56 protein-coding genes (1 of these 56 only partly in view) are annotated in these 57,671 nt (G+C 52.2%); 19 read left to right on the top strand and 37 right to left on the bottom strand.

Annotated elements, in window-relative coordinates:
- From ACFFJP_RS11415 to ACFFJP_RS11435, 5 genes are all read left to right on the top strand, one after another.
- The coding region (locus tag ACFFJP_RS11415; protein WP_377243768.1) for a class I SAM-dependent methyltransferase at nucleotides 1-519 on the top strand (519 nt) is incomplete at its 5' end.
- Between the two features lie 2 nt (nucleotides 520-521).
- The gene (locus ACFFJP_RS11420; protein WP_377243771.1) at nucleotides 522-1,082 is read left to right on the top strand and encodes a YajG family lipoprotein; all 561 of its coding nucleotides are present in this window, start codon (nucleotides 522-524) and stop codon (nucleotides 1,080-1,082) included.
- 3 nt (nucleotides 1,083-1,085) lie between these two features.
- Nucleotides 1,086-1,673: a peptidylprolyl isomerase gene (locus ACFFJP_RS11425; protein ID WP_377243774.1), complete on the top strand. Its 588-nt coding sequence runs from the start codon at nucleotides 1,086-1,088 to the stop codon at nucleotides 1,671-1,673.
- 122 nt (nucleotides 1,674-1,795) lie between these two features.
- Nucleotides 1,796-2,116, top strand: coding sequence for a hypothetical protein (locus tag ACFFJP_RS11430; protein WP_377243777.1), 321 nt, complete (start codon nucleotides 1,796-1,798; stop codon nucleotides 2,114-2,116).
- A 75-nt stretch (nucleotides 2,117-2,191) separates the two neighbouring features.
- A complete protein-coding gene (locus tag ACFFJP_RS11435) occupies nucleotides 2,192-3,538 on the top strand; it encodes an AmpG family muropeptide MFS transporter (protein ID WP_377243780.1) in 1,347 nt (448 codons plus the stop codon).
- Nucleotides 3,539-3,721: 183 nt separating this feature from the next.
- On the opposite strand, the gene ACFFJP_RS11440 is transcribed toward ACFFJP_RS11435, so the two are convergent.
- From ACFFJP_RS11440 to ACFFJP_RS11450, 3 genes are all read right to left on the bottom strand, one after another.
- Nucleotides 3,722-3,964, bottom strand: coding sequence for a helix-turn-helix domain-containing protein (locus ACFFJP_RS11440; RefSeq protein WP_031567660.1), 243 nt, complete (start codon nucleotides 3,962-3,964; stop codon nucleotides 3,722-3,724).
- A 413-nt stretch (nucleotides 3,965-4,377) separates the two neighbouring features.
- Nucleotides 4,378-4,719, bottom strand: a complete 342-nt coding sequence (erpA, locus tag ACFFJP_RS11445; RefSeq protein WP_208931687.1) for an iron-sulfur cluster insertion protein ErpA — start codon at nucleotides 4,717-4,719, stop codon at nucleotides 4,378-4,380.
- Nucleotides 4,720-4,773: 54 nt separating this feature from the next.
- Nucleotides 4,774-5,499, bottom strand: a complete 726-nt coding sequence (locus tag ACFFJP_RS11450) for a DUF6776 family protein (RefSeq protein ID WP_377243783.1) — start codon at nucleotides 5,497-5,499, stop codon at nucleotides 4,774-4,776.
- Between the two features lie 56 nt (nucleotides 5,500-5,555).
- On the opposite strand from ACFFJP_RS11450, the gene ACFFJP_RS11455 reads away from it, so the two are divergent.
- The 4 genes from ACFFJP_RS11455 to hemL all read left to right on the top strand — a co-directional run bounded on the left by ACFFJP_RS11455 (nucleotide 5,556) and on the right by hemL (nucleotide 10,146).
- Entirely contained in the window at nucleotides 5,556-7,262 is a 1,707-nt protein-coding gene (locus ACFFJP_RS11455) for a chloride channel protein (RefSeq protein WP_377243786.1), read from the top strand.
- A 54-nt stretch (nucleotides 7,263-7,316) separates the two neighbouring features.
- Nucleotides 7,317-7,748, top strand: a complete 432-nt coding sequence (locus ACFFJP_RS11460; RefSeq protein WP_377243789.1) for a CopD family protein — start codon at nucleotides 7,317-7,319, stop codon at nucleotides 7,746-7,748.
- Between the two features lie 88 nt (nucleotides 7,749-7,836).
- The gene (locus ACFFJP_RS11465) at nucleotides 7,837-8,847 is read left to right on the top strand and encodes an aspartate carbamoyltransferase (protein WP_208931691.1); all 1,011 of its coding nucleotides are present in this window, start codon (nucleotides 7,837-7,839) and stop codon (nucleotides 8,845-8,847) included.
- An 18-nt stretch (nucleotides 8,848-8,865) separates the two neighbouring features.
- Nucleotides 8,866-10,146: a glutamate-1-semialdehyde 2,1-aminomutase gene (gene hemL / locus ACFFJP_RS11470; RefSeq protein WP_377243792.1), complete on the top strand. Its 1,281-nt coding sequence runs from the start codon at nucleotides 8,866-8,868 to the stop codon at nucleotides 10,144-10,146.
- A gap of 6 nt (nucleotides 10,147-10,152) precedes the next feature.
- Here the strand turns inward: hemL and ACFFJP_RS11475 are convergent, their stop codons facing one another.
- From ACFFJP_RS11475 to ACFFJP_RS11505, 7 genes are all read right to left on the bottom strand, one after another.
- Complete coding sequence (locus ACFFJP_RS11475; protein WP_377243795.1) at nucleotides 10,153-12,312, bottom strand: winged helix-turn-helix domain-containing protein; 2,160 nt, start codon at nucleotides 12,310-12,312, stop codon at nucleotides 10,153-10,155.
- Nucleotides 12,313-12,420: 108 nt separating this feature from the next.
- Entirely contained in the window at nucleotides 12,421-12,612 is a 192-nt protein-coding gene (locus ACFFJP_RS11480) for a hypothetical protein (RefSeq protein ID WP_377243798.1), read from the bottom strand.
- 105 nt (nucleotides 12,613-12,717) lie between these two features.
- The gene (locus ACFFJP_RS11485; protein ID WP_377243802.1) at nucleotides 12,718-14,874 is read right to left on the bottom strand and encodes a winged helix-turn-helix domain-containing protein; all 2,157 of its coding nucleotides are present in this window, start codon (nucleotides 14,872-14,874) and stop codon (nucleotides 12,718-12,720) included.
- Between the two features lie 24 nt (nucleotides 14,875-14,898).
- Entirely contained in the window at nucleotides 14,899-17,136 is a 2,238-nt protein-coding gene (gene mrcB, locus ACFFJP_RS11490) for a penicillin-binding protein 1B (RefSeq protein WP_377243805.1), read from the bottom strand.
- Nucleotides 17,133-19,607 carry an ATP-dependent helicase HrpB gene (gene hrpB, locus ACFFJP_RS11495; RefSeq protein WP_377243808.1) on the bottom strand — a complete coding sequence of 825 codons (2,475 nt, stop codon included), beginning with the start codon at nucleotides 19,605-19,607 and terminating at the stop codon, nucleotides 17,133-17,135. The genes mrcB and hrpB overlap by 4 nt, the downstream gene beginning before the upstream one ends.
- 67 nt (nucleotides 19,608-19,674) lie before the next feature.
- The gene (gene pepB / locus ACFFJP_RS11500) at nucleotides 19,675-20,973 is read right to left on the bottom strand and encodes an aminopeptidase PepB (protein WP_377243811.1); all 1,299 of its coding nucleotides are present in this window, start codon (nucleotides 20,971-20,973) and stop codon (nucleotides 19,675-19,677) included.
- Nucleotides 20,974-21,081: 108 nt separating this feature from the next.
- On the bottom strand, nucleotides 21,082-21,882 hold the full coding sequence (locus ACFFJP_RS11505) for a sulfite exporter TauE/SafE family protein (RefSeq protein WP_377243814.1): 801 nt from the start codon (nucleotides 21,880-21,882) through the stop codon (nucleotides 21,082-21,084).
- Between the two features lie 225 nt (nucleotides 21,883-22,107).
- Here ACFFJP_RS11505 and dksA point away from each other — a divergent pair, with 225 nt between their 5' ends.
- The 7 genes from dksA (at nucleotide 22,108) to pnuC (ending at nucleotide 28,177) form a co-directional block, all read left to right on the top strand.
- Nucleotides 22,108-22,557 (top strand): RNA polymerase-binding protein DksA, encoded by a 450-nt coding sequence (gene dksA, locus ACFFJP_RS11510; RefSeq protein WP_208931700.1) that lies wholly within the window; start codon nucleotides 22,108-22,110, stop codon nucleotides 22,555-22,557.
- Nucleotides 22,557-23,462 (top strand): tRNA glutamyl-Q(34) synthetase GluQRS, encoded by a 906-nt coding sequence (gluQRS, locus tag ACFFJP_RS11515; protein WP_377243818.1) that lies wholly within the window; start codon nucleotides 22,557-22,559, stop codon nucleotides 23,460-23,462. Before dksA ends, gluQRS begins: the two co-directional genes overlap by 1 nt.
- 116 nt (nucleotides 23,463-23,578) lie before the next feature.
- A complete protein-coding gene (pcnB, locus tag ACFFJP_RS11520) occupies nucleotides 23,579-25,324 on the top strand; it encodes a polynucleotide adenylyltransferase PcnB (RefSeq protein WP_377243821.1) in 1,746 nt (581 codons plus the stop codon).
- The gene (folK, locus tag ACFFJP_RS11525) at nucleotides 25,321-25,839 is read left to right on the top strand and encodes a 2-amino-4-hydroxy-6-hydroxymethyldihydropteridine diphosphokinase (RefSeq protein ID WP_377243824.1); all 519 of its coding nucleotides are present in this window, start codon (nucleotides 25,321-25,323) and stop codon (nucleotides 25,837-25,839) included. Before pcnB ends, folK begins: the two co-directional genes overlap by 4 nt.
- Nucleotides 25,840-25,931: 92 nt before the next feature.
- Nucleotides 25,932-26,723: a 3-methyl-2-oxobutanoate hydroxymethyltransferase gene (panB, locus tag ACFFJP_RS11530; RefSeq protein WP_377243827.1), complete on the top strand. Its 792-nt coding sequence runs from the start codon at nucleotides 25,932-25,934 to the stop codon at nucleotides 26,721-26,723.
- Nucleotides 26,724-26,738: 15 nt separating this feature from the next.
- Nucleotides 26,739-27,581, top strand: a complete 843-nt coding sequence (gene panC, locus ACFFJP_RS11535; protein ID WP_377243830.1) for a pantoate--beta-alanine ligase — start codon at nucleotides 26,739-26,741, stop codon at nucleotides 27,579-27,581.
- Nucleotides 27,581-28,177, top strand: a complete 597-nt coding sequence (gene pnuC / locus ACFFJP_RS11540; RefSeq protein WP_377243833.1) for a nicotinamide riboside transporter PnuC — start codon at nucleotides 27,581-27,583, stop codon at nucleotides 28,175-28,177. The genes panC and pnuC overlap by 1 nt, the downstream gene beginning before the upstream one ends.
- Here the strand turns inward: pnuC and ACFFJP_RS11545 are convergent.
- The 3 genes from ACFFJP_RS11545 to tyrS all read right to left on the bottom strand — a co-directional run bounded on the left by ACFFJP_RS11545 (nucleotide 28,111) and on the right by tyrS (nucleotide 30,557).
- On the bottom strand, nucleotides 28,111-28,332 hold the full coding sequence (locus tag ACFFJP_RS11545) for a type II toxin-antitoxin system antitoxin (protein ID WP_377243836.1): 222 nt from the start codon (nucleotides 28,330-28,332) through the stop codon (nucleotides 28,111-28,113). The two genes, pnuC and ACFFJP_RS11545, sit on opposite strands and share 67 nt — an antisense overlap.
- 16 nt (nucleotides 28,333-28,348) lie before the next feature.
- Nucleotides 28,349-29,203 carry an SPFH domain-containing protein gene (locus ACFFJP_RS11550; protein ID WP_377243839.1) on the bottom strand — a complete coding sequence of 285 codons (855 nt, stop codon included), beginning with the start codon at nucleotides 29,201-29,203 and terminating at the stop codon, nucleotides 28,349-28,351.
- A 151-nt stretch (nucleotides 29,204-29,354) separates the two neighbouring features.
- A complete protein-coding gene (gene tyrS / locus ACFFJP_RS11555) occupies nucleotides 29,355-30,557 on the bottom strand; it encodes a tyrosine--tRNA ligase (protein WP_377243842.1) in 1,203 nt (400 codons plus the stop codon).
- A 161-nt stretch (nucleotides 30,558-30,718) separates the two neighbouring features.
- Here tyrS and ACFFJP_RS11560 point away from each other — a divergent pair, with 161 nt between their 5' ends.
- Both ACFFJP_RS11560 and ACFFJP_RS11565 read left to right on the top strand, forming a co-directional pair.
- Complete coding sequence (locus ACFFJP_RS11560; RefSeq protein ID WP_377243845.1) at nucleotides 30,719-32,023, top strand: peptidoglycan DD-metalloendopeptidase family protein; 1,305 nt, start codon at nucleotides 30,719-30,721, stop codon at nucleotides 32,021-32,023.
- Nucleotides 32,024-32,029: 6 nt separating this feature from the next.
- A complete protein-coding gene (locus ACFFJP_RS11565; RefSeq protein WP_377243848.1) occupies nucleotides 32,030-33,160 on the top strand; it encodes an anhydro-N-acetylmuramic acid kinase in 1,131 nt (376 codons plus the stop codon).
- 15 nt (nucleotides 33,161-33,175) lie between these two features.
- Here the strand turns inward: ACFFJP_RS11565 and ACFFJP_RS11570 are convergent, their stop codons facing one another.
- From ACFFJP_RS11570 to ACFFJP_RS11590, 5 genes are read right to left on the bottom strand one after another with little or no spacing between them, the layout of a single operon-like run.
- Nucleotides 33,176-33,754 carry an ABC-type transport auxiliary lipoprotein family protein gene (locus ACFFJP_RS11570; protein WP_377243851.1) on the bottom strand — a complete coding sequence of 193 codons (579 nt, stop codon included), beginning with the start codon at nucleotides 33,752-33,754 and terminating at the stop codon, nucleotides 33,176-33,178.
- Complete coding sequence (gene pqiB, locus ACFFJP_RS11575; RefSeq protein ID WP_377243854.1) at nucleotides 33,751-35,508, bottom strand: intermembrane transport protein PqiB; 1,758 nt, start codon at nucleotides 35,506-35,508, stop codon at nucleotides 33,751-33,753. Before pqiB ends, ACFFJP_RS11570 begins: the two co-directional genes overlap by 4 nt.
- Complete coding sequence (locus tag ACFFJP_RS11580; RefSeq protein WP_377243857.1) at nucleotides 35,474-36,811, bottom strand: PqiA/YebS family transporter subunit; 1,338 nt, start codon at nucleotides 36,809-36,811, stop codon at nucleotides 35,474-35,476. Before ACFFJP_RS11580 ends, pqiB begins: the two co-directional genes overlap by 35 nt.
- 5 nt (nucleotides 36,812-36,816) lie before the next feature.
- Nucleotides 36,817-37,155, bottom strand: coding sequence for a nitrogen regulatory protein P-II (gene glnB / locus ACFFJP_RS11585; protein ID WP_031567605.1), 339 nt, complete (start codon nucleotides 37,153-37,155; stop codon nucleotides 36,817-36,819).
- A gap of 8 nt (nucleotides 37,156-37,163) precedes the next feature.
- On the bottom strand, nucleotides 37,164-38,786 hold the full coding sequence (locus ACFFJP_RS11590; RefSeq protein ID WP_377243860.1) for an NAD+ synthase: 1,623 nt from the start codon (nucleotides 38,784-38,786) through the stop codon (nucleotides 37,164-37,166).
- Nucleotides 38,787-38,963: 177 nt separating this feature from the next.
- On the opposite strand from ACFFJP_RS11590, the gene ACFFJP_RS11595 reads away from it, so the two are divergent.
- The gene (locus ACFFJP_RS11595) at nucleotides 38,964-39,482 is read left to right on the top strand and encodes a GspH/FimT family pseudopilin (protein ID WP_377243864.1); all 519 of its coding nucleotides are present in this window, start codon (nucleotides 38,964-38,966) and stop codon (nucleotides 39,480-39,482) included.
- A gap of 21 nt (nucleotides 39,483-39,503) precedes the next feature.
- Here the strand turns inward: ACFFJP_RS11595 and ACFFJP_RS11600 are convergent, their stop codons facing one another.
- From ACFFJP_RS11600 to murJ, 19 genes are all read right to left on the bottom strand, one after another.
- A complete protein-coding gene (locus ACFFJP_RS11600) occupies nucleotides 39,504-39,908 on the bottom strand; it encodes a type IV pilin protein (protein WP_377243867.1) in 405 nt (134 codons plus the stop codon).
- The gene (locus ACFFJP_RS11605; protein ID WP_377243870.1) at nucleotides 39,908-41,287 is read right to left on the bottom strand and encodes a hypothetical protein; all 1,380 of its coding nucleotides are present in this window, start codon (nucleotides 41,285-41,287) and stop codon (nucleotides 39,908-39,910) included. The genes ACFFJP_RS11600 and ACFFJP_RS11605 overlap by 1 nt, the downstream gene beginning before the upstream one ends.
- Entirely contained in the window at nucleotides 41,284-41,634 is a 351-nt protein-coding gene (locus tag ACFFJP_RS11610) for a hypothetical protein (RefSeq protein ID WP_377243873.1), read from the bottom strand. The genes ACFFJP_RS11605 and ACFFJP_RS11610 overlap by 4 nt, the downstream gene beginning before the upstream one ends.
- A gap of 13 nt (nucleotides 41,635-41,647) precedes the next feature.
- On the bottom strand, nucleotides 41,648-42,610 hold the full coding sequence (locus ACFFJP_RS11615) for a PilW family protein (RefSeq protein ID WP_377243876.1): 963 nt from the start codon (nucleotides 42,608-42,610) through the stop codon (nucleotides 41,648-41,650).
- Nucleotides 42,607-43,056 carry a hypothetical protein gene (locus ACFFJP_RS11620; protein WP_377243879.1) on the bottom strand — a complete coding sequence of 150 codons (450 nt, stop codon included), beginning with the start codon at nucleotides 43,054-43,056 and terminating at the stop codon, nucleotides 42,607-42,609. Before ACFFJP_RS11620 ends, ACFFJP_RS11615 begins: the two co-directional genes overlap by 4 nt.
- Before the next feature lie 62 nt (nucleotides 43,057-43,118).
- Entirely contained in the window at nucleotides 43,119-43,541 is a 423-nt protein-coding gene (locus ACFFJP_RS11625; RefSeq protein ID WP_377243882.1) for a type IV pilin protein, read from the bottom strand.
- A gap of 11 nt (nucleotides 43,542-43,552) precedes the next feature.
- Nucleotides 43,553-46,825: a pilus assembly protein gene (locus tag ACFFJP_RS11630; protein WP_377243885.1), complete on the bottom strand. Its 3,273-nt coding sequence runs from the start codon at nucleotides 46,823-46,825 to the stop codon at nucleotides 43,553-43,555.
- A gap of 21 nt (nucleotides 46,826-46,846) precedes the next feature.
- Complete coding sequence (locus tag ACFFJP_RS11635; RefSeq protein WP_377243888.1) at nucleotides 46,847-47,341, bottom strand: pilus assembly PilX family protein; 495 nt, start codon at nucleotides 47,339-47,341, stop codon at nucleotides 46,847-46,849.
- A gap of 10 nt (nucleotides 47,342-47,351) precedes the next feature.
- Entirely contained in the window at nucleotides 47,352-48,311 is a 960-nt protein-coding gene (locus tag ACFFJP_RS11640) for a PilW family protein (protein WP_377243891.1), read from the bottom strand.
- A complete protein-coding gene (gene pilV / locus ACFFJP_RS11645) occupies nucleotides 48,308-48,766 on the bottom strand; it encodes a type IV pilus modification protein PilV (RefSeq protein ID WP_377243894.1) in 459 nt (152 codons plus the stop codon). Before pilV ends, ACFFJP_RS11640 begins: the two co-directional genes overlap by 4 nt.
- A complete protein-coding gene (locus ACFFJP_RS11650) occupies nucleotides 48,763-49,329 on the bottom strand; it encodes a GspH/FimT family pseudopilin (protein WP_377243897.1) in 567 nt (188 codons plus the stop codon). The genes pilV and ACFFJP_RS11650 overlap by 4 nt, the downstream gene beginning before the upstream one ends.
- A 134-nt stretch (nucleotides 49,330-49,463) precedes the next feature.
- Entirely contained in the window at nucleotides 49,464-50,180 is a 717-nt protein-coding gene (locus tag ACFFJP_RS11655; protein WP_377243900.1) for a LytR/AlgR family response regulator transcription factor, read from the bottom strand.
- Entirely contained in the window at nucleotides 50,161-51,198 is a 1,038-nt protein-coding gene (locus ACFFJP_RS11660; protein ID WP_377243903.1) for a sensor histidine kinase, read from the bottom strand. Before ACFFJP_RS11660 ends, ACFFJP_RS11655 begins: the two co-directional genes overlap by 20 nt.
- A 72-nt stretch (nucleotides 51,199-51,270) precedes the next feature.
- Nucleotides 51,271-52,200 carry a 4-hydroxy-3-methylbut-2-enyl diphosphate reductase gene (ispH, locus tag ACFFJP_RS11665; protein ID WP_377243906.1) on the bottom strand — a complete coding sequence of 310 codons (930 nt, stop codon included), beginning with the start codon at nucleotides 52,198-52,200 and terminating at the stop codon, nucleotides 51,271-51,273.
- Nucleotides 52,201-52,202: 2 nt separating this feature from the next.
- A complete protein-coding gene (gene fkpB, locus ACFFJP_RS11670; protein WP_377243909.1) occupies nucleotides 52,203-52,631 on the bottom strand; it encodes an FKBP-type peptidyl-prolyl cis-trans isomerase in 429 nt (142 codons plus the stop codon).
- Nucleotides 52,631-53,134, bottom strand: a complete 504-nt coding sequence (lspA, locus tag ACFFJP_RS11675; RefSeq protein ID WP_377243912.1) for a signal peptidase II — start codon at nucleotides 53,132-53,134, stop codon at nucleotides 52,631-52,633. The genes fkpB and lspA overlap by 1 nt, the downstream gene beginning before the upstream one ends.
- Nucleotides 53,134-55,962 (bottom strand): isoleucine--tRNA ligase, encoded by a 2,829-nt coding sequence (ileS, locus tag ACFFJP_RS11680; RefSeq protein WP_377243915.1) that lies wholly within the window; start codon nucleotides 55,960-55,962, stop codon nucleotides 53,134-53,136. Before ileS ends, lspA begins: the two co-directional genes overlap by 1 nt.
- Before the next feature lie 50 nt (nucleotides 55,963-56,012).
- On the bottom strand, nucleotides 56,013-56,942 hold the full coding sequence (ribF, locus tag ACFFJP_RS11685) for a bifunctional riboflavin kinase/FAD synthetase (protein WP_377243918.1): 930 nt from the start codon (nucleotides 56,940-56,942) through the stop codon (nucleotides 56,013-56,015).
- Between the two features lie 49 nt (nucleotides 56,943-56,991).
- A protein-coding gene (murJ, locus tag ACFFJP_RS11690; RefSeq protein ID WP_446686828.1) for a murein biosynthesis integral membrane protein MurJ crosses the window boundary here: on the bottom strand, nucleotides 56,992-57,671 show its final stretch. The gene runs 898 nt beyond the window's last position; 680 of the gene's 1,578 nt are visible here — the last part of the coding sequence; its start codon lies beyond the right edge, outside the window; the stop codon is at nucleotides 56,992-56,994.

Raw genomic sequence — 57,671 nt, forward strand, 5'->3', positions numbered from 1 at the left:
CATGCCAATGTGTTCGCCCGAGAGCAACTCGATATTGGCGCGCGGTTCTTTCTGCAGTACTTGCCATCGGTCCAATCAGGGCAAAGAGTGATTGATTTAGGTTGTGGCAACGGTGTGATTGGGTTGGCGCTACTTGCAGCAGAACCACAAGCACAGATATTGTTTTGCGACGAATCATACATGGCAGTGCAATCGTCACGTGAAAACGTCAGCCGACTTTTTCCTGCGGCAAGCCACTGTGAATTTCTGGTCGATGACAGTATGAGTCAGCAACCGGACTTATCCGCCGACTACATTTTATGCAACCCACCTTTTCACCAGCAACAAGCAGTCACCGACCATATTGCCTGGCAGATGTTCGCTGACGCACGGCGCGTGCTGAAAATTGGTGGTCGACTGCGTATTGTCTGCAATCGTCATTTGGGTTACGGCGAAAAGCTGACACGGTTGTTCGGCGGTTGTATTCACGTAGCCAGTAATGCAAAATTCAGCGTCTTTGAAGCTATCAGAAGGAAATAGTTATGCGTTCAATCCTGCTTGCCGCCGTGTTTGCGGTCGGAGTTGCCGGTTGCAGCAACCCGGTCCCGTCTTTTATCGTGGCGCCACAGATTTTCTGGAATCAGTCTAATCAACTGACTAACACTGCTTTTGCCCTGAACGTACAGGACAACAGACCGACAAACGGTACACTGGTGATGCGCGATGGTGACTCCGTCAAGTCTTATCCGACCACCAATGATTTAACCGGCCAGCTGCAACAAACTCTGAGCAGCGCCTTAACTCAACAAGGTGCCCGTATTTCCGGCAATGAGCCTGTCATTGTCACCTTACAAATTAATCAGCTGGAAGCCAATGCTGAGTTAAAAACTGTCGAACATGTGGTGAAAAACAGCGTGGAACTGACGCTACTGATCGAACGTGAAGCCGGTTCATTTAACAAAAGCTACAGTGGTAAAAGCAGTTTCTCTGGTCCGTTTAAGCTCGATACCGCCGTGGCTGAACGCGAGTTACGCGTACTGACCGAACAAGTGCTTGGCAATATGTTGCGCGACCCAAGCTGGCAGGATTTCCTGAGGAACTAACCGATGAAGCTTTTTTTTGCAGCCCTACTGCTGCTAATCAGTGCTCCGGTGTTCGCTACCGGTGAACATCTGCAAAAAGACAATCTGTTTCCGCGCGTCAAACTGGTAACCACCGAAGGCGACATCGTCATCGAGCTGGATCGGATGAAAGCGGCGTTGACGGTGAATAACTTCCTGACTTACGTTGATAAAAAGATGTATGACGGCACCATCTTTCACCGGCTAGAACCAAACTTTGTCTTGCAGGGCGGCGGATATGATCGCGAATATATTGCTATTAAAAGCATCAAAGAGATCCCGAACGAATCCGGCAATGGCCTGAAAAACATTCAGTTCAGTGTCGCGATGGCGCATCAGGAAAAAGGCCCGCACACGGGTTCGAACCAGTTTTTTATAAACCTGAACGAAAATACCAGTTTAAACCCTGGCAAGACTTGGGGCTATGCGGTTTTTGGTAACGTCGTCGAAGGCTTTGAGACACTGGAAAAAATCAAACTGCTTGAAACTGGCCTGAACGAGAAACTCGGCTGGGAAAATGTACCGAAAAAGCCAGTAGTCATCGCCCGCGCAATATTACTTCCTGCTAAATAATACCGTCTATACTTGCCCAAGACACAGTGCTGCTTCGGCAGCACTGTGCTGATAAGCCCATTACGGGCTTGTTGTGGTTAACCAAAGTGGCTGTTGCCACCTTTGTTAAACAGGGTGTAGTTATGTTAGATGCATTTCTGGAGCAAAAATCTAAACAGCTGGTGTTTTATCTGGCGCGTTATCTACGCGGTCAGCTTCCGCACCAGGAGATGCATTTGTTTATCTGGGATACATTGGAAGAATGGGCTCAGCTTAAGATCAGCAATAAAACCCCGCAATCGTTTCGTGAGATGGTGTTTTGGCACTTAGTATACCAGCTGGAATTTTGCTCCGAATCTGACTTAAAAACTGACCGACACCTACGCCGTGAACTGCACCAATGTATGGGGTATTTATTGGGTAAAACCCAAGTACACGCCGACTTTGTCGGTATCAGGCCTTAAACACCACTTTGCTTTGACCGGTCCGCTTTGTTAAGGTGGCGGCTTTGTGACTGTACCGCGCTGGAGCAATGCCGGATGTCTGAAGTAGTGCGCCCCGCACCGGGCTGGTTAACCGCAATCCGGGTCTATCGCGACCCCCGTCTTTGGTTTATTTTCCTGCTAGGTTGTTCGTCCGGCTATCCCTGGGTGCTGATTAGCAGTGCGATGACTGGCTGGCTGAAAGATGCTGATTTGTCACGAGCAGCTATTAGCTATTTTGGCTCAGTCACCGCCGTATATGCGATCAATTTCCTTTGGGCGCCTTTACTCGACCGCGTACGGATACCTCTTCTGTATCAACATCTTGGTCAACGCCGCAGCTGGATATTAATGCTGCAGCTCTGGATTGTGCTGTTCACTGTCGGGATTGCGCTGACCAATCCTGCTGCGAGCCTACTCTGGACATCCTTACTGGCTCTTGCTATCGCCGCGGCAGCGGCCAGTATGGACGTCGCGATTGATGGTTACCGGATTGATATCATTGGCCAAGACCCGTTGAAGTTACCAACTGCTGCTGCGATGGGCGTGGCTGGTTGGTGGACAGGATACTCTTTACCTGGCTATCTCGCTTTTCATTACGCCGACCGCTTTGGCTGGTCAGTCGTCTATCTGGGACTTGCATTATTGTTGGCTATGCTTGCCTTAGGCACGCTGTGGGTACGTGAACCAGAAACTAATCGTGATTTATTGCAACAAAAAGCAGCAGAACGCTACCAAAACAGCCAGTCGCATCCGGCATTGCTTTGGCTGCAAGTGACGGTGTTTGAACCCTTCGCAGAGTTTATCCGCCGCAATGGTCTCAAAGTATCTGTACTGCTGATTTTGTTTATTCTGACATTTAAGCTCGGCGAGTCGTTTCTCGGCCGGATGTCGATCCAATTTTATCGGGAAGTAGGTTTTAGCAACGAGCAGATCGCCGAGTATTCCAAGCTGATTGGCTGGGGCGCCACGGTGTTTTTTACCCTGCTAGGCAGCTTACTGAATACACGTTTCGGTGTATTTAAAGGGCTGGTGATTGGTGGGATCGCCATGGCAGCCAGTAATCTGATGTTCGCCTGGCTGGCAAAAGTCGGCCCGGATGAACAAATCCTGTTCTGGACTATTATTCTGGACAACTTCACCACTGCATTTTCAATTGTCGCTTTTGTATCGTTTTTATCCGCTTTTACTGGCGTGGCCTTCTCCGCCAGTCAATATGCGCTTTTAGCCTCTGTCGGTAATTTCGGCCGCACCTCAATGGCAGCATTTGGTGGTAGCTTGGTTGACTGGCTTGATGGCGACTGGTCGATGTTTTTCCTATTGACGTCGCTGATGGTGATCCCAGCGCTGGGACTGCTCTGGTACATCATGTATTTATTGCGGCAGCGTGGACAACAAATCTAAGCGCCGGAAAACTATTGCTACCGCGTCGCGGCATTGTCGGAGGCCCTTTGCAGAGCGAGGGCTGTTTATCCGGCGAAATGCTAACAGATTGGCATTTCGAAATCCCGGGCTCTCTGTGCCGTAAATCCTGCAGATAAAAAAAGCCGCAATCTGCGGCTTTGTATCTCTCAGACGACTCAGTCCTTAAGGCTGAGTCACCTGACGCAATCCTTCCGCTGGGTCCACTTCTAATGCCTGGCAATACCGGACAAATTCCACGACATCTAAACGACGTTCCTGATTTTCTACCTTACCTATAAAAGAATGTGGTGTGCCCAGTACTTCAGACAGGCTGCGCATGGTGTGTCCCTTATCCTGGCGCTGGCGTTTCAGCCACAAACACAATCTTTTATTCTCGTCAGAAATGACGCTTTTGGTACCTTTCATAACTAAATAGTCTCCCAGCGTTGAACGCTTTTTTTATGTAAAACACTTCCTGCCGAATAAAAATCCAAACCTTATTGGTGTCCCAATAAGCAATAAAAATCGGTTCATTAAACCATAGGATGCGACGAGCGTACAGTTACAACAGTTAAAATTTGTCCGACCGGTAAGCGCTTGATAAAAACAATGTAATTTATTTTTAAATATCAAAGCGTTAACGCAATGCAGACCAAGTTTAAACGCAATAAAGCCACATTTTTTGCATGGTAAATATTAGCAATTAGTAATATTTTTGTTATCAAACCACCTGCATTCTATTCTATGTTGCTGGCAGATGTAACGTTTGGTGAAAAAATCAGCGGGAAAAACGGGGAGGACAGACCAGCCAGCAATGCGCCAGCTGGTGATTTCGACATTTAAACTGAGAAACTGGAACCACATCCACAAGTTGTCGTGGCATTTGGGTTTTGTACTGTGAAGCGGCTGCCCTGTAAGCCATCGGTATAATCAACAACACCGCCCATCAGATACTGCAGGCTCATCGGGTCAACCACCATGGTCACGCCGTTTTTGTCGATGGTTAAATCACCATCATTCACTTTTTCATCAAAAGTGAAACCGTACTGGAAACCAGAGCAACCACCGCCCGTGACATAAACCCGCAATTTTAACGCCGGATTTTCTTCGTCGGTGATTAATGCCAGCACTTTATTGGCGGCAGCATCGGTAAACTGAATAGGCATCTGGATTTCTGACATAACGACTCCTGACGGGACAGAAAATGGTGACGGATTATCTAATACCTGAGCGTTTTAATCAAGTATTTCACTTTGGCCATCCCAGGCTAGCTCTTTTTTCAGCAACACAGTCGTACCACCTTGGCCAGAGTTGCTGCTCAGACGGATCTCGAGTTTTTCGGCAGTAAAACCGGCAGGCAGCACAAAGTCACCTTCAACTGCCCGAAAGTTCTTAATCAACAACCGTTTCGCTTTGGTATTAAAACCGGCTAGTTTCAAAACATCAACTTCCACCGCTTTCTTCTTGCGCTTACCTTTGAGTTTGATTTCAATCTGAGCACGGCTTTGTTTTTTCTGTTTATTTTGCTCAATCAACAGCAAACTGAACTGATAACGGCCGACGGCACTACCTTGTTGTAAGCGGAAACTGTCGATCACCAACGTACCGCTCTCTGGCACGGGAGCGACAATTTTTTGGTATACCGCCAATTCTTTCTTCAAATCAAACAGTTTCTGCTGATGATCTTTGATGTCTTGCTGTAATAACAGATTGGTGTTTCTCTCGACCGCCAATTCAGTGCTGAGAAAATCACGCTGACGCAAAGCATCAGCCCGCGCGGCGTCAACCTGCTGCAGTTGCAGACCTTGTTGTTGTAAAGCCAGGCTTTGTTGTGCCTGCGTTTGCAGTAAGTGCCAATTCCCAAAGCCCCAACCCAGCAGTAACGCCAGCAAAATCGCCGGCACCAGCCACCAGTGTTGGCGTAACCAAAGAACAGCAACTTGATTGAATCGAAGTTTCATCAGCAGACTCAACATGTTATCTTTCGACTTTCAGCATCTAAGCTTGGTACTTTACCATGAATCGCGTGAAACAGTGGTTACCGCCACTGCGCCGCCGCCTGGCATTGCCAGTGACTTCATTACAACTCTGTTTGCTAGGTGCGCTCGGCGGCCTGGTTGCCGCGTTGCTTATCGTGTTGTTTCGCCTGTCGATTATGGCAATTCAGAGTTTCTACTTAACCCACTATGACGATTTTACCAGCCTGAGTCTGCAACATCGGGCTGCGTTACCATTTATTGCCGCCGCGATTATAACGGTGCTTGGGCTGGTGATAGGACTGAAGCATTACCGCCTTGGGATCCCTTTTGTCATCCACAGGATTAAACTTAAATATGGTCTGATGCCGTGGAAAAACACCCTGCACCAGTTTTTTGGTGGAGTAGCCGCGCTCAGTGCCGGTTTTTCGGTTGGACGGGAAGGTCCATCAGTCCACCTTGGCGCTTTTGGCGCCAGCATGTTTGGTAAATATCTGCGCCTGCCCTATAACAGCATCCGTATTCTAGCCGGTTGTGGAATTGCAGCCGGGATCTCGGCATCATTTAATACCCCACTGGCAGCGGTCATTTTTGTCATGGAAGTGGTGTTACGGGAATACCGCATTCATGTCTTTGTACCCATTATGCTAGCATCGACGATTGGCGCCTTAGTGACACAAGCTTTTTTTGGCACCGGCAACGATTTGCATACTCTGACTATGGCGACTCTGAGCAACTGGCACTTGCCGTATTTACTGCTGGCCGGCGTGGCAATGGGCGTGGTCGCGACTTTCTTTAATCAAAGTCTGATGCTGACGATGAAAACCTTTCAACGCTGGCATCTTGGCTTTCGTCTGTTGTTGGCTGCGTTATTGACGGCCGCAATCGGCAGTATGATCCCACAAGCACTTGGCGCTGAAACTGGCGCCATCCACTATGCGGTGTCTGCGCCGAATGAGCTGTTGCTACTTTTTGCCATTTTTGTCGGCAAAATTCTGTTGACGGTAGTTGCGTTGGGCTTAGGTGTGCCCGGCGGTATTGTCGGCCCGGTATTTGGTATTGGCATCGTGATGGGGACCATTCTGGCTTTTGTGCCATCGTTGTTTAGTGGTGATCACAGTGCGGTCGGCACCTATGCATTGCTTGGTATGGCCGGCATGATGGCTGCCACCCTGCACGCCCCGTTGGCGGCATTAGTGGCCGTGATGGAACTGGCGTCAAACCCGCAGTTAGTCGTGCCGTCGATCCTGGTGATCACAGCGTCTTATGTCACGGCCGTACAGTTTTTCCATACTAAATCGATTTTTCTGCAACAGCTCGATTTCCTGCAACTGCCCTACAAATTGGCACCGGCGGACGATGTGCTGCAAAAAGTCGGCGTGCTGGCCATGCTACAACAAAATTATTTGCTGCTGGATAATCCGTCTGATGCGCAGGTGATCCAGGCTTTAGACAATGCAGAATCACAACAGCAGGTTTTAGTCCGTCGCCAATACGCGGTTGACCAGCAATTTGAATTGGCGGCTTACGATGTCAGCTTGTCAATGTCCGGCGAAAGCGCGCTACGGTTTATTCCAGTTGGTGCGGTCAGTCATCAGGCCACAATGGCTGAAGTCTTTGCCGAAATAGGTGACCAGCGTGAAGGTGCGGTGCTGGTCTACGATGATGATGCCCCTGATCAGCCGCTCGGCCTTATTAGCTGGGAGCAAGTACGCGCACTATTAATGCGGCAAAATAATTTGTTATAAATCAAAACCACTCGGCAAAAACTGTGCATAATGCCGACGAAAAAAGGGGCCCTGATGAGCTGGTTATTAATCTATAAAGCACTGCATATCGCCTTTATGGTGGCCTGGTTTGCCGGCATTTTTTATCTGCCGCGGCTATTTGTTTATCACGCACAGACGGTGTCGCCTGAGGTGGACGCACAGTTTAAGGTGATGGAGCGGCGGTTATTATATTTCGTCACACCTTTTGCTGTGTTAACCGCGGTATTTGGCCTGCTGCTGATCCATAGTTATGGCGCAGCCTGGTTTGCCGCCAGCCATTGGCTACACCTGAAACTCGTGCTGGTAGCCTTTTTGTATGGTTATCATGGCTACTGTTTTAAATTGGTGGCGGACTTTAAACACAACCGCAACCAACGCAGCCCGCGCTTCTATCGCTTTTTTAATGAAACACCAGTGCTGATCTTATTTGCGGTGGTGATCCTGGCCGTCGCCAAACCGTTTTAGTACTGGGTTTGTCACGTCGCTTTGATTATAATGTCGTGCAGTTTGCGGCAACGCCGCCGTCTGTCACTCCCAGTTATAGGCCCCGAGCATGAACTTCAAAGGTCAACATATTCTGTCGGTCAAGCAATTTGATCGCGACAGTATTTCGCACGTCTTTCGTATTGCCCGTTCGATGGAACCATATGCCCTGCGGCAGAAACGAACCCGCGTACTGGATGGCGCCATTCTGGGCAATCTGTTTTTTGAACCCAGCACCCGCACCCGGGTCAGTTTTGGTTGCGCTTTTAACCTGCTCGGTGGCGAAGTCCGCGAAACCACCGGCATTCAGTCGTCCGCCTTGTCAAAAGGCGAATCTTTATTTGATACGGCTCGGATGATCAGCAGTTACAGTGACGTCATCGCGATGCGACATCCGCAAGCCGGCAGCGTGGCCGAATTTGCTGAAGGCAGCCGGGTCCCGGTGCTAAATGGTGGTGACGGTGCGAATGAACATCCAACGCAGGCCTTGTTAGATTTGTTCACCATTGAGCGTGAGTTGGCGGCTTCGCAGCAATGTGTCGAAGGTATGCATATCGCGATGATCGGCGATCTGAAATTTGGCCGAACCGTACATTCCTTATCAAAACTGCTGTGTCTGTACAAAAACATTCAGTTCACGCTGATCGCACCAAATGAACTGGCGATGCCGGATGAAATTGTCTCAGCGATTGAAAATGCCGGACATAAGGTCCGCATCACCGACCAGCTGGCCGGTAATATTGACGCTGATATTGTGTACCAGACCCGTATTCAGGAAGAACGCTTCCCGTCACAGGAAGAAGCCAATAAATATCGCGGCAAGTTCAGACTCAATCAGGAGATTTACACCAAACACTGTAAGTCCAACACCGTGATCATGCATCCGCTGCCACGCGATTCGCGTCTGGAAGCTAATGAACTGGATAACGATCTGAATATGAACCCGAATCTGGCGATCTTCCGCCAGGCCGATAACGGCGTGCTGGTGCGGATGGCGTTATTTGCGCTGACACTTGGCGTGGAAGATTTGATCCATAAATACGAATGCGAAGTGCCGTGGTACAGCGCCAAACACAAATAACAGCTCTGGAATTCTGCAATGACTTTATCTGAACAACTGTTCGAACGCGCCCAACATACCATCCCTGGCGGCGTCAATTCGCCGGTCCGCGCTTTTAAAAGCGTTGGCGGTACGCCGGTATTTATTGACCGCGCCGATGGCGCTTATTTGTATGATGTTGATGGCAAACGTTATATCGATTATGTCGGCTCGTGGGGGCCTATGTTGCTGGGCCACAACCACCCAGCAATCCGCGAAGCCGTGATCAAAGCAGCCGAAAAAGGTCTTAGTTTCGGTGCGCCTTGCCCGGCAGAAATCGATATGGCGGAGCTGGTCAGTAAGCTGGTACCGTCGATGGAAATGCTGCGGATGGTCAGCTCCGGTACAGAGGCGACCATGAGTGCGATCCGACTGGCCCGCGGTTACACTGGCCGCAATACCATTGTTAAATTTGAAGGTTGTTACCATGGCCATGCAGACTCGCTGCTGGTTAAAGCCGGTTCTGGTGCACTGACACTGGGCGTGCCAAATTCGCCAGGCGTGCCGGCTGATTTTGCCAAATATACGCTGACCTCTGAATTCAACAATTTGGCACAATTACAGGCTTTATTTGCAGAACATGGCAACGATATCGCGTGCATTATCGTCGAACCTGTCGCCGGGAATATGAACTGTATTCCGCCACAACCTGGCTTTTTGCAGGGCCTGCGTGAACTCTGCGACCAATATGGCAGCGTGTTGATTTTTGATGAAGTGATGACAGGATTTCGCGTCGCACTTGGCGGTGCGCAGGCGGTCTATGGCGTTCAGCCTGATTTGACGACCTTGGGCAAAATCATTGGCGGCGGCATGCCGGTCGGTGCTTTTGGCGGTAAAAAAGCCATCATGCAGCATATTGCGCCGTTAGGCCCGGTTTATCAGGCCGGTACTTTATCCGGTAATCCGATCGCCATGGCAGCGGGGCTTGCAGCATTAACCGCGATCAGCCAGCCAGGTGTCTATGACGCATTAACCGCGAAAACGACCACGTTGCTGCAAGGCCTGCAGCAAGCGGCTGATGCCGCCGGTGTGCCATTTTGTACCAATCAGGTTGGCGGCATGTTCGGCATGTTCTTCACCGACCAGGCCGAAGTCAGCAGTTACCAGCAAGCCACCAAATGCAACATCGATGCGTTTAAGCGCTTTTTCCACCTGATGCTGCAGCAAGGGATTTATCTGGCGCCATCAGCCTATGAAGCAGGCTTTTTGTCATTGGCTCACTCGGACAGCGATTTGGCCGCGACTATCGACGCAGCTAAACGCAGTTTCGCTGCGCTGTAATCAACTTCACTGTAACGGTTGTGGTTGTAACCAGACCACATCCGTTTCAGGGTCACGCGTCAGTTGCAGGAATAGCTGTTCATGATCCAAATGGCCGTATAATCCGGTCACCTGCAACAATTCCGGTGACTGCACCCGTTCACTTTGCAGCTGCCCCCAACGTGCCAGCCAGAGCTGACCATCCGTATCAAGCCAATACAAGCCATTGCTCGTCGTCGTCCAACTATTGCCATTCAGCTGGCGCCAGTTCAACTTCCAAGGTAATCGCTGCTGTTTGCCACTATCCGGCCAGACACGCAACATACTCCCATCTTGTTGTAAAACAAGTAAACTTTGGTCAGGTGCACAGCGCACATCGATGCTGTCAGCTAATAATTCAATCGGTATTTGTTGCTGATTCAATGTTTTGAGTTGCCACTGCTGGTGAACAAACTCGGCCCAATACCATTGTTTGTGACACACAGCAAGATGGCGTAACTGACGATCCTGAAATAGCACCGGTGTCAGTGCACCGTCACTGAGCGACACAACAAAAAGCTGCTGGTCGATCATGGCATGCAGCTCAGGCCCGGCCCACAGCAATTGGGTAATTTGCCGCCATTGGGTAAAGCGCGTCAATTGACTGACTTTTGTCCCGTCAAACCACCAAATCTGCGGTAAACCGGAGCGCTCCGATACCAGTGCGGCCTGTGCAGCATTCCAACTCAGTAACTGGTCCGTTTTATTACTGCTTAACCAAGGCAAGGCGGACAACAAAGTGGAAGTACGGCCGCCGGCCGCCGGCTGAAACGGCAGCAGATCAGCGCTGTCGCGAGGGATCTGCGTCGCTAACAAGCGATCTGCCATCCGTTGTTGATCAACAAAAGCCCCACTGGCCAGTTGCAATGGAATCAACTGCGATTGTTCCGCCGAAAAAATGAATGAACCTGCAGGGCTGGATAACAACAGGCGTTTCTCATCCCATGCTGACAAGGTATGAAATGCATAAGGAAAGTCGGCCACTTTTTGTAATGCAGCAGTGCTGAGGTGAAACCGGAACAGACTGGTGTTAAAGTCATCCTGTTGCAACAACACCCATACTTGTCTGCGCTCTAACAAAGCCGCAACGGGGCGCCGGTAAGCGGCGGAAAAGGTTTGTTGCAACTCGGCTTTTTGACCATTCAAGCGCCATAGTTGCGGCGCGCCGCTTTCAACATGCTGATCCAACCAAACCAGTTCATCCCCCTGCGCTGCTAATCCTTGTTGCATGAATTGCCGGCAAGGCAGCCAGGCTTCAGCTTTGACGTCGAGCCGCTCGGGTTCCATGCGAAAAATACTACATTTATTCTGTAGCTTCGCCTGAAACACCAACCGACCACCAAACCACTGCGCAGCCCCTAAACTGCTAAATTGCTGGTCCTGCAGTTGCTTGCGATGGTTACTGAGATGATGGGCTATCCAGCGCCATTGCCGTTCAGTCGTTTGCTGTTGATAGTAGACGGTCTGCTGATCAAGACTTAATAGCGGTTTTTGCTCGCGTCCTGCCATCGCACTAATGGTGACTTGTTGAGTAAAGCTCGGGATGAAATTCGTTTTACCAAAAAACAGCAACAGACTAATCACCAGAGCGCTGACTGCACAGACAAAGAAAGCTGACAGCAAACCCAATCGCCGTTGTTTTTCCCGGCGCCGGCGCAACTGAGCATTGACGACAGCGTCCGCGGTCACACTGCTATCCGATTCAGTCGTCAGACTGGTCGCAGCCGGGGTCTTTAGTTTCAATGCAACTTTATCAGGGACTACCGTCGGCGCAATTTGCAAGGGTGCTACCCAGCGATAGCCGCGCTTGGATAAGGTTTCGATGTAAGTCGCTGGTTTTGCTGTGTCTTGCAGCAGTTTACGCAACACACCAATGGCGCGCATTAAAGCCGCATCAGTGCCTTCAGCATCCCCCCAGACCGCATCCAGCAAGTCAGATTTGGCATGGATCAGCTCAGGGCGCTGCAGGAAATAATTCAGTAATTCGTGTAAACGAGGTTCAAGAACAATGGTTTGGACGTTGTCAGTGGAACTAGTTTCTGCTGATAGAACAGACGGATCCTCTGGATCTGCAATACGCCACAGCGTTCCCGTCCCCGGACTATATTTCCAGCAACCAAAACATAAAGTGGTATCCGCCAACTGCATGCAACACCCCCCGCCATCAGATAGCGGGGAGTATACATGAGTTTGTTTCTAACGCAGCTTCCGCTTTGGCCTACAAGGCTGCATAAACATCTAAAAAATATTGGAATTTTATTGGTTACGCACGTCACCCGTAATAATGCAGTATGGCCACTCGGCACAAGTTGATTCCGGACTTTGCGGCGGTAGCTCTGGTGAGCCCTGCTCTACAGGCTCGTTTGGCTCTGGTTCTACCGCTGAAGCCAAACCTGTAAAACCAATAGTTACTAATGCAAACAGCACAACCAAACAAGATTTTTTCATTTTATACAGCTCCCAGTTTAAGTAATTTAAGTGAACGACTGAGGGCATCATGAAAGAGGCTGTGTGTAAAAATATAAGCTTTTTTGGATAAATATCTGATAAATTTCAGCGCGTCAGGATCAATTCTGCAATGTCCACGTCTCCTTTTTTACCATCATCCTGAAATATAAATTTCTCATCCAAACTAACGAAAAAGCGCCTACCTAACAATTTTTGTTCTACTCCGGTGCTTTCAGTTTTTTTACTGGCGAGATTAAAGCGGTAGATCTTAACATCAGTGTTGTTACTCGAAGATGAGTAATAAATCGCTTTTTTCCGCAGGATAATTCTCGGAGACAAAAAATCCATTTTAGGGAAATTGTCTAACTGAATCACTTCACCGCTATTCACCATAACCAGCTCATAAGAGTCGTCGCCAATGCTGCTACGCAATACATAAGCTTGGTCCGGAGATTCAAGGTAATAATCCAATGTATCACTAAACACCTCAGCGTTTTCACTGGTTAATTCCTTGCGCATAATTTGCCAACGCCCATTGTGTGACAATTTATAGTAAATCGTCTTGCTATCGGCCCCCCAAGTAGGCTCTCTGCCATATTGCTCTGGAGTTGTAATAGAAATTGGCTCTTGATCCGGTTGTAAAAGCCAGATTGTCGCATTGACCAACACTAAGAGTTTCTCTCCATCTGGAGAGAATTCCAGTACCTTGGGGTACATTTGTCCACTGAATCGACTGATTTGCTTCTGCCGGCCATCAGGGTAATACAACCAAACCTGCTGATTGCCTGAACGATTGGAGAGCACAGCTGCTGGTCCGCCCGGCTGTGGATTCAGTTCAATCAATCCCTCTGTGCGAGTGGCAAAATCAATGGTCTCAAGGCTTGGTACCGGATTTTCCAACACATTATTCACTTTACGAATGCTACTTTGCCAGAAACGACCAATACTGGAAAAAATTCGGTTGTCTGTACCAACAAACACATCATGTGGTGAAGCATCCGTATGAGCGACAATACTGACTGCATTTGACTTCAAATCAATTAATGACAACGTATTTGTACCAGACGGGAAAATGATGCCACTGCCATCTACAGTCCAAGCAACATGAGCGGGATAATTATCATCAGGCTGGTAAACTAACCGGCTAGACCGGCTGGTCAGATCCAACACCCAAATTTGTCCGGCACTACCTGCCGCATCCCGCAGAAATACAATTTTGGAACCATCAGGTGAATAACGTGCAGCAAAATCTCCCAGACTGGTTTGAGGTGGCATTGTAATTTGCTCTGCCAGACCACCATTGACCGGCAACAACATCAATGCGATCCCGTCAGTACCAGTGCGCCAATCTGGATACACAATATACTTGCCGTCTGGTGACCAACTCATCCGTGCTCCCATGCTTTTTGCTCCGCACTTGGTCAACAGATCATCTGCCAGCACACTTTTATCAGCTGCGTTTAATGTGAGGCGGCGGATCTCGCAAAAACTATTGCGTTGCAGATACTGATATACGATTGAATTACCGTCTGGTGACCAGATTGGTCCGCGGATCCCGCCCTTTGAGCTTACTTTGATTTGTTTCTTTTCCAGAGACTTCAAATCTTGGATGATTAGTTCACTATCTGAATCAAAATCCAGAGAATGTGAATACACCAAATATCGGCCATCTTTCGACACATCCGGATACAGCTCCAACCCATCCATACTGGATAGAGGCTCAAAGCGGCCAAATGGTACTTGCGGGTCTAACTGGCTTTGTTGCCAGTATTGCCAGCCGCTGATAGCGAGCACGCAGCTCAAAAATGTACCGGCGAGCAGCCACCAGTGACGGTGATGTTTGCGTTCCTGTTGCTGGATAGCGTGCTGTTCTTCGATGTGGTTGTCGACAGGTTCGTCATTGCCCGAAGTTAAAATAACTTCCGCGACCGGCGCGATAAAACGAAAACCCCGCTTCGGGATAGTCTCGATATAACGCGGCTCGCGGCTGTCGTCGCCAAGCGCCACGCGCAATACCCGGATCACACGCGAGATTCGGCCGTCTGATACGTCCCGCACGCCCCAGACGTCGCTGAGCAATTCGTCTCGGGTGACCAGTCGGCCGGCGTTGACCAGAAAATAATTCAGCGCCTTTTGACACAGGTTATCGAGGCTGGCCGTTTCGCTGATTTCGCCCGTGTCATCTATTTTGACTAATTTGTCTTGTTGGGGCAGATACCACCAATCACCGACTTTTAGGTGTTGTTCTGGTTTGGCTGACATATGCTGCTCATTTCCTGTTAACAATTAATCGCAGGTATTACTAAGCGGCATTTCAACTGAAATAACCGGTAATAACAATACATTAACGCACGATTCTGCCACTACCCGACCTGATAATTTTGAAATAAATTGTTTACGGATCTTGTCCGGCACCGCGCGGAACAGTGAATTTGGCGGCATCTTGGCAAAGTAGCCACTAAACACCGGTAAAGCACCACTGCCACCGGTCAGGCCAATGGCCTGGTTATCATCGCGGCCCAACCAGACCACAATCGCCGTTTCATGATCAAAACCGCTAAACCAACTGTCCCGATAATCACTGGAAGTACCGGTTTTTCCGGCAAAACGCACGCGTGGAAATTGCTGCGCTAATGCACCAGCGGTACCATTTTGGGTCGCCTGATTTAATGCATATTGCAACAGATACAAGGGTTCCTGTGCGACACGTTGTTCAGGCAGAGCTTTGCGTTGGTGTAAGACCTGACCATCCTGCGTCGTGATAGCGCTGACCGCAGCCAGCGGCAAATACAAACCTTTATTCGCCATCGTCTGATACAACTGCGCCACTTCATACGGACTCAATTCGACTGCACCCAGCAGCGACGAGGGCTGTAACTGTACGTCCCGTTCCAGCCCTAACTTACGCAAGTTGCCAGCAAGCACCGGTAAACCAACCTGCATACCCAGCCTTACCGTCGGAATGTTCAGCGATTGACTCAGCGCTGCAACGATCGGCACAGGGCCGCGGAATTTTTTGTCATAGTTTTGTGGTTGCCAGCTGCGGCTACCGCTGCGCAGGTTCATTGGCGAATCCTGCAACACCGAGCCGAGATGAAACTGCTGTGGTTGTTGCAAGGCGCCGAGATAAACCACTGGTTTGACAATACTGCCGATCTGCCGGCGCGCTGACAGCGCGCGGTTATAGCCGGCATATTGCATTTGGCGGCCGCCGATAATGGCTTTCAGTGCGCCGCGCTGATAATCGGTCACCAACATCGCGCCTTCGATCTTGTCGTTCAGCTGACTTAAACGCGCTGCCATCGCCTGCTCCGCCGCTTGCTGGGCCATCGGGTCCAGATAAGTAAATACCCGCAGCCCTTGTTGTAGCTTGGACGTATCAGGCACCAGTTGACGTAGTTCTTGGCGGACTTTGTCGATATATGCCGGGAAACGGCCTTTTAAATGCTGGCCGAGCGGGATCACATCTAACGGTTGTTGCTTGGCGGCATTGTGCTGATCGTGATTCAGGATGCCGTGTTCGGCCATTAAATCCAGGATCAAATCACGTCGACTCAGCGCGCGATCAGCATAACGCCTGGGGTCGTATACCGAAGGGCCTTTGATAATGCCGACCAACATGGCGTATTCATGTGGTTTTAATTCCGCTAACGGTTTGCCAAAGTACAACCGGCTGCCTAAGCCCAGACCATGCACCGGATTGTCTTTAAACTGACCGATAAAGATTTCATTTAAATAGGCTTCAAGGATCTGGTCTTTGCTGTAACGGAAATCCAGTACCAGCGCGATCAGCGCTTCATTCACCTTACGTAGATATGTCCGTTGCTGATTGGTATACATATTTTTCGCCAACTGCTGGGTCAGCGTCGAACCGCCCTGCACCGTGCGTCCGGCCAGCAAGTTTTGCCAAAATGCGCGGATAATCGATAACGGCGATACACCATGATGGTTATAAAATTCCCGGTCTTCGACCAATAACAAGGTTTCACGTAGCGGCACCGGCACATCAGCCAGCCGGATCAGCTCGCGATCCTCCTGCTCAGCAGCGACAAGATGTTGCAGCAGTTGCGGTTCCAATCGGGCTTTTTGCAGTGGTTTATCGCCTGTGGACAAGCGCTGGACAAAGTCACCCGCAAATTCAACAGTGAACCTACGTACGCCATCGGCGCCGTCCGGAAATTCAAAAGCGCGCCGTACCACCGTGACCGTCGCCCCACTGACATGATATTGCCCCGGGCCATTTAAGCGCGGATCAGCGCTATATTGCAGCCTGGACAGTTCATCGAGAAATTGCACCTGACTCAGATGACTACCAGGTGTCAGTTCCAACGTGCGACCATACAACTGTGCCGGCACCTGCCATTTGTGCCCGGAAAATAATGTGGTGATTTTACTGTCGAGGTAAATCAGATAAATCGAGATTGCCGCCAGCAACAACAAACTGACCTTCAAACCGAACACCAGCACAGTGCGTAGCAGTGGGTTCATTGGCGATTTTTTTGTGGGTTTACGTTTTGCTGTCATCGGTCTGTCGCTTTGTTGGCCATCGCTTTTTTGGTTTTGTTGGTCGGTTCCGCGTCGGCCGGGTCGTCTGGCCAATAGTGTTTCGGATAACGACCGCGCATTTCCTTTTTTACATCCTGATAGGCATTTTGCCAGAAACTAGCCAGATCGCGGGTGACCTGTAACGGCTGTTTCGCCGGTGATAATAAGGTGATGGTCACCGCGACCGCGCCTTGTCCGACGGTTGGCGTGGTCAGTTGGCCAAACATTTCCTGTAATCGGATCGCCAGCTGCACTTCGCCGTCGGCCTGATATAACAGCGCAACATAAGTGCCTAACACTGAACGCCAGCTGGCTGGCAACAGCGCATCCAATTGCTGTTGCCGGGCATAGTCCAGCTGATGACGCAGGATCTGCGCAAGGTCCAGCTGCTGCAGTTGCGCCAGGCTGCGCACATCTGCGAGATATGGCCCGAGCCACTCACAGATAGTGTCTGCCAGAATCTCGTCAGACAACTCCGGCCAACCGGACTCAGGTTGTAACTGGCGCGCCAAAGCCAGCCGGTGTTGCAGTTGCCGCGCTGTTTCGCTCCAAGGCAGGCAACCCAGGCCTTTTTTCTGCAGATAATCCTGCCAGGCACCGCGCCGGTCTTCGCCGCTGATTTGCTGACTGCTGTTCTGCCGTTTTAACACTAAAGCGCCGAGGCGCAGTTGTTTTTCCGCGCTGAAACGACCGCTTTGTTCATCAAATTCAAGCCGCGTCTGCCAGGTTAAATCGGCTTGCCAGCTTTGCAGCAACGCGTCCAATGACCAGCGGGCAGCCACACTGATCACGGCCTGCTGCTGCCACAAGCGCAAATCGGCCACGACTAGTACTGCCGAACCTTGCAGCGCATCATCCGCTGGCAGAGTGGCGCCGGTGCCATTGGCCAGCAGATAACCCTGACCACGTAACTGAGCAATGCGGTCCGGATAAGCGCGGCTTAACAATTCGGCGGTCAGTTCCAAGGGCTGGTTATTGCTGTGACGACTGTGCATCAGCTGCAGCAATTGTTGATATTGTTGCCGCGCCAACTCAGACTGCAGCCGCAGCTGACTGCTCAGCTCGGTTTGCATAAAGCGCCGGGTCTGTTCCAGCTGTGCGGCGATAGTCGCTGCGAGACTAACAGCACCTGCGTGGCCTTGTTGCTCCAGCGTGTCAGCATATAACAACATCGCGGCCAGTCGTGGTTCAACCGGCAGCGCCAACATCTGTTTGCCTTTGCGGGTCAGTGTGCCTTTGTCGTCCAACGCACCGAGCAGTTGCAGACATTGCTCTGCCGCGCGCAGTTGTTTTTCCGGCGGCGGGTCCAGCCAGAATAAATCGCTGACCTTGGCGCCCCAGCCGGCTATATCCAGCCGCAATGCCAACAAATCGGCCTGTAAAATATCCGGAATGGTCTGGGCGCGACGGCGCTGCCATTTCTCCACAGTATCCAGCCGATAGCAAACACCCGGCATTAAACGCCCGGCGCGGCCGGCGCGTTGCGTCGCGGCCGCCTGACTGATTTGAATAGTTTCCAGTTTGCTAAAACCCAGCCTGGTTTCAAATACCGCCGCCCGGGCTTGTCCGGAATCGATCACAACACTGATACCGTCAATGGTCAAACTGGTCTCAGCGATGTTGGTTGCCAGTACCACTTTACGCTGGCCCGCCGGCGGTGCGGCGATCGCCGCCTGTTGTTCAGCCAGCGTCAGGCTGCCGATCAGCGCATGCACTTTCACAGTAGCGTCTGGTAATTTGTCACGCAGATATTCGGCACACTGATCGATTTCGCGCTGGCCGGGTAAAAATACCAGCAGATTACCGCCATGCTTTGCTAAAGCCTGCAGTACCAGCGCCGCGCATTGCAGTGCTATCACCTCGTTAGTTGGCGTCTGATAACAGACTTCCACCGGAAAACTACGGCCATGGCTTTCTAACAGTGGCGCCTGCAGTTGCTGACAAAGTTTGCCGGTGTCGAGTGTGGCCGACATCAACAACAGTTTCAGGTTGTCGTTCAGCTGCTGTACTTCCAGCGCCAGTGCCAACGCCAAATCAGTTTGCAGACTGCGTTCATGGAACTCGTCAAAAATCAGTAGATCGACAGTATCAAGCAGCGGATCTGCCAACATTTTGCGGATCAACACGCCTTCGGTCACCACCAGCAAACGGGTAGCTGCACACTGTTTCTGCTCGAGCCGGATTTGATAGCCCACTGTCTGACCAACCGCTTCACCGAGCTGCTGCGCCAGATAAGCGGCGATACTTTTGGCAGCAAGCCGGCGCGGCTCCAGCATGATGATCTTTTTATTGGCAAAAGCAGAATGTTGCAGCAGAAACAACGGCAGATACGTCGATTTGCCGGCACCGGGTGGCGCGGTCAGGACCACGACGGGCTGCTGTTCCAGCTGCAGCACCAGCTCGGGCAAAATATCGGCAACCGGCAAGGCTGCGGTAGAGAGCGACGTCATGGCAGTCCGTGTCAGTAGAAAAAACGTGGGCTGCGATGCTGCGCGGGCAGCTTCGCAGCCATTTGCATCAAGCGGTTTCGCGCAGCAGTGTTTCAGCGATCAAGCGGATACCAGTGCCAGTGGCGCCGGCGCCCCAGAACCCATTGGCATTGCCCTGAAATGCTGCGGCCAAATCGACGTGTAACCAACCAGCCCCTTCATTCCCAACAAAACGGCTGAGGAAACCGGCGGCATTGCTGGCGCCACCAGTGCCGCCACCTTTGACCGGACGGCTGTTGGCGGTGTCGGCATAGGCTGACGGACATTGTTGTTGATGCCAGCGTTCCAGTGGTAAAGGCCAGGCTGGTTCTGCCACCGTATTGGCATAGCCCAGCACGCGCTGTTGCAACGCCTTATCCAGACCAAAAATCGCATTGTATTCGGTCCCGACTGCCATCATCGCCGCACCGGTTAAAGTAGCAGCATCAATGACCAAGCCTGCACCAGAAGCGGCAGCGATTTGCAGACCATCAGCCAGCACCAAGCGGCCTTCTGCATCGGTGTTAACGATTTCGACAGTCACACCGTTTTTGTAAGTCAGGATATCACCGAGTTTAAAGGCGCGGCCGTTGATCAGGTTCTCGGCGCAGCACAAAATCAGCTGTACGCGACTGTTCAGACCTTGCGTAATGGCCAGTGCCAGCGCCGCAGTGACGGTGGCTGCGCCGCCCATATCACATTTCATTGTCAGCATGCCTTCAGAGGCTTTAATCGAATAACCGCCGCTGTCAAAAGTAATGCCCTTGCCGACCAGTGCGGCCGCCACAGGCGTATTGCTGTCGCCAGATGGATTAAAATCCAGCACTAAAATCGCTGGCGCGCGGTCACTGCCGCGGCCCACAGCATGCACACCAATCCAGCCTTCGCTGAGCAAAGCGTCACCGCTGATGATGCGATGACTGACTTTGCTGCTGCCAGCGACGGCACTGATAAATTCGACGGCTTCATGGCAAAGCTTTTCCGGATAGAGATCTTCCGGCGCAGCATTGGTCTGTTTTTTTGCCCAGGCAAAACACTGTTGCAAAGCGACCAGTTGCGCGACGGTGGCTTCGTCACCAGTCCAGTGCACGCCGCCGAGTTTTTTCGCGCTGCAAAAGCCTTGATAAAAGGCCCATTGCTTGTCCAAAGTCCAGCCTTCACCTGCTAACTGCGCGGTTTGCACGCCCAGACCGTCTAAACTGCGGCCGGCTTTCTGAATTTGCCGTAGTTGTTCGTTGCCGCTCTGATGGATTTGATAGCCATCAGCGGTCGGTGTTAACAATGGATTTTTACCAAAACGGGGGTCAGCAGCGACACTGCTTAATTGAATTTGCAACAGTTCAGACATAACAAAACCTCTAATTCGGAACAAACACTGCTATGCGCCGAGTGTATCACAGCGTCATGCTGACAAAACAGCAGGCAACATAGCGGCCGCGCTCAACTGTCACCGCATTCAGCTGCCCAGTATCGTATGCAACATTTTTGCACTCAGGCCCAGCAATAACAGGGCAAAAATCTTCTTTAACGTTGGCACCGGCAGCTTGTGCGCCAGGCTCGCACCGAGTGGCGCGGTAAAAAAGCTGACGGCAGAGATCAATAACACCGCCGGCAGGTAAATATAACCAAGACTGAACTGCGGCAAGCCCACTTGCTCCCAGCCGGCGATCGCGTAGCCAATACTGCCACTGAGCGCGATCGGCAGGCCGATTGCAGCAGAAGTGCCAATGGCTTGCTGTACCCGCACATTACACCAGGTCAGAAATGGCACGGTCAGCGAACCACCGCCGATCGCTACCAACGCAGAAATGCCGCCGATACCAACGCCAGTTGCTGTCATCCCCAGCGCACCCGGCAAGCCACGGCTGGGTTTAGGTTTGATGTTGAGCAACAGTTGCAGTGCGACATAGGCCATAAAACAGCTGAAAAAAATCGCCAGCGGCAAGGTAGGCAATAAGGATGCAATAAAAGTTGCACCAAAAGTTCCGAGCACAATCCCCGTACTCATCAGCCTTACCACCGGCCACAACACAGCCTGATGTTTTTGGTGAGTACGCGCACTGGCAATGCTAGTCAGGATGATGGATGCCATCGACGTCGCCAGCGCCATATGTAACAAATGCTCAGGTAAAAAATTCAGTGTGACAAATAAACTGGTCAAAACCGGCACCATAATAGCGCCGCCGCCCACGCCCAGTAAGCCGGCAACAAAGCCAACAACTGCACCGAGAATTAAAAAAGCCCACCAAATCTCCATACTGTCTCCAATTTTCTGTTATTGTGCCGCCCCATTTTGCGGTTTCACGCCGGAAAATGGCGGAAATTTCTGCAGCTATTGCTGCAAAAACAGCAGAACCGGGTGACGAAGCCATGGTCTGTCTGTATACTTCCGCGGCTTTTTTAATGTGATTGCGATGGTGCCGATATTCTGCTATCAATAGCCGCCATCTTTTTGCTTGGCACTGTTATACAGGAGACTACCATGCCAGAAGGCAAAACTACCAAATCTCTCGGCCTGTTGGCCATGGCTGGCGTGCTGCCTTATCAGGAAGCGCCGGGCGAAGAGTACATGAACCCGAAGCAGCTGGAACATTTCCGCAAAATTCTCGACGCCTGGCGTCAGCAGCTGCGTGAAGAAGTTGACCGCACGAAAAACCATATGGCCGATGAAGCTGCAAACTTCCCGGATCCAGTGGACCGCGCGGCGCAAGAAGAAGAATTCAGTCTGGAACTGCGTGCACGGGATCGTGAACGTAAACTGCTGAAAAAGATTGAGAAAACCTTACAGAAAATCGAAGACGAAGATTTCGGTTTCTGTGATACCTGCGGCATCGAAATCGGTATTAAACGTCTGGAAGCCCGTCCAACGGCTGATCAGTGTATCGATTGTAAGACGCTGGCAGAGATCAAGGAAAAACAACTCGGCGGTTAATGATGACCGCTGAATTCTCCTGTATCAGGGGCCGGTTTGCGCCATCGCCATCCGGCCCTTTGCATTTCGGCTCTTTAGTCGCCGCAGTTGGCAGTTATCTGCACGCCAAATCCAAGGGTGGTCAGTGGCTGGTCCGCATCGAAGATATCGACACGCCCCGTACAGTCCCTAACGCAGACAGCGAGATCCTGCGTACGCTGGAGCAATTTGGTTTGCACTGGGACGATAGCATCGTCTGGCAAAGCCAACGTCTTGATATATACCAACATTATTTTGACCAGTTTCAACAAAAGCATCAGCTCTATGGCTGTCAGTGCAATCGCGCCCGCATTGCTGGTTTAGGCGGCATCTATGATGGTCATTGCCGGACTTTACAGCTCAGCAGCGGGCAGGATGGGCCGCTGGCATGGCGTCTGCAAGCCGTTGATGTAGCAACAGAATTTACCGATTTACTCACCGGATCTCAGCAAATTCCCAGTGCGTTGGCGGCAGAAGATTACATCATCAAACGCCGTGACGGTTTGTTTGCCTATCAGTGGGTGGTGGTGATTGATGACATCGAACAGCGCATCAGCGAAGTGATCCGTGGTGCTGACCTGTTGCAAATGACACCGCGTCAACAGGCGCTGTGCCGCGCTTTTGGCGCACCGGTGCCGGCTTACGGTCATTTGCCCCTTGCAGTGACCGCGCCGGGACAAAAATTGAGTAAACAAAATCATGCTACCGATATACGCCGCTTTGCACCGGCCCAGTCCCTGACCGCTGCTTTACAGTTTTTAGGGCAGCCAGTGCCACCGGATGCCACACGCCTAGGCGTCGCTGAATTGCTGCAATTTGCCTTGGCGCACTGGCAAAACGCTTTAGTACCGCAGCAGGGCGAAATCCAGATCCAGAGTTTCAACTGACAAGCCACAGCAGATTCACGCCCAGCCCGGTATTTTCATTCATTTTTTCACCAGCCTGCGTTATCATAACGCCAATTTTTTTTCGCCTGTCAGGTGACCGGCTGCCGGCTGCATTGATGTCCGATTTTCACCGGAATTTACTGCCGGAATGCGCCACCGCAACTCACCAAGCCAATACCGTTCTTTCAAGGAGAAAGGCCATTATTTCCAGAGTGTTAGATTTTTGTCGCAAGCTGACCGGCAAAAAAGCCAAGGCCATCACCGAAGCCGTGGTGGAACAAACTGAAACGCAGCCGGAACCTGCCGCCGCGGCTCCAGAGCGCCGCCCTCGCCGCACCAATGCGGAATACAGCCGTAACGACTCACAGCGGCCAGGTCGCCCGCCCCGCGAGCGTTACGACAACCAGCGCCAGGATGGGTCCCGCGCTGCAGCGAATCATGCAGAGCGCCCGCGTTATGACTCACCAAGACCGCGTCGCGATAGCAGCAATCTGGGACCAAAACTAAATCCAGATCATCAAAGCGACATTTTACCGGCGCTGCGCATTATTTCCCGCGACCAGCACACCATTTCGCGCAAAGACATCAGCCCAAATGCACTCAAAGTGCTGTACCGTTTAAACGATGCTGGCTTTGAAGCTTATCTGGTCGGCGGTTGTATCCGTGACCTGCTGCTTGGCCTGATCCCAAAAGATTTTGATGTAGTGACCAATGCCACGCCGGATGAAGTGCGCGCGGTGTTTAAAAATTGCCGGCTGATTGGCCGGCGCTTCCGTCTGGCCCATGTAGTGTTTGGCCGTGAAGTGATCGAAGTTGCGACCTTCCGTGGCCATCACAGCGGTGGCGAAGAAGAAGAAAACATTCCGGCTGGCGTGCGCTCTGATCATGGTCAGATCCTGCGCGACAACGTCTACGGTACTATTGAAGAAGACGCTGAACGCCGCGATTTCAGCATCAATGCACTGTATTACTCAGTGCGTGATTTTGCCATTTACGATTTCGCCAATGGCGTTGAAGCCATCCAACAACGCAAAATTGAACTGATCGGCGACCCGGAAACCCGCTACCGCGAAGACCCGGTGCGCATTCTGCGCGCGATCCGCTTTGCCACCAAACTGAATATGGATTTAGCGCCAGCAACTAAAGCGCTGATCCCTGAGCTTGCGATCCTGCTGAAAAATATTCCGGCAGCGCGTTTATTTGATGAATCGCTGAAATTGCTGATGGCTGGCAAAGCCTTCGACAACTTCGTGATGATGCGTGACCTTGGCATCCTGAAACAACTGCTGCCGCAAGTGCATAAAGTGCTGAAGCAAGACAGTGAAGGCAAAATGTTTAGCCTGATCACGAACGCACTGCAAGACACCGACGAGCGCGTGGCACAGGATAAACCGGTCACACCAGCTTTTATTTACGCCGCCTTGCTGTGGTATCCGGTCGAGCTGCGGATGCAGACTCTGCTGATTGAAAGTGGCCTCAATGACATCGACGCGCTGAATATCGCGATGACCGAAGTACTGGATGATTTGGTACGGACCATCGGTATTCCAAAACGCTTTACGCTGGTAGTGCGTGACCTCTGGTCGCTGCAGGGCCGCCTCAGTAAAAGAGCCGGTCGCCGCGCCTTTAAACTAATGGAATTACCAAAATTCCGCGGCGCCTTTGATTTTATGCAGCTACGCGCCAAAGCTGAGGGTGGCCAACTGGCCGAGCTGGCCTTGTGGTGGCAACAATTTGTCCATGCCGACGACGCTGAGCGCGAAGAGCTGGTGCTGGATTTGGGCAAAGAAGGCGTCGAAGTGAAAAAACCACGACGCAAACGCAAACCAGTGCGCCGCAAGCCGGCGGCCGATCAGGCATGATTCGGGTTTATCTGGGGCTTGGCGCCAATCTCGATGCGCCACTGCAGCAGTTGCAGCAAGCGGTAACGGCGTTATCGCAATTGCCGCAGAGTCAGCTTGCTGCAGTCAGTAGCTTTTATGGCTCAAAACCGATGGGACCACAGGACCAGCCGGATTATGTCAATGCTGTGGCAGCCCTCGATACCACTCTGCCAGCAGAAACCTTGCTCAACGAATTACAGCGGATTGAGCTGGAGCAGGGCCGGCAACGTAAAGATGATCGCTGGGGACCGCGCACGTTGGATTTGGATATCCTGCTGTACGGCGAAGAAATCCTGGCTACACCGCGGCTGACAGTGCCACATTATGGCATGCACCAACGGGAATTTGTGCTCTACCCTTTGCTGGAACTAGCGCCGCAGCTGCATATTCCGGGCCTCGGCGCGCTGGCAGACATTGCTAAACAGGTGCCGCGCAACGGCCTGACGATTTTGACGCCTGGTCTTGAATCGGGTCTGGCAGCACCGCAACGCTGAAGCGGTCGGATTTTGTACCGCCGTACGCTTGCAGCTTGCTGTCGGATATGCCATCTTGCGCGCGGATTTTTTAATGGTCGGATGAGAGCATCATGGCAAAAATTACCACTGCAACTTTGCTGAAAATGAAACAGCAAGGTGAAAAGATCACTATGCTGACGGCTTACGACGCCAGCTTTGCCAAATTGTTCGCTGACAGTGGCGTCGAGACTTTATTAGTCGGAGACTCGCTCGGCATGGTACTGCAGGGCCAGCCCGATACGCTGCCTGTCACCGTCGAACAAATCGCTTATCACACCCGTTGCGTCCGTGCCGGCGCCCCACAAGCTTTTATCATCGCTGACATGCCGTTTATGAGTTATGCCACGATGGAACAGGCCTTTGCCAACGTCACCCCGATGATGCAGGCTGGCGCCAATATGGTGAAAATGGAAGGCGGTGAATTTCTGTTACCGACTATCAAAGCCCTGACCGAGCGTGGTGTTCCGGTTTGTGGTCATATCGGTCTGACGCCACAATCCGTCCACGTGTTTGGCGGGTTTAAAGTACAGGGCCGCGACGATGCCGCCGCTGAACATATTCTGCAACAGGCCATTGCGCTGGAGCAGGCTGGTTGTCAGTTGTTGGTGGTCGAATGTATCCCATCATTGCTGGCCGAGCGGATTAGCTTGGCACTGCGGATCCCGGTGATTGGCATCGGTGCGGGTGTAGTCACTGACGGTCAGGTGTTAGTGATGCACGATTTATTGGGCATCAGCAGTGGTTATATTCCGAAGTTCTCCAAGAACTTCCTGCAGGAAACCGGCGATATCAAAAAAGCGATCAGCAAGTTTGTCGCGGATGTGAAAAGTGCGGCCTTTCCTGGCCCTGAACATAGTTTCTGATACGGGAGTCGGCGAATGCTGGTAATTTCTGACATTAAAGTTTTACGCGCCACAGTTCGCGCCTGGCGTCAGGCCGGCCAGACTGTTGCCTTTGTGCCAACGATGGGCAATTTACATTCCGGCCATTTTAAATTGGTGGATGAAGCCCGCCAACGTGCCGACCGCGTGATCGTGTCGATTTTTGTCAATCCAATGCAATTTGGCGCCAATGAAGATCTGGCCAAATATCCGCGAACTTTAACCGAAGATTGCGCCGGTCTGACCGAACATCAGGCTGATGCGGTGTTTACCCCAACGCCTGAATTAATTTACCCGCGGGGTCTGGACACACAAACTGCTGTCGAAGTACCAAAGATCGGTGACCAGCATTGTGGTGCCAGCCGCCCTGGTCATTTCCGCGGTGTTGCCACCGTGGTTAGCAAACTGTTTAATCTGGTGCAGCCGGATATCGCCTTGTTTGGTAAAAAAGACTATCAGCAACTGGCGGTGATCCGGCAGCTCACCATGGACCTATCGTTCCCGATCGAAATTATTGGCATCGACACAGAACGGGCAACTGACGGTCTGGCACTGAGTTCGCGCAATGGTTATTTATCCACTGAAGCCCGCGCCACCGCACCGCTGATTTATCAGCAGTTGCAATGGTTGCGTCAGCAAATCAGTGGCGGTTTTGCTGATTTCCGTGCGCTCGAGCAGCAGGTTGCGGACACCCTGAGTCAAGCTGGCTTCAGACCGGACTACATTCATATCTGTAACCGGCAAACACTGGAACTGGCTGACAGCAACAGTAAACCATTGGTGATTTTGCTGGCGGCCTATCTTGGTAATACCCGCTTGATCGATAATCTGGAAGTCTGATGCCATCGGCACTGGAGCTTTGCGCCAACCTGCTGGTCGCAGGCTCCATCTGGCTGGCAGCCCGCAACTCGACACTGACCTGGTGGGCGACCATCGCCGGTTGCGCTTTGTTTGCTGTGTTGTGTTATCAACATCAGCTCTACGCTGACGTCGTGCTGCAATTGTTTTTCATCCTGGCCGCTGTCTGGGGTCTGTTCAGCTGGCAGGCCGCACAAGCACTGCCGATCCGACAATTACCCAGCAAGTATCTGTTACCTTATTTGGCTGCTGCGTTACTCGTTGCGGCCCTCTATGGCGCTTTATTGCATGCCTGGACTGACGCTTATGCGCCCTTTTGGGATAGTCTGGTGCTGACACTGAGCGTGCTGGCTCAGCTGCTGTTGATCCGGCGTTATCTGCAGAACTGGTGGTGTTGGCTACTGGTGAATAGTATTGCGATCCCGCTGTATTATCACCGCGGTCTGGAACTGACCGCGATGTTTTATGCGCTGTATTGGTTCAATGCTGCTTATGGTCTGTGGCAATGGCGTCAGTGGTTGTCGCCAGATAAAGGATCTGGCTCCGCCGGCGCTTCTGCTGATAAGTCAGCCGGCTGAGGCGTCACCCGCTTCACCCGGCCCGCCTTAACCAGCGCATCACGCAGCAAAAACTCAATCTGCCCATTGACGCTGCGAAACTCGTCGTCCGCCCAGTGTTGCAGCGCCTGCAACATCTGCTCGTCAATGCGTAGGGCAAAAGCTTTTTTAGCCACAACTCACCTGTTCGCGTTAATAAATAGTACCGGTGTTAATCACCGGGGACACACTGTGATCACCACACAAAACGACCAGCAGATTGCTGACCATCGCGGCCTTACGTTCTTCATCCAGCTGCACCACATCTTTTTCTGACAGACGCTGCAGCGCCATTTCGACCATACCAACCGCCCCTTCGACGATTTGCTGGCGCGCCATCACGACTGCGCGCGCTTGCTGGCGCTGTAACATGGCACTGGCGATCTCCTGCGCATACGCCAGATGACTGATGCGCGCTTCAATCACTTCAACACCGGCTTTGTGTAAGCGGTTTTGGATCTCAGTGCGCAGCAAGTCGGTGATATCGCTGCCGCTGCTGCGCAAGCTGATTTCGGAGTCTTTTTCCGCTTCATAAGGATAACTCGATGCCAGATAACGCAGCGCTGCTTCACTCTGGATATTGACGAAGTTTTCATAGTCTTCCACTTCAAACACCGCTTCAGCGCTGTCGACGACTTTCCACACCACTACCGCGGCGATATCGACCGGGTTGCCGGCATGGTCGTTGACCTTTAATTTGCTGCTTTCAAAATTCCGTACCCGCAAACTGACTTTTTGTTTGCTGTAAAACGGATTAGCCCAGCGCAAGCCATTTTCAAAGTCAGTGCCAACATAACGGCCAAACAACTGCAGCACGGCGGACTGATTCGGATGCACCATATAAAAGCCAAACCAGCAAATAAACACAACAATAGATGCCAACAGCGCCAGTACTTTGATCAGCGGCGGCATCGTCACAATCAACGCGATAGTCGCAATCTGCAGCACGAATAATACAAACAAAGTAGCAAAACCTGAACGGGCTTTTGCCGGGGTCTCTTTCAACATAACTCACCTCAATGTGATATCAATTTAATATCACATTAGATCGCATTGGATCTGATCGCAAGTGATTGTGTAATTTTTCAGCGCAAGAAAAACAAAAACCGCCAGAAGGCGGTTTTTTATGTTCCAAAAGGATCGCAGGATCTTTGCTAGATCATACCAAGGTGACTTTGGCGAACTTGCGTTTACCGACCTGGAAAATCGTGCTGGAGCCTTTTTCGAACACCAGTTTGCTGTCTTCCACTTTGTTGTCGCCGTTCAGCTTCACTGCGCCTTGTTTGATCATCCGTAGCGCTTCTGAGGTGCTTTCTACCAAACCGGCTTCTTTTAACAGCTGGGCGATCGGCAAGCTCTCGCCTTCAAGCGTCAGCGTCAGTTCCGGGATCTCGTCTGGTAACGCGTTTTTAGAAAAACGCTGGATAAAGTCCTGGTGCGCTGCTTCGGCGTCTGCATCCGAGTGGAAACGGGCGATGATTTCTTTCGCCAGTTCGATTTTAATATCACGTGGATTGCGGCCTTCAACTGCTTGTTGTTTCAGCGCGGCGATATCTTCAATAGCGCGGAAACTCAGCAGATCATAATACCGCCACATCAGATCATCCGAGATCGACATCACTTTACCAAACATCTCGGTCGGGCTGTCCGTGATGCCGATGTAGTTGCCGAGTGATTTCGACATCTTCTGCACGCCATCCAGACCTTCCAGCAGCGGCACCATCAAGACGGTTTGCGGACGCTGACCTTCGTCTTTTTGCAACTCACGGCCCATCAGCAGGTTAAAACGCTGATCGGTGCCGCCCATCTCGATGTCGGCTTCCAAAGCAACTGAATCCCAGCCTTGCACCAGCGGGTACAAAAATTCATGGATCGCAATCGACTGATTGTTGGCATAACGCTTTTTGAAGTCATCCCGTTCCAGCATCCGGGCGACGGTCTGGCGCGCGGCCAGTTTGATCATACCGGCGGCGCCAAGCTTTTCCATCCATTCAGAGTTAAAGGCTATACGAGTCTTGGCTGGATCCAGGATCTTAAATACCTGATCCTGATAAGTCTTCGCATTTGCCAGTACATCTTCCCGCGTCAGTGGCTTGCGCGTGACATTTTTACCAGTTGGATCACCAATCATCCCGGTGAAGTCACCGATCAGGAAAATCACTTCGTGACCCAGTTGCTGGAAGGTGCGTAATTTATTGATCAGCACGGTGTGGCCAAGGTGCAAATCTGGCGCTGTTGGATCAAAACCGGCTTTTACTTTCAGCGGTTTACCTTGCTTCAGTTTTTCGATTAATTCATCTTCCAGCAGGATCTCTTCTAAGCCCCGCTTGATCTCGGCCAGGGCCTGTTGCCACTGCGTCATGCGCCAGTTCTCCGGATAATATTTCAGCGATTTATCTAAGTCCGCATTCTACTGCAACATTACTCCCGATTAAACGCACAAAAGTCTTGGATCTTGCAAAAAATCGTTATATGCTCATTTTTTACGTGGAAAGAACCATAATAATAAGAGATGCGCCTTCAATGATTTCATCTTTGCCTACTCCGCACCGTGTTCTGATAGCCACATTGGCCACTATTTTGTCTGTGACGCTGCTTCTGCCTTCAGAAAAGGCTGAAGCGTCCAAAGACAACGAAAAAAACAGTTTAGAAGTTGGCAAGCGTTATAGCCTTGCTGTCCCTGTTGTCACCGAATCCTTACCACAAACTGCTGAAAGCACCATTCCGACTGAAGACAACTCATTAGAGTGGATCTCGGTGGAAGTGAAAAAAGGCGACATTTTAGGTTCTGTATTCAAACGCGCAAAAATCGACGCTCAAACCATGCAGGCCGTGCTGGATTCAGGGAAAGAAGCGAAGAATCTGACCCGGCTGTTTCCGGGGGCACAATTAGAATTCGGTCTGAATGCTGAAGGACAATTGCAAGAACTGCGCTACAACCTGAGCAATCTGAAAACCTTACGCGTCACTCGCAGCGATGACGGCCAGTTTGTCGCCAAACAACTGCAAAAAGAAATTGAAGTACGGACCGAAGTGGTCGCTGGCATCATCAGCGGCAGCTTCTGGGGTTCTGCGATGAATGCCGGCTTATCTGAAGCGCAAATCATCGACCTGGCGAACGTATTTGGTTATGACATCGACTTTGCATTAGACATCCGCTCAGGCGATTCTTTTAGCGTGATGTTTGAACGCCAGTACGCCGAAGGCCAGTTCATCGGTAACGGTGCTATCGTAGCCGCCCAGTTCCAGAACCAAGGTCAATTATATCAGGCTGTGCGCCATACTGACGGTAGCTTCTACAAGCCGGATGGCGGTTCAATGCGACAGGCCTTCCTGCGCGCCCCGGTTAACTTCCGCTATGTCAGCTCCAATTTTAATCCACGTCGTTTACATCCAGTCCTTGGTAAGATCAAAGCACACAATGGTGTCGATTATGTTGCGCCGATGGGTACGCCAATTATGGCGGCCGGTGATGGCAAAGTGATCGAATCGGCGATGAAAGGTGCGAACGGTAACTACGTGGTCATCCAACACTCAAACGGCATCGTGACTAAGTATCTGCACTTATCCAAACGTGACGTCAAACGTGGCGAGAAAGTGAAGCAAGGCGACATTATCGGACGCTTAGGCGCTACCGGCCGTGTTACTGGCGCACATCTGCACTATGAATTCGTGGTTGGTGGCGTGCACCGGAATCCACGCACCGTCAAACTGCCACAGGCTGAACCTCTGCAGGGCGTTGCCCGCGTCGAGTTCACCAAAAACGCGAAGCAACAGATCGCACAGCTAAAAGCGCACGAACGTGTTGTGCTGGCTGCGAACCAATAATTAGTTGTGACTGCGGCCCCCACTGCTGAAGCACTCTATATCGGCATCATGTCAGGCACCAGCCTGGATGGTGTCGATGTGGTGCTTGTTGATTTCTCCCCAGCTTATCCAAATCTTATTCACAGCTTGTGCCTGCCCTACCCTGCTGAATTAAAAGCAGAATTGGCACTTTTAGCCCAACCGGGCGCTAATGAAATTGAGCGTTTGGGTTTGGCAGAAGCCGACCTTGCAGCTTGTTATGCCAGCGCGGTACAACTGCTGTTGCAGCAAAGCGGCATCGATCGCAGCAGGATCCTCGCGATCGGTTGCCATGGTCAAACGATCCGACACAGACCTAACGCCCGTCAGCCATTTAGTTATCAGATTGGTGATCAGCACCGGCTCGCCATGTTGACGCAAATCCCGGTGATCGCCGATTTTCGCCGAAAAGACATTGCCTATGGCGGACAAGGTGCGCCTTTAGTGCCGGCCTTTCATCAGGCGATCTTCGCCTCGAAAGAACATGGTCGCTGTATTCTGAATATTGGCGGCATCGCCAACATCACCTTGTTGTTGCCACATCAGCAAGTGCAGGGCTTCGATACCGGTCCCGGCAATTGTCTGTTGGATAACTGGATTGAATTGCAACAAGGCAAAGCCTATGACGCCAATGGCGCCTTTGCCGCCAGTGGCAAGCTAGATGCAGCTCTGCTCGGTCTGTTACTCAGCGATGCATATTTCCGCCAGACTGGTCCGAAAAGTACCGGCCGCGAATACTTTCAGCTGAACTGGCTACAACAACAGCTACAGCAACTTGAGGCTTTGACTGGCCACATGCCGGCCCCTGCTGACATACAACGCACATTAAGCCGTTTTACCGCAGGTACTATTGCCCTCGCGGTCAGCCGTTTTGTCGTATCTGAGGTCTATGTTTGTGGCGGCGGCGCGCATAACGCCATGCTATTACAGGATTTGGCCGAATTGCTGCCGCAGTGTCAGATCAACACCACCGCTAGTTTGGGCATCCATCCGGATTGGGTCGAGGCGATGGCATTCGCCTGGCTGGCGTATGCTTATGATGAACAAATCCCCGGCAATGTGCCCGCAGTGACGGGTGCCAGTGAGGCGTTGGTACTGGGCGTGCGCTACACGCCCTGATAAGGTTCTTCGTCGTTATTTCGCGACAGGCGAAAAAGTCCCAACTGCTGCTGCAAACTGCAAAATCGCCTGTTGCCAGCCCTGCCCAAGCGTATCAACCAGTGCCGGATACCCTTCATCCGGCTGCGGCAATTGCAACTGGAAGTTCTGACTATGCACTTTGTCACCCTGCAGCAAATGGAAACGCCCACTCACGAGCGCAATGCCCTGCTGCTGACCATGAAACTGCTCCACTTGCACCAACAGCCGCACAACATCACCCGCAGGCTGCTGCCCTGTGACCCGATAAGCCGGTAATGCCTGTTGCAAACCGTTCACCAACAGACGCTGCAGCTGCTGATCCAAAGGATCTGCCCACTGATGTTGGCTCGTCTTGTGCAATTCAACAGTGGAAGTCTGTAAAATCAGCGAGTTACTGTTCAGATAAGCCGCAACCATTACAGGTTCAACATATAACACCGGCGCTGTGGCGTTTGGTTGCACACTGACAACTGCAGGCTGTGGCAGCTGGTAATAACGTAACTCTACTGAAGAACTACAGGCCGTCAGTAACGATAACGCAGCAAGGCTGCTCAGAAAAAATCCCGATCTCATGGTTGATTTCCTTGCTCTGGTTCCGGATCTGCCGCCGGATCTGCGCTGATGATCAGGGCATTACTCTGTTGATTCAAGGTCTGGACCACAGGTTGCAAATCCCGCAGCACTTTATCCATTGCCTGCAAATTGCTGTTAATCCGCTCATATACCGGTGAGCCCGGGCTTAATCCCGCCAGCGTTTTACGCAGGTCTGCAAGGCTTTTATTCACTTCTGCTGGCAATTGCTGCGTCGCATCAGCTTTGACGAGTGCATCAAGACTTAACACCAGTTGCTGGCTTTGTTGCATCAAATCTTTAGTGGCGTTCAGCGTGGCAGAACTATCGGCCAGCACTTGTTCCACTGGTAAATTGTTGATTTTATCCAGCGCCTGCAGCACTTTCTGTTCAATATGGCCAAGGCCACTGCGGCTGGTCGGCAGAATTTTATAACCGGCGAATTCTGGTAATGGCTCTGGTAATAATGGCGTTGCCACTATCGCCGGTGTCTCTGCATCCGTTGTGGCATTCGCTGTCACGCCATCGGCTGACGCAGCGACGGCCGCTGGTGCAGCAGCTGTTGCTGACACGCCTTTGCTGTCAGCCTCCAATTGATTCAGGTCGATATACAAACCACCAGTCAACAGGTTGCCGGTTTTCAGCACCGCACGCAGGCCCTTGCTGACCGCCTGATCTAGCTCCAGCCGCAACTGCGGCAACGTCAGATTGTCATAGAGCCGGCCGGTTTCAATCCGGATCAGCACCGGAATGCCTTTGTTAAAGGCAACCTCCAGCGGATTTTTCATGTTAAAGAAATAAGGTACCGACGCGACAGTACCAATCCGCACGCCACGGTATTCGACTGGTGCACCAGCGGTCAGGCCGCGGATCGACTCGTCAAAAAACAGCAGATATTCCAGATACTCGTTGTAAAGGCCATCCTGAATGCTCTTCCGATTCTCAAATAGCTGGAAATCGGCATCATCAACTACTTTGTTCCCAGCCGGCCAGCCATCGAGCACATCAAAAGTCACACCGCCGCCCAGCAATGTAGCCATAGAGGCCATCTCGATCCGCACGCCTTCGGCCGACATATCCAGCGCCATGCCCGACGCTTTCCAGAAGCGCACATTTTCGGTCACCAACGCATCATAAGGCGCGCGGATAAACAACTGATAGCGCATGTTGCGTTTGGTCATATCGAACTCGCTGCGCTCGACAGTCCCGACGTCATAACCACGGTATAAAATCGGGTCACCAACCGCCAGCGCGGCCGCGTCACTGCTGCTTAAAAAGATCCGAACGCCAGGTGCATCCGGCGGTGCGATGGGCGGTGTTTCTAACAGTTCAAAAAAGTACTTCCCGCTGTCACTCTTGCCGGGTTGCAGTTCGATATAGGCGCCGGATAACAACGTATTGAGACCACTGACGCCGCCGCGGCCAATAGTCGGTTTCACCACCCACAGCTGTGATTCGTCGTTCAGCAAATTGGCTGTACCCGGGTTCATCCGCGCCCGGATCACTACCTGTTTCAGGTCCTGTGACAGTTCGACCGACACCACTTTACCAACATCAACACTACGGCTTTTAATCTGAGTTTTACCAGAGATAATGCCTTCGGCATTGCTGGCCAGCATCGTCACGGTCGGCCCCTGATTTTTAAAGGTGTGGTACAGCATCCAGCTGCCGATCAAAACTGCGGCGACCGGCACTATCCAGATCGGTGACCATTGGCTGATTTTACGAATGTTCGCCTGTACCGCGCTGTTCGTCACGTTGTTGCTCCATTTCTGCAGGACTCGGATCCCATAATAACCGGGGGTCAAAACTCATTGCCGCCAGCATAGTGACAATCACTACCGCAGCAAATACCAAAGTTGCAGCGCCGGGATAGACGCCAACCAGACTGTCAAAACGCACTAATGCTGCCAGGATCGCGACGACCAGCACATCCACCATCGACCAGCGGCCGATCCAGTCCACCAATGGATAAATCCAGGTGCCATGTTTGCTTCGTTCCGCCAGTGGCAATGTCGTCAGATAACACAACCAGAACATCACCAAAATTTTGACAATAGGCACCACGACACTGGCCAGCAACACCACAATCGCCACCGGATAGGCGCCGTCCGCCCACATCAGCACGATGCCACTGATAATGGTCGATTCGATACTATCGCCTAACGACACCGTCTCCATCATGGTCAGCAAGTTGGCAGGAATATATAAAATGCTGGCGGTAACCAGCAGCGCCAGCGTTTTCTGCACGCTCGATGGAATTCGGGCCCGCACTTTACTGCCACATCGACTACAGCGGGTTTCCTGTAGTGGCACCAACGCAGTACAGCACTGACAAACTTTTAATTGCTGACTGAGTCCGGTCTCACCCGCCTCGGCGGCTCCCACTGGTTGCGGCGGCGGTGCAATACGTGACCAGAGTTCGTGACGGTCGACCACCTGAAAAGTACGCAGATGCAACAAACAAAAGCCACAGAATGCCCAGAAACTCATGCCGAGGCTCAGTTCAAAATGGGTCAGCAGTTTAACAAAACTGACTAGTAGCCCCATCAAAAAAATGTCGACCATACTCCAGGGTTTTAATGCATACAGCAAACGAGCCACCTGCACTAACGCAGGCAAGCGGTAAAACATCCCAAGTTTCAAATAGATAATTGCGACCATACAAATGGCCGGGATCGCCTGAATAAACAGCCAGACCAAAACCGCCAGCCACGGATAATCCTCATCCAGCAGCACTGCGGACGTATCGAGGAAAGTCATGTCGCGGTGGCTGCCGGCTGCATCCATGCCGACAAAAGGGAACAGATTGGTCAGCACTAACATAAACAGTGCCGACATCGCATAAAGAATTGGTCTTAATGCAGATTCACGCTGCCGCGCGTCGAGCTCATGACCGCAGCGGCTGCAGTCAGCTTCTTCGCCGTCTTGCAGCGCCGGTAAATGCTGCAATAAATCACAATAGCGACAAAGCACCAGCTCCGGCGCAACGGCGCTGGTAAGCGGTGCATCTGTCTCAGCGACCTGGTTAACAACAGGTGCTGATAATATATCAGGCACGCGACTCAGATCGCCTCTTCGTCTTCTTCACCGGTGCGGATGCGGATCACGCGCTCGACGTCAAATACAAAGATTTTACCGTCGCCGATACGGCCGGTCTGCGCGGTTTTCATGATGGCTTCGACACAGCGGTCGACCTGATCATCGGCGACCACGATATCTAATTTCACTTTGGGCAGGAAATCGACCATGTACTCCGCGCCGCGGTACAACTCAGTGTGACCTTTTTGCCGGCCGAAGCCTTTCACTTCAGTCACTGTCATACCGGTGACATTGATATCTGCCAGCGCTTCGCGCACGTCATCCAGTTTAAAAGGTTTGATTATTGCTTCAATTTTTTTCATAAACCGCTCTACCTTTGTTTACGCAGTGCTGAGGTGATGGGAACCCGGCGATCTTTGCCAAAATTACGCGCAGTAATTTTGGGCCCAACCGCCGACTGCCGGCGTTTATATTCATTAAAATCAATCAGATTGAGGACGCGACGTACTGTGGCTTCAGCATAGCCCATCGCCAGAATGTCGGACAGCGATTTATCCTGCTCGACATAAGCTTCGATGATCGCATCCAGTTCATCATAAGGCGGTAGATTATCCTGATCGGTCTGGCCTGGCGCCAGCTCAGCTGACGGTGGACGGTCAATCACGCGCTGCGGGATCACCGCTGAAATGGTATTGCGATAGGCGGCCAGGCGGTAAACCAGGGTTTTCGGAATATCTTTGATCACGGCAAAACCGCCGCACATATCACCGTATAAAGTGCAGTAACCGACCGCCACTTCACTCTTATTGCCGGTAGTCAGCAGTATGCGGCCGGTTTTGTTCGACAGCGCCATTAACAGCACACCGCGTAGACGTGCCTGTAGATTTTCTTCCGTAGTATCAGCTTTGCGACCGGCAAACAAAGGCGCAAGCTGTGCCATATAGGCATCATACATCGGCTCAATCGATACCACGTCAAACTCGATGCCCATCGTCCGGGCCTGTTCTGTCGCATCGTCGACACTCATGCCGGAGGTATAACGGAACGGCAGCATTAAAGCCTGCACTCTGTCAGCGCCTATCGCATCTGCTGCAATAGCCAGCGTCAGCGCCGAATCAATACCGCCAGAAAGCCCGAGTACCGCACCGGGAAAACCGTTCTGTGTGATGTAATCACGGGTGGCGACCACTAAGGCCTGATACACCTCGGCTTCCACCGCTTGCGCAGCCGGATGGGCGTGCTGATGCAAGACGTGCCAGCCCTGCTGCTGATGGCGCAACTGTGCGGAATAAATGCCGGTTTCAAAGGCTGGAGCCGCAAGCGCAATATCGCCTTGCGGGCTGACAATCAGCGAACTGCCGTCAAACACTAATTCATCCTGACCCTGCATCTGATTGACATAAACAAAGCCAAGTTGCAGCCGTTTTGCCAGCGAAGTCAGCAGATGCTCACGCTGAGCTTTTTTACCGATTTCATAAGGCGAGGCATTTAGTACCAGCGCCCAATCTGCGCCGGCAGCTTTGGCAGCGGCGGCGGGTTCACCGTGCCAGACGTCTTCGCAAATCAACACGGCGAATTTTTGCTGGTTCAACTCAAACACGAAGGTATCAGTGCCAGCGCTGAAATAACGTTCTTCGTCAAACACGCCGTAATTGGGCAGACACTGCTTAAAATAGCGGCCAATCAGCTGACCACCACGGATCACTGAAGCGGCGTTATACAGCTTACCGTCTTGCTGCCACGGATGGCCAATCAGCATAGTGCATGGCAATGCGGCTATCTGGATCCGCTCCAGTGCATCGCTGACGTATTGCATTAAATCGGCGCGGAACAACAAGTCTTCCGGCGGATAACCGGTCAGCGTCAACTCAGGAAAAACGACCAGCTCAGTACCGGCGTCAACCGCCAATTGCAGGATCAAATCACAGTTTTGCTGCACAGCACCAACGGTAAAACGCTGCTGGATCAAACTGACGGAAACGGTATGCGACATATCAAAGCGCCTGTACAACAACTTGGGCGCTATGGTAGCGATTTTTCGCTGTTTTCTCAAACCGCCTTGTCTATCGCCCGCTGTTGTTTCGTCTGACCGCGACACAGACTTGCATCCAGTGGGGCCGCCGACTAAGGTAAATAGGTGTATTCACGGAACAGAAACACAGGAAACATCATGGCATATCCTTCTCACCCTGCATCTTCGGCAGCAGCCGATCCAGCGTTTACCCTCACTGAAGTCGCCGTCTGTCTGGCCATCTTTGCTATCTTGGCATTACTGGCCATTCCGAGTCTGACCGAACTCTTCGCCCGGCAACATGCTGAACGATTTATGCAGCAGTTTCGCCAACAACTGAGCTACGCCCGAGTACAAGCAGTTAGTCTCGGCGATGTTATTACCGTCTGCCCGCGTCAGTCGTTGCAGTGTGACGGCCGCTGGACCGACACACCGGTCCAGATCTTTAATACGGATCCAACCGCCAGCGTATTAAAACAAATTGATGCGTTAAAACCACAACACCGGCTGTACTACAATCGCGAGTTACTGGAATTTCGCGCCGATGGCAGTCTGAATGCCCTGCAAAACGGCACTTTTGTTTATTGTGTTGCTCAGTATTCCTGGTACGCCAGTCTCAGTCTCAGTCAAAGCGGACGCAGCCAGCTGGAATGGCATGAACAACCTTGTCCGCATTGACCTCTGTCCCTGCTTGTTGTGTTAATGCTGCCAGCAGTCTGCTTCGGGACTGCTGATTTGACGTCCGGTCTGATCAAGCCGGAACCACTGACAAGCCAGATCTTTACGCTGTGGTCCTACCGCTTCAGCCTGTAACAGATAACCTTCTGCACTTAACACCGCTGAGATGCGAAATCGACCGCTGGCAGTCAGATAGCTGTCGTCAGGCGCCGGTAGCCGAGACAATGCTGCAGTGTACTGCTGCCGCTCCAGATAAAACTGTTGCTGCAAAATTGCCAGCCGTTGCAGTTCCTGTGTCGCTTCAAGCCGGTAACTGCCCAGCACCTGCTGCTGATAGCCCGGCACCAACATGGCAAGCAGAATGCCCATCAGTGCGACAACCAGCATCATTTCAATTAAGACAAACCCTCGCTGTAACCAGATCATCAGTACACCTGCTCATAGCGAAACAGTGCTAGCTGTTGTTGCTGTTGCATGTGCTGCGGAGCCAAGGTTTCCACACAGAATAAGCAGGACGGATCCAGCCGTTGCACTTCTGGCACAATGAGTTGTTCAGCAGACCACAGCTGATATTTGCCGTTAGCAGGCTCCAATCGCAAAGGTGCTTGTTGTGCAGCCGGCAGCTTCAGTGTGGAAGTTGAGTTCAGCGCCGCACCACTAAACAACTGCAGCACTTCGATCTGGTCGTATGCCATCGAACCAAGATCCGGATCATGACTCAAAGGCAGATACATAATACCGGCAAGAATTTTGGCCGCTGTCACAGGCCGCCCCACTAATGGCCGCTGCCATCCCGCTTTATTCAAATCAACATGGTCGGCAATATCGGTCAGGTCAAAAACCCGCTGCAGACCAACCGGCCGACGCAACACCATCAAACGGTAGCCGCTAGCATCCCGCCCTTGCAGGATAAAAACATCGCCCTGTTGCCAACCTTGTGTCACCGGCCAACGCGCACTGATCAGTTGCCAGCTGCCGTCAAATCGCCAGCCACTCTGGCGAAAATCAGCCACGGTGGATGCCTGCCAACCCGAAGCGGACTGCCAGTCGTATTGCAGCAATAACCCCTCAATACTCAGTAAATACAAGCGTTCCGCCAGGCCATCCTGATCCGGATCTGCCGCCAGCGGCATCAATGCAAAACTCGTATTCACGGCGGGCACTGACAACTGACGTGGCACACCGGTTTGAGCGTTGAACAGCCGGATGGGCACCTGAGCATTTCCCGGTAACACCAGCCATTCTGCGGTTGGATCATCAGCTAATCGCTGCGCGCTGATCTCTGCAGGCAACCACGGCTGTGTCGAGGGCTGCATGGTTGCAGACCACATTGACCGCCAGTCTGGTTGCGGCGACTGTAATGATGGTAGCTTCAGCAGTACTGAACGAAGTTCAGCCATCCGGGGATCCAGCCAAAATAGCTGATAGTCCGCCCGGCGGCCTGTATGGTTGCGCCAGCCCCATTGCAGTTGTGTAGCGTCAGATGCAGGTGGCGCGTACTGTTGTTCCACCGGAGACTCCGGTCTGATTTGTAGTATCGGCGAATCAGCACTTTGTCCCGAGAACACCACACCACAGTGGCTGAGCTGCAACCGGGAGAAATTGCCGGGACCGCTCAGTGGGCGACTCTGGTACGTGGGCATTCGCGGTATCAGCTTACAATCTTGTTCGGCAGACGAGGCGTCTATTGCAACCAGCGTTCCGGTTGCGGTTTCTTGCCAATAACTGTCCTGCGCACCACCGGGCTGTGCCATTGCGGCAACAGGCTGAAATGCCATCAAAGTGTACAACGCTACATGTCTCATAGTTCCCCTCCTTGGGTATGTGGATCCACTTGCCAGATAAGTTGGATCTGGCCAGCATCGTTTGGTTTCAGATCAGCCTGTTCTGTCCGCAGTAACCGGCATTGTTGCCAATGCGCCGGCCAAACCTGAAACTGAGCAGGACACTGCGATAAAATTGCAGGTTGACCTGCTTGCGCGACCGGGCTTTGCACTGTGGCTTCAGCGCTGATTGCCTGGCGCTTTTGCTGCAGACCGGCCTGATTAAATCGGCTGCTCAGCTCACTCAGCATTAGTGCCGCGAGCGCCAGCGCACTGATCAACAAGCCAAATAACAGACATAACACCAGCACAAATCCTTTTGTTTGCATCGGCGTGTTCTCCTTATGCCGAGGGCGCGACTTTCACTGAACTGCTAATCAATAAACGTCGGTAAGGATCGCCCCGTGCCTGAAACTGGCGTTGACCGAGTTGGTAGAGTTGTTCATTGCGATAACCGGATTCGGCCTGTAATGCCCGCAACAGAACAAAGTAACGGATTTGGCGGATAGTTTGGCGTTGACCCCAGCTCGCTGCCGCCAGCTGATCGGCGGGAATGAATTGCTCGGCCTGGCCATCAGCGTCCAGATCCAGACCGATTTCAACCGCAATCATCTCTACACCGTCTAACACCGCCGCGGTATCCATCGTCAGGTTCCCTTGCTGATTACGCACCAAACGTTTGCGCATCAGTACTGGCACAGACTCTCCTGCCAACGTTTGCTTCGCGACGTAATACACTTCATGCCGGTAAGGCCAGTACCAGAATTGGTTGTTCAGGCCAGCATCGCCACTGCGGATAAATCGGCCTGACAAGCCACTTTGTTGCAGGTAACTGCGATTGGCGCGTAAGTCTGCTAACCGCAGCGGATCTCCCGCCAGGTGTTTTAACTGGATAAAATCGGATTGTTTTACCGCGTTAGTCAGGCAAGCCGGTGTATTTGCGGCGCCAACGGTGCCTGCATACAAAGTCAACCAGATTTGGCCCGCCAGCGGAAAACTACCACTGTCAATGCCAGTGCTGTGACAATCACCTTGTACCGGAATTGCCGGTTGCGACGGCTTTACCTGCGTTACATCAAGCCCGGCCCAAAACCCGCTCTGGCTCAGTTCACGCTGCAGTAGTGTGTGGCTCTGAATGGCTGTCTGATGTAAAAAGGTCAGCTGGCTCTGTTGCCTGAATGCCTGCCACTGCACCACAAAAGCATGAGTAAGCATCAGCAGAAGCAGTGCCGACAGCAACAATGAGATCATCTGCTGGAGCAATAAAAAACCCCGGGCTGGGCTGCACAGATTCGGCTTTTTCACGGTGTTCTGTCCAATACGACCTGACGCCTGCCAACGCCGCTGCTACAAAGCTGTGAGCCAGAAGCGGACGGCGGCACATTGCTTTGCCAACTCAGCACATAACGAATGCCATTTGCGCCAACGTCAATACACAGTTCAGGGTCAATCAGTACTTCAGCCAGCGGCTGTTGCAATAACTGCTGTACAACACGACTCTGTCGCAAAGTGACTGGGGCACAAGCCGCACAAGGCTGCGTGTTGATAATGATGGGCTGAGCTGCCAGCAGTGTTGAAAAATCCGCACTGTGGCTGATATCAATTAGCAGATGCGTGGCCGTCATCTGCTCTAGTGCAACTTGCATGGTCCGGCGGGCAAACCATTGACAGTTCAATGCTGCAGTCAGTATCAGGCTGATCAGCAGCAACGCCAGCAAGGCCTCAATGAGGCCGAATCCTTTGGTAAACACAGGTATATCCTTACACCTGAAATTTACATTTAATTTAACTTATATTTTCAATTAAGCAATCATTAGAAGCATTTTTTAATTTGGTCTGCACTGCTGTCGCCGTTTGCAGATCGCACGCCGGCCTGATCAATCGCCAGCGCGCCACAACTAGTGTCACCACTCTGAGCGCCTTTGGGCTCCGCGGTTAACGTATAAGTCTGCGCATCCGCGTCCAGGGTAAATGCATAAACACCCAGCAATGTTTGTTGACAGTTACTGTCCGGCAACTCTGTCGGCTCACCGTTATTCACGTTGTACGTCATACTGGATGTGTGTACCCGTTCCATATATTGAGACAGTTCTGTCAGGCACGCGCCGGCCACTGCCCGCCGGTTTGTATTCAGATAATTCTGATAGGTTGGCACTGCCACCGCCAACAATATGCCCGCCACCGCAACGGCAATCATCAGTTCCATCAGACTAAAACCGTGTTGTTTTTTCATCATCGTTCCCCCTGTTAGTTGGTGAGTTCGCGCCATGACTGCATACCGGTATTGCGCGTCGGATCGATGGTTCTCGATTCGATACAGCCCCCTTCACAGTTATTAAAACTCTTTATAATGTCGCCAATTTTCGCTAGCCGTGTCACCGAATTCAGACTGCTGACTTTGATCCCACTGACGATGGTTGGATTCCCAGACACTGTGACTTTGTCATTGTCGTCAAAGTCGTCATCGTCATCGAGATCAAAGAAAGTCTTCTTCAGCCGGGCGCCGGTGTAGGGCGATACGGCCATCAAATAACCGGAACCACTTGGATTACACACGTTAGTATCGGGGATTGTGGTATTCATCACCAGCTCGGGGCCAACCATCAACGGCATGTCGACGATACGTTCACGCGTATCAATCAGGTCCATATACCAGCCTTTTTTCCCGGAGGTCAGGCTGTTGGCAGACGTGATCACCCGCTCATCCCCGACGTTGGTAATTGTCCGGCTATCCAGTTCGCTCCGACCGCTGATAGTGGTGCCATCCATAATGCCATACCAGGTTTGCTGATCCGCATTACTCGGATCATTAACGTTCAGGTAGCGGCCTGTACCAAAGAATAGCCAGACTTTGCCGGTGGTCGGCTGCACACTGGCCAACACACCACCGGTCACCATCTGACGGGTGCCGCTGCCATTTTTCGCCTGAAACAATGGCTGGCCGCTATAAGCAATTTTCCACGCGGCTGTCGATGTTGAAGAGATGTCAAACTTCCAGACATAACCATGCAGGTCGGCGCCATAAACCCAATCGGTATTGCCATCCGCGTCGACGTCCAGCAGATTCACTTCAGATATCCCGTTTGGATCGGCGGCATCGCCCTTACCCGTCGCCAGTTGTTTTAAAACAGTACCGGTCGCGATATCAATCACCAGCAAGCCAGATTGGTTGGTGCTGTTGTTATAGCCATACCCTGCAACAACCACCCATTGCCCGGACTCAGTCCTCGTCACCTGTGGTGTGCCAAGATAAGACCCAAGCTCAGCAAAGGATTTATCCCACAGCACTTTACTGCTGGTGATACTACCGGGATCTGTGACATCGATAGCGAACAGTCCATTACCACCACGTCCCATCGAGCCAATCAACACGCTGCGCCATTCGCCGCCGATGTAAACGTCTACCACCACCGGTGAACCATCCACCGAGAATTTATGACTATAGTTCGGTTCAGAATATTTCTTTAACACGCTGACCGTATCAGATGGCAACGGAGCCATCACTGCTCTGGGGATATAGCCCATCACTTCAACACCGGTATTAGCATTAAAACCGTGTAACATGCCATCGTTGCCGCCGACATAAAGCATTGGTGTGCGGGTTTTGGCTGCCCCTTCAATAAAACTCCGGTAACTGCTCGCACCGGTCCAGTTATAACGGTGGTAACTTAAATCGTAAGGCGCTTCCACCAGTTCAGGCGATGAATTCACTAAGTCGCCGAGGATTTTCCCACGATTGCGGTAAATACCCCCTGGATTACGTTTTTCCAGCGTGGTGTCACCTCGCAGATAATCCAGCACTGTACTGGTATCCCCCAACACGGTTTTCTCTGCGGCTGACAGGTTACTCCAGGTGAAGGCTTTGGCGGCGCCGCTATCCGAACCGTACATTAAATTGCGACTGTTGGGGGCCGGCATTACATCAGTAGCTTTCCAGATAGGTGTCACAGTGTCTTCGGTATCATAGGCCCAAAGGTCACCACTCCATTCCCCCGCGACATAACGCGCCTGATAGAGGTTAGATTCGGATTGCAGCGAGTTAATTGCGGTGGCCGCAATATTCGACGAAGTCCCAATCCGCTCGGCGATGGCACTCAGCGTATCCGCCAGACCTTGCGAAAAGGCGACTGGGTCGCTGGCGGCAAAGAAGCCACCACGGCCATTGACAGACGCATGTAATAAATCGTCTATTTTGCCCGGATCAGTACTGGTAGCGGGCCATGAGACGCTGGCACCACTATTGATGGCATTAAATGCGGTCGTAGGATTGACCGATCCCTGTACACCGAAACCCACACCAAATGTAACCATATGCTGCCAAAAAGCAGGGTTTGCTGCGGAAGTCGGAACAGTATTTTCCATTTTTCTGGAGACTGACCAACCGGCGTCCATGTCAGTTTTCCAGTAGTTCATCGCGATATCACCCAGTGTGTCTTTGGTATTGAACGCAAAGGGGTTACTTGGGGTGTAGGTATAGGTTTTGCCCTTCGGTCCGGTTATTGTGCTTCCGGCGACATTGTCATGCTCACCACCTTGTGCACTGTCGTTGTAATAACCATCTGTCATCAGAATGGTAAAACTCTGCCGGCATTCTAGTAATGCTGAGGTTGAGTTGGCAGGATCAACGCGCCACGGCTCCTCTGTGCGGTAATAGTTGCCGGCACTGATTAAGGCACTGCGCAAGGGGGTCCCGCCGGAATCTGGCGGCAGGGTATAAAGCCAGTTAAAGAACGCTGTTCTGTTGGTACCGCTAAACTGTCTGACACCGATTTTCGATGCCATTTCATTGATGGAACCATACCCGACCCGCATCGCCGTACTTTGTTGATGGAAGGCACTGCCTATCCCGGATTTAGCAGCGAGTAAACGGGTACGGTGATATGAAAACCAGTTGGCAAAGTTCTGCTGCTCAGCCGCAGTTGTTAAGCCTTTTTGCGTGTAACAGGAGTCGCTGTATACACTATTGATGCAGCCTGTAGTGTACGTGAAATAAAACGCAGCACCTTCTGTGCCACCCGGGCTTACAGCGAAGACCGTCTTGGCTCCGGTATTGATACTGCCCGCGGCCATGATCGCCCGGTAACCACTACTCAAATTGATTGTGGCAGAAGTGCTGACATATCCATCGACTCTTGCGGCTATATAGGAGGCAGGTCCAAAAGTTGTGCCATCCGCCTTCGTTGGTACCGGGTACGTAATACTGGGATTATAATAGAGCTTGTTCATGTGAACCGAAGCCAGATATGCCCGCCCCGTCATATCGTAAAAACACATGCTCAATCCGGCATAAGTTTTTTTCGAACAACCGCTGCTCACATTGGCATTATCCTCGAGGTTTTCCGGCATCATGCCTTGCAACATCGAACCTGAGTCATCGATCACAAAGAAAATATTCGGATCGACCGTCGAACCAGTTTCCAGAGGCGCGGAAGCAATATCTATCGCCGCCTGCACCGTGCCACTTGCCAACAAGGCGCCGCACAGCAGCGATTGCCAGTGCCATTTGTGCTTTTCCATCATGCTTCTCCTGTCGACAAGTTCTTAAATACGCCACACCACTTGCACCACCACCGCCGCCCGTCCAGCCTGCGGCTGGTTACGCACGGTAATACGGTAGGTCTGTCGTTCACATAGAGGATTTTCTTTGGGTTTGCAGGTTGGATCTTGCCGGCTGGTCCAAAAGCCCATGTTTTCGACCAAAAACTGACCATTGTAACTGACACCATTGACCGCCACTGCCACAGTACCTGCATTGCCCCAGATGGCCGCATTATTCCAACGATCGGCCGTGCCCTGCACCGGTGCCGGAATTGGTGCATTAAACCAGGCACTACCTGCCGCTGGTGGCAATAAGGTACTTACCTGCCGCAAGGTTGCTTCAGCCACTTGTTTGGCGATTTCCCGATCGTTCAGATTAGAAGCCATTTTTTCCTGCAAGGTGGTACCGCGCATGGCACTGACTGCCAATAAGGTAATAGCGACCAGCATCAGCAGACTCAGCACTAAAGCGATACCGCGTTGTTGTTGTTGCAGCATAGTTCCGGCCTCAATGATTCCGCAGGTTAATCACCTGAGTGAAGGTGCGCAAACCTGCCGCCACCGGCATTTTTGCATCGTTCGCCAGCGTCAGCGTCGCGCGCAGCGCCACGACTTGTTCCCAGTCAGGCACCGCATTGGCATTGGTATAATTTGCGCTATCGCGTGATAAATACTGCACCTGCAAGTTTTCCACACCAGGCAAAATCTCCTCAGTACGCATCTGCCCTGCGACCAGCGCCACACGATATAGTGAATTCCCATCTGCGTTGGTGCCAACAAACCAGCCAACAGTCTCCAGTGGCATCACAGTACCGGCATCGGCGGACAAACTCTGTTGGAAGTTGACACCATTGGCGCCAAAGCCAAAGTTCAGAGACGCATTGCCCGGCGCCCCGGCCCCAACTGCATGGCTAATGTTGTTCCCCACGATTCCCGTCACCTGGAAAATTACCGCCATTTTGGAATCACAGGCCAGAACAATGTCATCAGCAACGATGCCCGCCACATTCTGATTGATCACCATTGGTGGCACTGCGGTTAGGTCATGCGAAACAATTGATGCGCTGGTACCACGGCCATACATCAGCTGCACACCGTCGGTACCGGCAACTGGCGGAATATCGGCGCCGGCAAACTGTGGCACGGCGCCTTGTTCGTATCCCTGAATACCGGCGGTCCAAATCGCCCACCAGGCCAGCGGCGGATTCAAGACATTCACGACCCGTTGCGGGATCATATTGGCGCAACCGGTAAAACCGGCATGCATGGCATCACGGCTTAGCAGCTGGAAACTAACCTGACTGGATTGTTGCGACTGCATCAGCTTTTGTTGCACCTGCGCAGTCTGAATATTCGATACATAAACACCGATCACACCGGCGACCAGAAAACTGCCCAGTAACAGTGCAATCATCAACTCGGTCAGAGTAAAACCCATGTGGGCACGGTAAGTTTGTCTATTCATCATAAAATCCTTACCTGCTGGCGTATTGTCATTTCGGAGAGACCGCCGAGCGCCCGCGAATCATCCCAACTGACCACAATGGTATAAATGCGGTTTGCGCCGTCATACGACACTTCACCACAGCTGCTGGTGGCCGCGCCTAACGCCAGCTTCAGTTCGTTAATCCATTGCGTACGTTCCACATTCTGTATGGAGCCGCCGAGATTAATGGTGTTACAGGTTTTCGCCTGGGCAAACACGCCAGTTCGGGCCAACACTGCATTGGCACGGATCCGCTCTGCCATGCTACCGGCCAGCATCACTGCCATGGTGCGTTGATGCGCGCTTTGACTGTTTTTCAAATTCATCGTCTGCAAACCAGCGACGCCTAACAAACCAATCGCCAGCACTAACACAGCAATCATGGTTTCCAGCAACGAAATCCCCTGCTGGGATCTGAAAGTTGGTACAGGATTCATGAACAATCCCCGTCAGTGTTTTGTGTAACTTGTTGCAGGCGACCACCAGAACTAAACCGCACTTCATACATATTCGGATCCAGGCTTCTATCAGCAATACAGATTCTGATCATGTCGCTCAGCGGTGTATTGTTACCAAACTCGCGGATAAGCCCTTGGGAATTAAAGCGGATGACGTGTTGAGCGGTGGTCAGCACTTCGCCAGAACTGATGGTTACCGTAGTGCTGGTAAATGGCTGAGCCCGCAGTACCGGTCCGGTTTCAGCACCAATCGCGGCGCCGGCAGCGCGGATCAGCCAGCCGCTCCAGCCGGATGTCGGCGGCGCCGAGCAGACCTGACTGTCGCTACTGTGGCAAAACACCACATTTTGATTCAACCGAATGGCTTCAGTACGGGCAAATACCAACGCATTCTGGATCTCTCGGCTTTGCGATTCCAATTTGCTACTGCCACCGATGGTAGAAAAACCAGGTCCGGCAACGATGATGCCAATACTGAGGACCACAATCGCCACCAGCAATTCGATCAAAGTGACGCCATGAACCTGATGCGCAGACTTCATACATTCAATCCTGTGCAAAGAAAAAACAGATGGGCAGTGTCAGTATCATGCCGCAGTGAAAGCAAGAATTCGAACCGTATATCGGGAAATTCTGACCGTTGGTCAAGGTCGGGCGATTGTTGAGCGATGCTGTATTAATCGGGCTGCAGCAATAACCTGACCTGTGCCAGTTCACGGCGGCTGATCTCGGGCTGGACAGGACAATCCCGCAACAGTAAAAGATGCTGCCCATCGGCCGAGCGGCTAATGCCACAGATACGTTCAGCCAGCACCAACGTATTGCGGTGGATACGCACCAGTTGCTGCGGGTACTTTTCCTGCAGCTGTTTCAGACTAGTCTCCGTCAGCGCTTCCCCGCCCTGATAAACCAACCGCACGTACTTATCATCGGCCTGCAGATAAAACAGCTCACTGAGCAGAATACTGCGTTGTTCCAGACCGACGCGAAAACTCAGGCGTGGCGCCTGCAGTTTTTGTTTTTCCAGATGCACCCGCGTGCTGACACCGAGGCGCTCCAGACATAGTTGCAATTGTGCCAGTCCAATCGGTTTTAGCAGATAATCCGCCGGTGCGACCTGATAGGCCGCCAGCGCATGTTGTGGATGTGCGGTGACAAAAATCACCGCCGGCGGTGGCTGAATACGTGCAAGATCAGCGGCGACGCTCAGACCGTCCGCCCCTGGCATTTCGATGTCGAGAAAGACCAAGTCTGGGGTCAAATCGGTACACAACTGCAGTGCCTGCGCGCCATTTTCGGCCTCAGCGACTAACTGATAACCGGGGATCTGGGCCAGCAAGCGACTAAGCCGACTGCGGGCCAAAGGTTCATCATCAACGATCAGCACGCGCATCGGCACTGTCCTTGGGTAGCGGTAAAGTTAACTTTAATCCATAGCTGTCCGGACTCATCACCGCGACGAGCCGGGCGCGATCACCATACATTAATTCCAGCCGGCGGCGGATATTGCTCAGCGCAATGCCATTACCGCCGGAATGCGGGCGTACATCGCCACGCGGATTTTCAATCAACAGACTTACAGCGCCGGAACCGACGGTCAGTTCCAGCCGGATTAAGCCAGGTTCAGAGCGGGTTTCGATGCCGTGGCGAACGGCATTTTCCAGCAGCGGCTGTAATGTCAGACAAGGAATTGTCAGTAGAGGCAACTGCGCAGGCACTCGCCATTCCAACTGCAAGCGATGTTGCAGACGTAGCTGTTCCAATGCCAGATAACGCCGCGCCAATAACAAGTCTTCTTCGAGGGTCACTGCGGTGTCGGAATGTAATGCGGCCCGGAACAAACTGGCCAGGTCCAGTAATGCCTGTTCGGCTTGATCAGGTTGGCTATGCGTCAGCTCGGCGGCGGTATTGAGGCTATTAAACAAAAAATGCGGCCGGATCCTGGCCTGCAGCGCATCGAGTTCAGCACGCGCCTGAGCATCCAACCGCAGCCGCTGCTGCACATACAAAATACCCAGCTGGATCCCAATGACGCCGACCAGTAGGCTCATCAGCAGCACTTGCAGCAAAAAACTGTGATAATCACCGGCGCCCGGCCAACCGGCGCTTTGTAAAAACTGATGGGCAAAAGTGCCAACCACCAGACTGATCAATAATAACAACAGCAGGAAAAACCAAGCCAGTGCCGGCGGACTGAACTGGCGCCAATAGCGTTGAAACAAACACAGCAAAGCCAGTAACGGTAAGGTCACCCAATGCACAAATAAGGAAATCAGACCCAGACGTGACCAGAACTCTGTGGTCACGCCGGGAACCAGCGCAAGCAGAATTGCCAGCGCCTGGGCCAGGATGATGATGCGAAGCACAGTACCACTTCGGCAAAACTCCGGCAGCAGTTGTTCGACCGGCATGCGAGGCGCCTTTGCGCCCCGCTGCGATTGCGCACCGCGTTGCAAATCAGCACCGCGCTGCAGGCCCTTCACTCAGCGCAGCTCCGCCGGTACGGCAAATACGACGTTCTCTTCACGCCCAGGGTGCTCAATCACTTGTTTGCCACCCCAGGCAGTCAGTTGCTGCACCACTTGCTGCACCAGCACTTCAGGCGCTGAAGCTCCGGCTGTGACACCAACAGCTTTCACGTCCTGTAGCCAGGACTGCTGAATATCTTCCGCCGTATCAATCAGGTAGGCACAACAACCCATTTTTTCAGCCAGTTCACGCAGACGATTAGAGTTACTGGAGTTTTTCGCACCAACCACCAATAACAACTGCACTTTGGCAGCCAGTTCGCGCACGGCATCCTGGCGGTTTTGTGTCGCGTAGCAAATATCGTCTTTGCGTGGGCCTTCGATGTCCGGGAACTTCTGCCGCAGCGCATCAATCACATCCGCAGTATCATCGACCGATAACGTCGTCTGGCTGGAGAAGCACAGCTCTGCCGGGTTTTTCACCTGCAGCTTGGCCACATCTTCTACCGACTCGACCAGATAAATGCCGCCTTCCGGATTGTCGTATTGGCCCATTGTGCCTTCGACTTCCGGATGACCGGCATGGCCAATCAGAATACACTCAACGCCTTTGCGGCTGGCGCGGGTGACTTCCATATGCACTTTAGTCACCAGCGGGCACGTAGCATCGAATACTTTGAGACCGCGCTGCTTCGCATTTTCCCGCACCGCCTGTGACACGCCATGCGCAGAGAAAATCACGATATTGCCATCCGGCACTTCATCTAACTCATCGACAAATACCGCGCCACTGCGACGCAGACCATCGACGACAAACTTGTTATGCACCACTTCGTGGCGTACATAAATCGGCGGTTCGTACAGTTCCAGCGCACGGGATACGATGCTGATCGCACGGTCGACACCGGCACAAAAACCACGTGGGTTGGCGAGAAAAATATCCATAATCAGTTGATTACCTGCACAATTTCGACGTTAAAAGTCAGAGTCTGCCCAGCGAGCGGATGATTAAAATCAATAGTGACCGAATCGCCGACCACTTCACGCACCAGTCCGGGCAGTTCGGAGCCGTCCGGCATCGCAAAGCCAATAATCATGCCAACCTGCGCAGGAGCGTCCAGCGAAAACTTGCTGCGATCGACATAATAAATATTGTCTGGATTGGGCATGCCATAAGCATCCTGCGGTTCCAGTGTGAAGGTCTTTTTATCACCGGCTTGCATCCCACTCAGCTCTGCTTCAAAGGCAGGTGATAAAGACCCATCCCCCATCTGCAATTTGGCCGGTTTGTTATGGACGCGGGTACTTTCCGCGGCACTGCCGTCTGAAAGCTTGATATCAAAATGAAAAATGACCGTACTGCCTGCACCAATCATCAATTTGTCCTCGTTTGCGCCGGTTCATCTTCGGACGAAAAACTGTCCCAAATCAGTAAACCCGCACCAATCGTAATGGCACAATCGGCGATGTTAAATATCGGATAGTGCCATTGCTGGTAATACACATGAAGAAAATCAACCACATAGCCGTACAGGCTACGGTCAATTAAATTCCCGATGGCACCGGCGACAATCAGCACCAGCGCCAGGCTGAGTTTCAGCTGCGAGCGCTGCAACCGGCTCAGCCAGACACTGAGTACGCAAGTCACGACAATCGCGATCGCTGTAAACAACCAACGCTGCCAACCGCCGGCATCACCCAGGAACGAGAAGGCTGCACCGTAATTGCGGGCATAAGTAAAATTGAACACCGGCAATAACTGGATGGACTCGCCCAGCGTGAAATTCTGCAAAACCCAGATTTTGCTGAGCTGGTCAGCGACCAGCACCAGCAGCGCTATCCACCAGAAGCGCCAGCCTGTTTCATTGAACAAACGCATCAGGCAAAAGTCCTGTGTTCACCGGCGCCTTCGACGTTGTCGACACAGCGCAGACAAATCAGCGGATGCGCAGGATTTGCGCCCACGTCATGGCGATGGTGCCAGCAACGATCACACTTAGCAGCCGTTGAGGTTTGCACCTGCACAGACAGCCCGGTCAACGCCGTCGCTACTGCATCAGCAGGAGCTGTTTCAACTTTGACCGCCGCGGTCGACGTCATCAACACAAAGCGCAGTTCATCGCCGAGCTGCAGCAATTGTGCGCCAAGCTCGCCTTCTGCATACAGCGTGACTTCAGCCTGCAATGACGCACCGATTTTGCCGTCTTTGCGCGTGACTTCGATAACCTTATTCACTTCGTCCCGCACCGCCAGCAACTGGCGCCAGAACGCGTCCGACACTTTACCGCTTGGTACTGCAGCAAAACCATCGTACCAAACGCCGGTAAAGACAAATGGCTCCGTGCGCGCTGGTAAAGCTTCCCAGATTTCCTGCGCGGTGAAACTCATGATCGGTGCCATCCAGCGCACCATAGCTTCAATGATGTGATACAGCGCGGTCTGACAAGAACGGCGCGCTAAACCATCGGTCTTGGCGGTGTACTGACGGTCTTTGATCACGTCTAAATAGAAGCTGCCCAGTTCCACCGTACAGAAATTCATCATCTTCTGACTGACCAGGTGGAATTGGTAATCAAGGTAATCGGCTTCAATTTCTTTTTGCAATTCAGCCGCGCGCTGCACCATCCACAGATCCAGCTCGACCAATTCATCCATAGGCACTAAATCGGTTTGCGGATTAAAACCATTCAGGTTCGCCAGGATAAAACGGGCGGTGTTGCGAATGCGGCGGTATTTGTCGGCAGCACGGTTTAAGATCTCATCCGACACGGTCATTTCTGAGGTGTAGTCGGTGGTCGCAACCCATAGACGCAGGATATCAGCACCCAGTTTGTTCATCACATCCTGCGGTGAGACCACGTTGCCAAGTGATTTCGACATCTTGCGGCCTTCACCGTCAACGGTGAAACCATGCGTCAGTACTTGCTTGTACGGCGCGTGGCCTTTGATGGCGACGCCGGTCATCAGCGACGACATAAACCAGCCACGGTGCTGATCTGAGCCTTCCAGGTACATGTCGGCCTGCGTCGCGCCGCCGAATTCCGGGCGTGGATCAATCACGCATGCATGCGTCACACCGGAATCAAACCACACGTCCAGCGTGTCGGTCACTTTGACATAATCAGCCGCTTCAGCGCCCAGCAATTCTGCCGCTTCTAAATCAAACCAGGCCTGAATACCAGCCTGCTCGACTTTGACAGCAACCTGTTCCATCAGCGTTTTAGTATTTGGATGCAAGGCACCGGTGTCTTTATGCACGAACAGCGCAATAGGCACACCCCAAGTGCGTTGACGCGAGATACACCAATCCGGACGGCCCGCCACCATGTTTTCAATGCGTTGCTGACCCCAGTCCGGGATCCAGCGGGTATTGTCGATTTCTTTTAAAGACGTGGCGCGCAGACCGGCCTGATCCATGCTGACAAACCACTGCGGCGTTGCACGGAAAATGATCGGCGTTTTGTGACGCCAGCAATGCGGGTAGCTGTGTTTGTAAGCTTTGTGTACCAGCAAAGCGCCGGCTGCTTGTAATGCTTCAACGACAGAATCATTGGCTTTAAACACATGCTGACCGGCAAACAGCGGCGTGTCCGGCAGATAAACGCCGTTGCCACCGACCGGGTTCGCAACTTCCAGACCGTATTTCTGACCTACCACAAAGTCTTCCTGACCGTGACCTGGCGCCGTGTGCACAGCACCGGTACCAGAATCGGTCGTGACATGCTCACCCAATACTACCGGCACAGTGAAGTCGTATAGCGGATGCTGCAGCTGCACCAGTTCCAGTGCTTCACCTTTGGCAAAACCCAGCGCGTGGTATTTCTCAATGCCAGCGCGGGCCATCACGTCTTTGACCAAATCTGTAGCCAGCACCAGGCGCTCTGCGCCATTCGGCCCTGCTTCGACCTGCACCAGGCTGTAGCTTAATGCCGCATTCAGTGCCACTGCGCGGTTAGCCGGAATGGTCCATGGTGTGGTGGTCCAGATCACAATCGAGATTGGGCCTGTACCGGCATGACCGGCCGGATGATCGAATTTATCTGCCACCGCTTCGTCAACGACGCGAAAACGTACGTCAATGGCTGGAGAGACTTTATCCTGATATTCCACTTCGGCTTCAGCTAAAGCCGAACCACAGTCGGTACACCAGTGCACTGGCTTAAAGCCTTGATGTAAATGGCCATTTTCAATGATGCGTGATAAAGAACGAATGATATTGGCTTCAAACGCAAAATCCATCGTGCGGTACGGATTGTTCCAGTCACCGAGCACGCCCAAGCGGATGAAGTCGGTTTTTTGTGCTTCGATTTGCGTCAGTGCGTATTCACGGCATTTTTCGCGAAATTCAGCAGCGGATAACTTCACGCCCGGCTTGCCGTATTTTTTCTCAACAACCAGCTCAATCGGCAGACCATGGCAATCCCAGCCCGGTACATAAGGCGCGTCAAAATCGGCCAAAGTGCGGGATTTCACAATGAAGTCTTTCAGGATTTTATTAACGGCATGGCCGATGTGGATGTTGCCGTTGGCGTACGGCGGGCCGTCGTGCAGGATAAATGTCTTTTTGCCCTTTTTCGCGGTACGGATTTGGCCGTATAAATCGGCCGCCGTCCAGTTCGCTAACATTTGCGGTTCACGCTGCGCCAGATTGGCGCGCATCGCAAAGGCCGTATCCGGCAGGTTCAGGGTATGTTTGTAATCACTCATCCGATAAATCCCGTGTTGGCTGTCGCAAACCGCAGCAGGCGGCGCGGACGTTAAATCTGCGTGGCAAAAAAAGCCCGAGCCGCGTCGGCATCGTGCTGAATTTGCTGCTGTAATTCATCAATCGAACTGAACTTCTGTTCAGCGCGGATTTTTTTCCTCAGCACCACTTCAATTTGTTGGCCATATAAATCGCCTTTAAAATCAAAGAAGTGAGCTTCTAATTGTTCTACACGGCCCTGGACTGTCGGGCGTAAGCCAATATTGGCGACACCGCGAAAATGCCCCAGCGCACAATGCGCTTCGATCGCATACACGCCTTGTAACGGCAATTTTTTCCGATACAACCAGACGTTTGCGGTGGGGAAACCCAGCTGTCGTCCCAGCTTCTGACCATGTCGGACCCGCCCCATCAGCGAGAACGGTCGCCCCAACATTTCGGCAGCGCTGTCGAGTTCATCCGCAGCCAGCGCTTCGCGGATCAGCGTGCTACTGACCCGGTGCTGTGCCAGTTTCAGGCTGGCGGTCGGCGTTAAGCCAAAACCATGCTCCGCCGCGGCTTGTTGTAACAACGCAAAGTTACCGGCGCGGTTTTTGCCAAAACAGAAATCGTCACCGACGATCAAATGCCGTACATCGAGCTTTTCCAGCAATAACTGCCGGATGAAAAAATCGGGTTCCTGGCCGGCAAAAGCCTGATCAAATTTGACGCAGAGCAGCCGATCCAACCCTTGCTGTGCCAGCCAGTGATACTTTTCCCGAAACCGGGTTAAGCGCGCCGGCGCCACTTCAGGCTTAAACAGCTCCAGCGGCTGGGGTTCAAACACCATCACCACTGCCGGCAACTGCAGTTGCCGGGCGATTTGTCTGACCTGCGCCAACACCGCCTGATGCCCCAGATGGACGCCATCGAAGTTGCCAATGGTCAGCACACAACCCCGGTGCTGCGGCAGAATATTCTGCAGGCCACGAATCAACTCCATCCGTTTGCGCTTCTCTGTCTTGCTGTCTAAACGGCCGATTATAACGACATCAGTCGTGACTTTCAGCAACAGATTGCCGTTTCAGGTCGCGCAATCGGACACCGAGCACTGCAAGAGCGACAAAATACAATGGAACCGCAGCCAGGATCACGAATCCGACCGTCTGTGCCCGCACGGCAAAACTACTGTCGCGCAGCATTGCCATGTCTGGTAACAAGTACCAAATGAGCCCCGCCATTGCACTGGCAGCCAACAAAGCACGACCAATCGTAAGTAACGTATGGCGGGATAACTGGTAGATATCGGCTTTCTTAAGGCCCTGATATAACAGCCATGCATTCAGCGCCCCTGACATCGTTGTCGCGAGCGCGAGACCAACATAACTGATAAAAGGCGCTAACATCAGGTTAAATACCATGTTGGCGACCATGGCGATAATGCCAATCCGTACCGGCGTTTTAATGTCCTGCCGCGCGTAAAACGCCGGCGCTAACACTTTAATCAGCATCAACGGCACCAGACCAATGCAATAAGCAATCAGGCTCCAGCTGGCCTGGGTGGCGTCAAAAGCGGTGAATTTACCGTGCGCAAATACCGTCAGCAGGATCGGTTCTGCCAGCGCAATCAGGCCAAACATCGACGGGACACCTAACAAACAAATCAAGCTAATGGACCAGTCGAGCGTGGCACGAAAATCTTTCTGATTATCCAGCGCATGCAGGCGCGACA

Origin of the sequence: Rheinheimera tilapiae (genome assembly GCF_042432165.1) — a bacterium.
Lineage (GTDB): Bacteria > Pseudomonadota > Gammaproteobacteria > Enterobacterales > Alteromonadaceae > Pararheinheimera > Pararheinheimera tilapiae.

Coding starts and splice junctions, on each gene's coding strand:
- ACFFJP_RS11625 (WP_377243882.1), bottom strand. CDS start 43,541: ATGATGAAAAAACAACACGGTTTTAGTCTGATGGAACTGATGATTGCC.
- ribF (WP_377243918.1), bottom strand. CDS start 56,942: ATGGAGTTGATTCGTGGCCTGCAGAATATTCTGCCGCAGCACCGGGGT.
- ACFFJP_RS11635 (WP_377243888.1), bottom strand. CDS start 47,341: ATGCTGCAACAACAACAACGCGGTATCGCTTTAGTGCTGAGTCTGCTG.
- pepB (WP_377243811.1), bottom strand. CDS start 20,973: ATGTCTGAACTGTTGCAAATTCAATTAAGCAGTGTCGCTGCTGACCCC.
- lspA (WP_377243912.1), bottom strand. CDS start 53,134: ATGCGTTTGTTCAATGAAACAGGCTGGCGCTTCTGGTGGATAGCGCTG.
- ACFFJP_RS11595 (WP_377243864.1), top strand. CDS start 38,964: ATGGCATATCCTTCTCACCCTGCATCTTCGGCAGCAGCCGATCCAGCG.
- ACFFJP_RS11465 (WP_208931691.1), top strand. CDS start 7,837: ATGAACTTCAAAGGTCAACATATTCTGTCGGTCAAGCAATTTGATCGC.
- pnuC (WP_377243833.1), top strand. CDS start 27,581: ATGCCATCGGCACTGGAGCTTTGCGCCAACCTGCTGGTCGCAGGCTCC.
- ACFFJP_RS11480 (WP_377243798.1), bottom strand. CDS start 12,612: ATGAAAAAATCTTGTTTGGTTGTGCTGTTTGCATTAGTAACTATTGGT.
- ACFFJP_RS11650 (WP_377243897.1), bottom strand. CDS start 49,329: ATGAAGTCTGCGCATCAGGTTCATGGCGTCACTTTGATCGAATTGCTG.
- fkpB (WP_377243909.1), bottom strand. CDS start 52,631: ATGATTGGTGCAGGCAGTACGGTCATTTTTCATTTTGATATCAAGCTT.
- ACFFJP_RS11660 (WP_377243903.1), bottom strand. CDS start 51,198: ATGCCGGTCGAACAACTGCTGCCGGAGTTTTGCCGAAGTGGTACTGTG.
- ACFFJP_RS11630 (WP_377243885.1), bottom strand. CDS start 46,825: ATGATGGAAAAGCACAAATGGCACTGGCAATCGCTGCTGTGCGGCGCC.
- ACFFJP_RS11450 (WP_377243783.1), bottom strand. CDS start 5,499: ATGAAACTTCGATTCAATCAAGTTGCTGTTCTTTGGTTACGCCAACAC.
- ACFFJP_RS11640 (WP_377243891.1), bottom strand. CDS start 48,311: ATGATGAATAGACAAACTTACCGTGCCCACATGGGTTTTACTCTGACC.
- panC (WP_377243830.1), top strand. CDS start 26,739: ATGCTGGTAATTTCTGACATTAAAGTTTTACGCGCCACAGTTCGCGCC.
- folK (WP_377243824.1), top strand. CDS start 25,321: ATGATTCGGGTTTATCTGGGGCTTGGCGCCAATCTCGATGCGCCACTG.
- ACFFJP_RS11570 (WP_377243851.1), bottom strand. CDS start 33,754: ATGAGATCGGGATTTTTTCTGAGCAGCCTTGCTGCGTTATCGTTACTG.
- ispH (WP_377243906.1), bottom strand. CDS start 52,200: ATGGATATTTTTCTCGCCAACCCACGTGGTTTTTGTGCCGGTGTCGAC.
- ACFFJP_RS11440 (WP_031567660.1), bottom strand. CDS start 3,964: ATGAAAGGTACCAAAAGCGTCATTTCTGACGAGAATAAAAGATTGTGT.
- ACFFJP_RS11655 (WP_377243900.1), bottom strand. CDS start 50,180: ATGCGCGTGCTGATCGTTGATGATGAACCTTTGGCCCGCAGTCGGCTT.
- glnB (WP_031567605.1), bottom strand. CDS start 37,155: ATGAAAAAAATTGAAGCAATAATCAAACCTTTTAAACTGGATGACGTG.
- ACFFJP_RS11460 (WP_377243789.1), top strand. CDS start 7,317: ATGAGCTGGTTATTAATCTATAAAGCACTGCATATCGCCTTTATGGTG.
- ACFFJP_RS11590 (WP_377243860.1), bottom strand. CDS start 38,786: ATGTCGCATACCGTTTCCGTCAGTTTGATCCAGCAGCGTTTTACCGTT.
- ACFFJP_RS11505 (WP_377243814.1), bottom strand. CDS start 21,882: ATGGAGATTTGGTGGGCTTTTTTAATTCTCGGTGCAGTTGTTGGCTTT.
- ACFFJP_RS11475 (WP_377243795.1), bottom strand. CDS start 12,312: ATGCAGTTGGCGGATACCACTTTATGTTTTGGTTGCTGGAAATATAGT.
- gluQRS (WP_377243818.1), top strand. CDS start 22,557: ATGATGACCGCTGAATTCTCCTGTATCAGGGGCCGGTTTGCGCCATCG.
- dksA (WP_208931700.1), top strand. CDS start 22,108: ATGCCAGAAGGCAAAACTACCAAATCTCTCGGCCTGTTGGCCATGGCT.
- tyrS (WP_377243842.1), bottom strand. CDS start 30,557: ATGACGCAGTGGCAACAGGCCCTGGCCGAGATCAAGCGGGGCTTAGAA.
- ACFFJP_RS11435 (WP_377243780.1), top strand. CDS start 2,192: ATGTCTGAAGTAGTGCGCCCCGCACCGGGCTGGTTAACCGCAATCCGG.
- ACFFJP_RS11455 (WP_377243786.1), top strand. CDS start 5,556: ATGAATCGCGTGAAACAGTGGTTACCGCCACTGCGCCGCCGCCTGGCA.
- ACFFJP_RS11420 (WP_377243771.1), top strand. CDS start 522: ATGCGTTCAATCCTGCTTGCCGCCGTGTTTGCGGTCGGAGTTGCCGGT.
- ACFFJP_RS11560 (WP_377243845.1), top strand. CDS start 30,719: ATGATTTCATCTTTGCCTACTCCGCACCGTGTTCTGATAGCCACATTG.
- ACFFJP_RS11430 (WP_377243777.1), top strand. CDS start 1,796: ATGTTAGATGCATTTCTGGAGCAAAAATCTAAACAGCTGGTGTTTTAT.
- hrpB (WP_377243808.1), bottom strand. CDS start 19,607: ATGACGTCGCTCTCTACCGCAGCCTTGCCGGTTGCCGATATTTTGCCC.
- hemL (WP_377243792.1), top strand. CDS start 8,866: ATGACTTTATCTGAACAACTGTTCGAACGCGCCCAACATACCATCCCT.
- ACFFJP_RS11605 (WP_377243870.1), bottom strand. CDS start 41,287: ATGAGACATGTAGCGTTGTACACTTTGATGGCATTTCAGCCTGTTGCC.
- panB (WP_377243827.1), top strand. CDS start 25,932: ATGGCAAAAATTACCACTGCAACTTTGCTGAAAATGAAACAGCAAGGT.
- ACFFJP_RS11485 (WP_377243802.1), bottom strand. CDS start 14,874: ATGTCAGCCAAACCAGAACAACACCTAAAAGTCGGTGATTGGTGGTAT.
- ileS (WP_377243915.1), bottom strand. CDS start 55,962: ATGAGTGATTACAAACATACCCTGAACCTGCCGGATACGGCCTTTGCG.
- ACFFJP_RS11550 (WP_377243839.1), bottom strand. CDS start 29,203: ATGTTGAAAGAGACCCCGGCAAAAGCCCGTTCAGGTTTTGCTACTTTG.
- ACFFJP_RS11425 (WP_377243774.1), top strand. CDS start 1,086: ATGAAGCTTTTTTTTGCAGCCCTACTGCTGCTAATCAGTGCTCCGGTG.
- erpA (WP_208931687.1), bottom strand. CDS start 4,719: ATGTCAGAAATCCAGATGCCTATTCAGTTTACCGATGCTGCCGCCAAT.
- ACFFJP_RS11610 (WP_377243873.1), bottom strand. CDS start 41,634: ATGCAAACAAAAGGATTTGTGCTGGTGTTATGTCTGTTATTTGGCTTG.
- pilV (WP_377243894.1), bottom strand. CDS start 48,766: ATGAATCCTGTACCAACTTTCAGATCCCAGCAGGGGATTTCGTTGCTG.
- ACFFJP_RS11600 (WP_377243867.1), bottom strand. CDS start 39,908: ATGATCTGGTTACAGCGAGGGTTTGTCTTAATTGAAATGATGCTGGTT.
- pcnB (WP_377243821.1), top strand. CDS start 23,579: ATGTCCGATTTTCACCGGAATTTACTGCCGGAATGCGCCACCGCAACT.
- mrcB (WP_377243805.1), bottom strand. CDS start 17,136: ATGACAGCAAAACGTAAACCCACAAAAAAATCGCCAATGAACCCACTG.